Annotated in this window: 58 protein-coding genes; 44 read left to right on the forward strand and 14 right to left on the reverse strand. The window is 68.5% G+C overall.

Translation table 11 applies throughout. From position 1 onward, the window contains the following. Positions 1–60 precede the first annotated feature (60 nt). The 13 genes from ACFXN1_RS25750 to ACFXN1_RS25810 all read left to right on the forward strand — a co-directional run bounded on the left by ACFXN1_RS25750 (position 61) and on the right by ACFXN1_RS25810 (position 11871). Positions 61–996: a hypothetical protein gene (locus ACFXN1_RS25750; RefSeq protein ID WP_379438737.1), complete on the forward strand. Its 936-nt coding sequence runs from the start codon at positions 61–63 to the stop codon at positions 994–996. 36 nt (positions 997–1032) lie between these two features. Then, positions 1033–2715: an alpha-keto acid decarboxylase family protein gene (locus tag ACFXN1_RS25755; RefSeq protein WP_379438736.1), complete on the forward strand. Its 1683-nt coding sequence runs from the start codon at positions 1033–1035 to the stop codon at positions 2713–2715. A 164-nt stretch (positions 2716–2879) separates the two neighbouring features. Further along, complete coding sequence (gene rplS / locus ACFXN1_RS25760) at positions 2880–3221, forward strand: 50S ribosomal protein L19 (protein ID WP_033086110.1); 342 nt, start codon at positions 2880–2882, stop codon at positions 3219–3221. Between the two features lie 119 nt (positions 3222–3340). After that, positions 3341–4162, forward strand: coding sequence for a signal peptidase I (lepB, locus tag ACFXN1_RS25765; RefSeq protein WP_379401136.1), 822 nt, complete (start codon positions 3341–3343; stop codon positions 4160–4162). A 27-nt stretch (positions 4163–4189) separates the two neighbouring features. Continuing rightward, positions 4190–4945 carry a ribonuclease HII gene (locus ACFXN1_RS25770; RefSeq protein WP_379401137.1) on the forward strand — a complete coding sequence of 252 codons (756 nt, stop codon included), beginning with the start codon at positions 4190–4192 and terminating at the stop codon, positions 4943–4945. Positions 4946–4988: 43 nt separating this feature from the next. Further along, positions 4989–5294: a DUF2469 domain-containing protein gene (locus ACFXN1_RS25775; protein ID WP_040859817.1), complete on the forward strand. Its 306-nt coding sequence runs from the start codon at positions 4989–4991 to the stop codon at positions 5292–5294. An 86-nt stretch (positions 5295–5380) separates the two neighbouring features. Further along, positions 5381–5737 carry a YraN family protein gene (locus tag ACFXN1_RS25780; protein ID WP_379438735.1) on the forward strand — a complete coding sequence of 119 codons (357 nt, stop codon included), beginning with the start codon at positions 5381–5383 and terminating at the stop codon, positions 5735–5737. 1 nt (position 5738) lies between these two features. Continuing rightward, positions 5739–7247: a YifB family Mg chelatase-like AAA ATPase gene (locus ACFXN1_RS25785; RefSeq protein ID WP_379438734.1), complete on the forward strand. Its 1509-nt coding sequence runs from the start codon at positions 5739–5741 to the stop codon at positions 7245–7247. Positions 7248–7543: 296 nt separating this feature from the next. Further along, on the forward strand, positions 7544–8701 hold the full coding sequence (gene dprA / locus ACFXN1_RS25790; protein ID WP_379438732.1) for a DNA-processing protein DprA: 1158 nt from the start codon (positions 7544–7546) through the stop codon (positions 8699–8701). A gap of 138 nt (positions 8702–8839) precedes the next feature. Then, a complete protein-coding gene (locus ACFXN1_RS25795; protein ID WP_379463685.1) occupies positions 8840–9262 on the forward strand; it encodes a zinc ribbon domain-containing protein in 423 nt (140 codons plus the stop codon). Between the two features lie 42 nt (positions 9263–9304). Continuing rightward, complete coding sequence (locus tag ACFXN1_RS25800) at positions 9305–10228, forward strand: tyrosine recombinase XerC (protein ID WP_379438729.1); 924 nt, start codon at positions 9305–9307, stop codon at positions 10226–10228. Between the two features lie 5 nt (positions 10229–10233). Continuing rightward, positions 10234–11025, forward strand: coding sequence for an N-formylglutamate amidohydrolase (locus tag ACFXN1_RS25805; RefSeq protein WP_379438727.1), 792 nt, complete (start codon positions 10234–10236; stop codon positions 11023–11025). An 84-nt stretch (positions 11026–11109) separates the two neighbouring features. Next, positions 11110–11871, forward strand: a complete 762-nt coding sequence (locus ACFXN1_RS25810) for a siderophore-interacting protein (protein WP_379438726.1) — start codon at positions 11110–11112, stop codon at positions 11869–11871. 165 nt (positions 11872–12036) lie between these two features. Here the strand turns inward: ACFXN1_RS25810 and ACFXN1_RS25815 are convergent, their stop codons facing one another. Next, complete coding sequence (locus tag ACFXN1_RS25815; protein ID WP_379438724.1) at positions 12037–12201, reverse strand: hypothetical protein; 165 nt, start codon at positions 12199–12201, stop codon at positions 12037–12039. Between the two features lie 287 nt (positions 12202–12488). Here ACFXN1_RS25815 and ACFXN1_RS25820 point away from each other — a divergent pair, with 287 nt between their 5' ends. Next, positions 12489–12851 (forward strand): hypothetical protein, encoded by a 363-nt coding sequence (locus ACFXN1_RS25820; RefSeq protein ID WP_379438723.1) that lies wholly within the window; start codon positions 12489–12491, stop codon positions 12849–12851. Positions 12852–12862: 11 nt separating this feature from the next. Here ACFXN1_RS25820 and ACFXN1_RS25825 read toward each other — a convergent pair whose 3' ends face one another. From ACFXN1_RS25825 to ACFXN1_RS25835, 3 genes are all read right to left on the reverse strand, one after another. Beyond that, positions 12863–13372, reverse strand: coding sequence for a DUF1990 family protein (locus ACFXN1_RS25825; protein ID WP_379438721.1), 510 nt, complete (start codon positions 13370–13372; stop codon positions 12863–12865). Between the two features lie 2 nt (positions 13373–13374). After that, positions 13375–13872, reverse strand: coding sequence for a M23 family metallopeptidase (locus tag ACFXN1_RS25830; RefSeq protein ID WP_379438783.1), 498 nt, complete (start codon positions 13870–13872; stop codon positions 13375–13377). 293 nt (positions 13873–14165) lie between these two features. After that, the gene (locus ACFXN1_RS25835) at positions 14166–14669 is read right to left on the reverse strand and encodes a GNAT family N-acetyltransferase (protein ID WP_379438719.1); all 504 of its coding nucleotides are present in this window, start codon (positions 14667–14669) and stop codon (positions 14166–14168) included. A 256-nt stretch (positions 14670–14925) separates the two neighbouring features. Here ACFXN1_RS25835 and rpsB point away from each other — a divergent pair, with 256 nt between their 5' ends. Both rpsB and tsf read left to right on the forward strand, forming a co-directional pair. Next, complete coding sequence (gene rpsB / locus ACFXN1_RS25840) at positions 14926–15777, forward strand: 30S ribosomal protein S2 (RefSeq protein ID WP_379401174.1); 852 nt, start codon at positions 14926–14928, stop codon at positions 15775–15777. 108 nt (positions 15778–15885) lie between these two features. Then, positions 15886–16701, forward strand: a complete 816-nt coding sequence (tsf, locus tag ACFXN1_RS25845) for a translation elongation factor Ts (RefSeq protein ID WP_379438717.1) — start codon at positions 15886–15888, stop codon at positions 16699–16701. A gap of 72 nt (positions 16702–16773) precedes the next feature. Here the strand turns inward: tsf and ACFXN1_RS25850 are convergent, their stop codons facing one another. The 4 genes from ACFXN1_RS25850 to ACFXN1_RS25865 form a co-directional block, all read right to left on the reverse strand. Next, complete coding sequence (locus ACFXN1_RS25850; protein ID WP_379438715.1) at positions 16774–17121, reverse strand: hypothetical protein; 348 nt, start codon at positions 17119–17121, stop codon at positions 16774–16776. Between the two features lie 292 nt (positions 17122–17413). Continuing rightward, positions 17414–17863 (reverse strand): hypothetical protein, encoded by a 450-nt coding sequence (locus tag ACFXN1_RS25855; RefSeq protein WP_379438713.1) that lies wholly within the window; start codon positions 17861–17863, stop codon positions 17414–17416. Between the two features lie 84 nt (positions 17864–17947). Further along, positions 17948–18472 carry a cupin domain-containing protein gene (locus ACFXN1_RS25860; RefSeq protein ID WP_379401178.1) on the reverse strand — a complete coding sequence of 175 codons (525 nt, stop codon included), beginning with the start codon at positions 18470–18472 and terminating at the stop codon, positions 17948–17950. A 10-nt stretch (positions 18473–18482) separates the two neighbouring features. Continuing rightward, positions 18483–19367 carry an NmrA/HSCARG family protein gene (locus ACFXN1_RS25865; RefSeq protein WP_379438711.1) on the reverse strand — a complete coding sequence of 295 codons (885 nt, stop codon included), beginning with the start codon at positions 19365–19367 and terminating at the stop codon, positions 18483–18485. 106 nt (positions 19368–19473) lie between these two features. On the opposite strand from ACFXN1_RS25865, the gene ACFXN1_RS25870 reads away from it, so the two are divergent. The 12 genes from ACFXN1_RS25870 (at position 19474) to rlmN (ending at position 35792) form a co-directional block, all read left to right on the forward strand. Then, positions 19474–20346: a helix-turn-helix transcriptional regulator gene (locus tag ACFXN1_RS25870; protein WP_379438709.1), complete on the forward strand. Its 873-nt coding sequence runs from the start codon at positions 19474–19476 to the stop codon at positions 20344–20346. A gap of 158 nt (positions 20347–20504) precedes the next feature. Beyond that, the gene (pyrH, locus tag ACFXN1_RS25875) at positions 20505–21239 is read left to right on the forward strand and encodes a UMP kinase (RefSeq protein ID WP_040859803.1); all 735 of its coding nucleotides are present in this window, start codon (positions 20505–20507) and stop codon (positions 21237–21239) included. Positions 21240–21275: 36 nt separating this feature from the next. After that, complete coding sequence (gene frr, locus ACFXN1_RS25880) at positions 21276–21833, forward strand: ribosome recycling factor (protein WP_379438708.1); 558 nt, start codon at positions 21276–21278, stop codon at positions 21831–21833. 90 nt (positions 21834–21923) lie between these two features. Beyond that, positions 21924–22817: a phosphatidate cytidylyltransferase gene (locus tag ACFXN1_RS25885; protein WP_379401220.1), complete on the forward strand. Its 894-nt coding sequence runs from the start codon at positions 21924–21926 to the stop codon at positions 22815–22817. Positions 22818–22900: 83 nt separating this feature from the next. Continuing rightward, on the forward strand, positions 22901–23239 hold the full coding sequence (locus tag ACFXN1_RS25890; protein ID WP_379401182.1) for a CU044_2847 family protein: 339 nt from the start codon (positions 22901–22903) through the stop codon (positions 23237–23239). Positions 23240–23245: 6 nt separating this feature from the next. Beyond that, complete coding sequence (locus ACFXN1_RS25895; RefSeq protein WP_379438706.1) at positions 23246–25126, forward strand: trypsin-like serine peptidase; 1881 nt, start codon at positions 23246–23248, stop codon at positions 25124–25126. A 10-nt stretch (positions 25127–25136) separates the two neighbouring features. Beyond that, positions 25137–26153 (forward strand): AAA family ATPase, encoded by a 1017-nt coding sequence (locus ACFXN1_RS25900; RefSeq protein WP_379438705.1) that lies wholly within the window; start codon positions 25137–25139, stop codon positions 26151–26153. A gap of 1 nt (position 26154) precedes the next feature. Further along, positions 26155–28560 (forward strand): SAV_2336 N-terminal domain-related protein, encoded by a 2406-nt coding sequence (locus tag ACFXN1_RS25905; RefSeq protein ID WP_379438703.1) that lies wholly within the window; start codon positions 26155–26157, stop codon positions 28558–28560. Next, complete coding sequence (locus tag ACFXN1_RS25910) at positions 28557–30251, forward strand: chloride channel protein (RefSeq protein WP_379438702.1); 1695 nt, start codon at positions 28557–28559, stop codon at positions 30249–30251. The genes ACFXN1_RS25905 and ACFXN1_RS25910 overlap by 4 nt, the downstream gene beginning before the upstream one ends. 71 nt (positions 30252–30322) lie before the next feature. Continuing rightward, positions 30323–31561, forward strand: a complete 1239-nt coding sequence (locus tag ACFXN1_RS25915; RefSeq protein ID WP_379438693.1) for an aKG-HExxH-type peptide beta-hydroxylase — start codon at positions 30323–30325, stop codon at positions 31559–31561. Between the two features lie 6 nt (positions 31562–31567). Beyond that, positions 31568–34609, forward strand: a complete 3042-nt coding sequence (fxsT, locus tag ACFXN1_RS25920) for an FxSxx-COOH system tetratricopeptide repeat protein (RefSeq protein ID WP_379438692.1) — start codon at positions 31568–31570, stop codon at positions 34607–34609. 73 nt (positions 34610–34682) lie between these two features. Next, positions 34683–35792, forward strand: a complete 1110-nt coding sequence (rlmN, locus tag ACFXN1_RS25925; RefSeq protein ID WP_379401189.1) for a 23S rRNA (adenine(2503)-C(2))-methyltransferase RlmN — start codon at positions 34683–34685, stop codon at positions 35790–35792. Positions 35793–36036: 244 nt separating this feature from the next. On the opposite strand, the gene ACFXN1_RS25930 is transcribed toward rlmN, so the two are convergent. Then, positions 36037–38196, reverse strand: a complete 2160-nt coding sequence (locus tag ACFXN1_RS25930) for a glycosyl hydrolase family 65 protein (RefSeq protein ID WP_379438690.1) — start codon at positions 38194–38196, stop codon at positions 36037–36039. A gap of 433 nt (positions 38197–38629) precedes the next feature. Between ACFXN1_RS25930 and ACFXN1_RS25935 the strand changes: the two genes are divergently transcribed. From ACFXN1_RS25935 to ACFXN1_RS25955, 5 genes are all read left to right on the forward strand, one after another. After that, complete coding sequence (locus ACFXN1_RS25935) at positions 38630–39226, forward strand: hypothetical protein (protein WP_379438689.1); 597 nt, start codon at positions 38630–38632, stop codon at positions 39224–39226. A 108-nt stretch (positions 39227–39334) separates the two neighbouring features. Continuing rightward, complete coding sequence (locus tag ACFXN1_RS25940; RefSeq protein WP_379463686.1) at positions 39335–39439, forward strand: SEC-C metal-binding domain-containing protein; 105 nt, start codon at positions 39335–39337, stop codon at positions 39437–39439. Positions 39440–39622: 183 nt separating this feature from the next. After that, positions 39623–40297, forward strand: a complete 675-nt coding sequence (locus tag ACFXN1_RS25945) for a cupin domain-containing protein (protein ID WP_379401193.1) — start codon at positions 39623–39625, stop codon at positions 40295–40297. A gap of 117 nt (positions 40298–40414) precedes the next feature. Further along, positions 40415–41053 carry a Uma2 family endonuclease gene (locus ACFXN1_RS25950; RefSeq protein WP_379438687.1) on the forward strand — a complete coding sequence of 213 codons (639 nt, stop codon included), beginning with the start codon at positions 40415–40417 and terminating at the stop codon, positions 41051–41053. A 721-nt stretch (positions 41054–41774) separates the two neighbouring features. After that, entirely contained in the window at positions 41775–42020 is a 246-nt protein-coding gene (locus ACFXN1_RS25955) for a hypothetical protein (protein ID WP_379438686.1), read from the forward strand. A 298-nt stretch (positions 42021–42318) separates the two neighbouring features. On the opposite strand, the gene ACFXN1_RS25960 is transcribed toward ACFXN1_RS25955, so the two are convergent. Continuing rightward, positions 42319–43098, reverse strand: a complete 780-nt coding sequence (locus ACFXN1_RS25960; RefSeq protein ID WP_379446731.1) for an IclR family transcriptional regulator — start codon at positions 43096–43098, stop codon at positions 42319–42321. Between the two features lie 826 nt (positions 43099–43924). Continuing rightward, on the reverse strand, positions 43925–44074 hold the full coding sequence (locus ACFXN1_RS25965) for a hypothetical protein (RefSeq protein ID WP_379445277.1): 150 nt from the start codon (positions 44072–44074) through the stop codon (positions 43925–43927). Between the two features lie 471 nt (positions 44075–44545). Between ACFXN1_RS25965 and ACFXN1_RS25970 the strand changes: the two genes are divergently transcribed. The 4 genes from ACFXN1_RS25970 (at position 44546) to ACFXN1_RS25985 (ending at position 49887) form a co-directional block, all read left to right on the forward strand. After that, entirely contained in the window at positions 44546–44734 is a 189-nt protein-coding gene (locus ACFXN1_RS25970) for a hypothetical protein (RefSeq protein ID WP_379445278.1), read from the forward strand. A gap of 198 nt (positions 44735–44932) precedes the next feature. Further along, the gene (locus ACFXN1_RS25975) at positions 44933–45148 is read left to right on the forward strand and encodes a hypothetical protein (RefSeq protein WP_379401198.1); all 216 of its coding nucleotides are present in this window, start codon (positions 44933–44935) and stop codon (positions 45146–45148) included. A gap of 47 nt (positions 45149–45195) precedes the next feature. Beyond that, positions 45196–48681, forward strand: coding sequence for a protein kinase (locus ACFXN1_RS25980; RefSeq protein ID WP_379445279.1), 3486 nt, complete (start codon positions 45196–45198; stop codon positions 48679–48681). 42 nt (positions 48682–48723) lie between these two features. Then, a complete protein-coding gene (locus ACFXN1_RS25985; protein WP_379445281.1) occupies positions 48724–49887 on the forward strand; it encodes a low temperature requirement protein A in 1164 nt (387 codons plus the stop codon). Here ACFXN1_RS25985 and ACFXN1_RS25990 read toward each other — a convergent pair. Both ACFXN1_RS25990 and ACFXN1_RS25995 read right to left on the reverse strand, forming a co-directional pair. Next, positions 49884–50318 carry a hypothetical protein gene (locus tag ACFXN1_RS25990; protein WP_379445283.1) on the reverse strand — a complete coding sequence of 145 codons (435 nt, stop codon included), beginning with the start codon at positions 50316–50318 and terminating at the stop codon, positions 49884–49886. The genes ACFXN1_RS25985 and ACFXN1_RS25990 overlap by 4 nt on opposite strands. Further along, a complete protein-coding gene (locus tag ACFXN1_RS25995; RefSeq protein ID WP_379445285.1) occupies positions 50315–51658 on the reverse strand; it encodes a hypothetical protein in 1344 nt (447 codons plus the stop codon). Before ACFXN1_RS25995 ends, ACFXN1_RS25990 begins: the two co-directional genes overlap by 4 nt. Before the next feature lie 75 nt (positions 51659–51733). Here ACFXN1_RS25995 and ACFXN1_RS26000 point away from each other — a divergent pair, with 75 nt between their 5' ends. Next, entirely contained in the window at positions 51734–52282 is a 549-nt protein-coding gene (locus ACFXN1_RS26000) for a helix-turn-helix domain-containing protein (protein ID WP_379401203.1), read from the forward strand. Here ACFXN1_RS26000 and ACFXN1_RS26005 read toward each other — a convergent pair. Next, a complete protein-coding gene (locus tag ACFXN1_RS26005) occupies positions 52198–52569 on the reverse strand; it encodes a DUF6596 domain-containing protein (RefSeq protein WP_379445286.1) in 372 nt (123 codons plus the stop codon). The genes ACFXN1_RS26000 and ACFXN1_RS26005 overlap by 85 nt on opposite strands. Positions 52570–52634: 65 nt before the next feature. Between ACFXN1_RS26005 and ACFXN1_RS26010 the strand changes: the two genes are divergently transcribed. From ACFXN1_RS26010 to ACFXN1_RS26035, 6 genes are all read left to right on the forward strand, one after another. Beyond that, positions 52635–53000 carry a hypothetical protein gene (locus tag ACFXN1_RS26010; protein WP_379445288.1) on the forward strand — a complete coding sequence of 122 codons (366 nt, stop codon included), beginning with the start codon at positions 52635–52637 and terminating at the stop codon, positions 52998–53000. An 81-nt stretch (positions 53001–53081) separates the two neighbouring features. After that, on the forward strand, positions 53082–53423 hold the full coding sequence (locus ACFXN1_RS26015; RefSeq protein WP_379445289.1) for a YidH family protein: 342 nt from the start codon (positions 53082–53084) through the stop codon (positions 53421–53423). Beyond that, positions 53420–53749 (forward strand): DUF202 domain-containing protein, encoded by a 330-nt coding sequence (locus ACFXN1_RS26020; RefSeq protein WP_379445291.1) that lies wholly within the window; start codon positions 53420–53422, stop codon positions 53747–53749. The genes ACFXN1_RS26015 and ACFXN1_RS26020 overlap by 4 nt, the downstream gene beginning before the upstream one ends. A 74-nt stretch (positions 53750–53823) precedes the next feature. Next, positions 53824–54474, forward strand: coding sequence for a DUF3159 domain-containing protein (locus ACFXN1_RS26025; protein WP_379445293.1), 651 nt, complete (start codon positions 53824–53826; stop codon positions 54472–54474). Positions 54475–54621: 147 nt separating this feature from the next. Further along, complete coding sequence (locus ACFXN1_RS26030; protein ID WP_379445295.1) at positions 54622–55953, forward strand: hypothetical protein; 1332 nt, start codon at positions 54622–54624, stop codon at positions 55951–55953. A 45-nt stretch (positions 55954–55998) separates the two neighbouring features. After that, a complete protein-coding gene (locus ACFXN1_RS26035) occupies positions 55999–56661 on the forward strand; it encodes a DedA family protein (protein ID WP_379401210.1) in 663 nt (220 codons plus the stop codon). Positions 56662–56676: the final 15 nt, after the last annotated feature.

Below are 56676 nucleotides of genomic sequence, written 5' to 3' on the forward strand. Positions count from 1 at the left end.
CGGCGCGGGTAGCGTGGCGGGGGTTGGCGTTCGCACGAGGGTTTCGGAGGCGACAGGGGCATGCACGTGCATCGGTGGTGGGAAGATGTCGTGGTGGCACACGGCAGAATGCCATTGGCATGCCTGCTTCTGGGGTTCATCGTGGGGTTCCTGCTGATCCGAATCAGCGTGCGGCTCATCCGCAAACAGGTGCGCTGGTGGCCGGGCAATGTGCGGGCCGGGGACGTGCACATCCACCACATGGTGTTCGGGGTGATCCTGGTGCTCGGCTCCGGCGTCGGGTTCGTGACGCTGTATCAGAGCAGCGTCGGCGTCACCAGTGCGCTGGCCGCGGTGTTCGGGCTCGGCGCGGCGCTGGTTCTCGACGAGTTCGCGCTCATCTACTACCTGCGCGACGTGTACTGGGAGGAGCAGGGCCGCACCTCGGTCGATGCGGTGTTCGTGGCCCTTGCCGTGACCGGGCTGCTGCTGCTCGGTTTCCATCCGCTGTGGTTGCTGAACATCGGCAATATCCGTGATCTCCGGACCGATCAGAATGTGCCCGAGCGGCTGTTCACGATCGGGTTCGCGTTCGGGAATCTGCTGCTGGCGGCCATTGTCATTGCCAAGGGCAAGATTTGGACCGGTCTGTTCGGAATGTTCTTCCCGCCGCTGCTGGTCATCGGCGCGCTGCGGCTGAGCCGCCCGGGCGCACCCTGGGCGCGTTGGCGCTATGCCTCCGGCTCGGGCCTCATGCGGCGTGCGGTGCGGCGCGAGCGCCGCTATCGCCGCCCGATGATCCGGGCCAAGATCTTCGTGCAGGACCTGCTGGCGGGCAAGCCCGATGCCGCGCACGTGCTCCGCGCCGCCGAGGAGGAGCTGGCCCGGACCGTGGTCCCGGCCCCGCACGCGCCGCCCTCGGCCCACCCGCACCTCATGCACGGGCGCAAGCACGGGGATCGGCCCCTCGAGCCCCAGTCCGCAGAGCATCCCCCGGAATCGGTCGATAGCCAATGAGTTGCTGACTGTCGGTCGGCGTGCCAGGGTTGAGCCATGGGCTACGTTGTCGGCGACTATCTGCTCGATCGGCTCCGGGAACTCGGCGTCACCGAAATCTTCGGCGTTCCCGGCGATTTCAATCTGCAGTTCCTCGACCATGTCATCGCCCACCCCGACATCCGCTGGATCGGCAGCGCCAACGAGCTGAACGCCGGCTACGCCGCCGACGGGTACGCCCGCCTGCGCGGCATCGGCGCGGTCGTCACCACCTACGGCGTGGGCGAGCTGAGTGCGGTCAACGCCATCGCGGGCAGCTACGCCGAGCATGTGCCCGTCGTGCACATCGTCGGCGTGCCCGCCAAGGACATCCAGGCCGGTCACCGCGTCATCCACCACACCCTCGGCGACGGCGACTTCCACCACTTCCGCCGGATCGCCGCCGAAGTCACCTGCGCGCAGGCCGATCTCGGCGCGGCCGACGCCTGCCAGGAGATCGACCGGGTGCTGAATTCGGTTCGCGTGCATCGCCGTCCGGGGTATCTCATGCTGGCCACCGATACCGCGCGGGTGGAGGTGTCCCCGCCCGCGACGCCGCTGGCGCCGCCCGCCGACTTCTCGAGTGCGGGCGCGCGGGCAGCCTTCACGCAGGCGGCACGCGAATTCCTCGGCGGCCGGCGGGTGGCCGTCCTCGCGGATATCTTCGTCGATCGGGTCGGAGCGACCGACCGGTTGCGCACCCTGGTCGGCCCGACCCCGGGACAACCGCACGGACTCCCGCACGCCACCCTGGCCTGGGGCAAGACCGTGGTCGACGAATCCGCCCCGAATTTCCTCGGTGTCTACACCGGTGCGGCCTCCCCGCCGCAGGTACGGGCCGCCGTCGAGGACGCCGACCGCCTGGTGACCGTCGGGGTCCAGTACACCGACAGCATCACCGCGGGTTTCAGCCACCGCATCGACCCGCACCGCACCATCGATATCGGTCCCGAGCGCACGGTGATCGGGGGAGTCGACGCCTTCGCGCCGCTGTCGCTCACCGCGGCCCTGGAGATCCTCACCGAGCTGGCCCCCGAATTCGCCGCTCCCGCACCGATTCCCGCCCCGGCGGCCGCCGCCCCGGATGCCCCGCCCGCCGTGGACGCCCCGCTCACCCAGGCCGCCCTGTGGCCCCTGGTCGCGGCAGCGCTGGGCAACAGCAACATTGTCGTCGCCGACCAGGGCTCGGCCTTCTTCGGACTGGCCACGCTGCGCATGCCGACCGGCATCACCTTTCTCGGCCAGCCGCTGTGGGGCTCGATCGGCTATGCCCTCCCGGCCGCCCTCGGCGCGGGCATCGCCTGCCCCGACCGTCGCGCGGTCCTCGTCATCGGCGATGGCGCGGCCCAGCTTTCGATCCAGGAGCTGGGCACCTGGATCCGCGAGCAGCTGAACGGCGTGATCATCCTGGTCGACAACGACGGCTATGCCATCGAACGCGCCATCCACGGCCCGGCCGCCCCGTACAACGACATCGCCCCGTGGCGCTGGCCCGAACTCCCGCACGCCTTCGGCGGCGACGCCGAGTCGGTCCTCACCCTCCGCGCGACCACGGTCGGCGAGCTGCAACACTGTCTGAAAGCCGCGACGGACGAGCAGGACCGGCTGGTCTTCCTGCAGGTGATCACCGGCGCCACCGACTACCCGCCGCTGGTCTCGGACATCGCCTCCGCCCTCACCCGCGCGAATACCCGCACGTAGGGGCCGATTAACCGCGCGATCCCGGCGTCTGGCACAATGCTCAGGTTGCTTTGGGCGCGCTGTGCCCGGGCACCGCCCAAATATCCGGAGCACGAACCGGTAGAGCACCCTCACCGGGTAGCCGCCAGGTTCCTCTGTTCGCGCGAACTCCAATAAGGACGGACATGAACACCCTCGACTTCGTCGACGCAAGCTCGCTGCGCAGCGACATCCCGGACTTCCGCCCGGGTGACACGGTCAACGTGCACGTGAAGGTTATCGAAGGCAACAAGGAGCGCATCCAGGTCTTCAAGGGCGTCGTCATCCGCCGCCAGAACGGTGGCATCCGCGAGACCTTCACCGTGCGCAAGGTTTCGTTCGGTGTCGGCGTGGAGCGCACCTTCCCGGTGCACAGCCCCAACCTGGACAAGATCGAGGTCGTGACCCGCGGTGACGTGCGTCGCGCCAAGCTGTACTACCTGCGCGATCTGCGCGGCAAGGCCGCCAAGATCAAGGAAAAGCGCTGAAGTAGTCGCAGCTCCCGCTGAGCCGGTGAACGGCTCGGGGCAGGATCGACAGTCGGCTCGCCGACAACGAGTAGCCCGGCACCGCATGGTTCTTCGCGGTGCCGGGCTACTCTGTTCCGGTGGCAGACGAGAGCGAGTCGGTGACGAAGTCCGGGTCCGGCAACGGCAATGGGGCGAAGACGCCCGAGGCGCCCGAGACACCCCAGCCGAAGTCGAAGAAGAAGCAGCGCCCGTTCTGGCAGGAGCTGCCCATCCTGATCGGTTTCGCGGCGCTGATCGTGGCGCTGCTGGTGACCTTCATCGGCCGGCCCTACGTCATTCCCTCGCAGTCCATGGAACCCACCCTGCACGGCTGCGCGGGCTGCACCGGCGACCGCATCTATGTCGAGAAGCTGAGCTACTACTTCGGCGATCCCGAGCCGGGCGACGTGGTGGTGTTCGTCGGCCCGACCAGCTCGTGGAACAGCCACTACAAGTCGATCCGCTCCTCCAACACCGTGGTGCGCGGGGTCCAGAACTTCCTGTCCTTCTTCGGCCTGGTGCCGCCGGACGAGAACGATCTGGTGAAGCGGGTCATCGCCACGGGTGGGCAATCGGTCAAATGCTGTGACGCGCAAGGCCGGATCCTGGTCAAGGACGACAGCCCCGGCGCCGACTGGAAACCGCTCGACGAGCCGTACGTGAAGTTCAACAACCCCTTCGACCCTCAGCACCCGGACGTGCAGTTCAACGCGGGCGGTCGCGCCTTCCCCGAGATCAAGGTGCCCGCCGGCAACCTGTGGGTGATGGGTGACAACCGCGCCGAGTCCGCCGACTCCCGCTACCACATGAAGGACGAGCTGCAGGGCACCGTGCCGGTGAAGGATGTGCGCGGCAAGGCCGTGTTCAAGATCTGGCCGCCGAGCCGGATGGGTCCGGTCCGGGCGCAGGACCCGCAGTAGAGGCGAGAATCGCGGGATAATCGACCGGTGGGGAAGATGGCGAGGGTCGCCGAGCCCGGTGTGAGCCGGAAGGCGCGCGGCGGCAAGAAGATTCAGCGGATCGACCGCGGTGACTGGCCGCCGCGCGTGGTCATGCGGCAGGCGGGCGGGCTACGCACCCTGGAAGCCGCGCTGATCCGCAGCGGCCTCGGTCCGGTCGCGGGCGTCGACGAGGCCGGGCGCGGCTGCGCGGCGGGCCCGCTGGTGGTGGCCTCCTGCCTGCTGCCACCCAAGGCCTACGCCTCCCTCGCCGGTCTCGACGACTCGAAGAAGCTCACCGAGAACGCCCGCGAACAGCTGTTCCCCATCATCAAGCGGCTCGCGCTGGCCTGGGAGGTGGTGGTCGTCCCGGCCTGGGAGATCGACGCCATCGGCATCCACGTGGCCAATATCGAGGGCATGCGGCGTGCGGTGGCCGGGCTGGATCCGGTGCCCGGCTACGTCCTCACCGACGGCTTCCGGGTGCCGGGTATCCCGGTGCCGTCGCTGCCCGTGATCGGCGGCGACGCCTCGGCGGCCTGCATCGCCGCGGCCAGCGTGCTGGCCAAGGTGACCCGTGACCGCATCATGGTGGAGATGGACGAGCAATACCCGGGCTACGGATTCGCTGCCCACAAGGGCTACAACACCCCCGAGCACAATGAGGCGCTGACCCGTCTCGGCATCACTCCCGAGCACCGCCGTTCGTGGCGAAACGTCCGGGAGACCGGCCGAGTGGCTACCGACACGGCGTATGCGGGATGATGTCTCTACACCCAGTTGGGCGACAAGGAGGACGTTCCACCCGATGAGCGCCGAGGACCTCGAGAAGTACGAAACCGAGATGGAGCTATCCCTGTACCGCGAGTACAAGGACATCGTCGGGCAATTCTCGTACGTGGTGGAGACCGAACGTCGCTTCTACCTCGCCAATTCTGTCGAACTGCGGCCGCAGAACGCCGATGGCGAGGTGTACTTCGAGGTACGGATGTCGGATGCATGGGTGTGGGACATGTACCGGCCGGCGCGCTTCGTGAAGCACGTTCGCGTGATCACCTTCAAAGACGTGAATATCGAGGAGTTGGAGAAGACCGACCTGCGGCTTCCCGACTAGTCCACAGGCCGCAGGTTATCCCCAGGCTCACTGTTTTCCCAGTTCGGCATGGCCGGGTCCGTCACGGGCCCGGCCATGCTGGCTGAATGGCACAGCATCTGGCGCTGGGAGCGCAGGGGGAGGAACTGGCCGCGGACTTTCTCCGCGCCGCCGGCATGGAGATCGTCGCCCGCAATTGGCGATGCCGCTTCGGCGAACTCGACGTCATCGCCCGAGAGGGCGAGGTGACGGCCTTCGTCGAGGTCAAAACCCGCCGCACCCTCACCTGCGGTCCACCCGAGGAAGCCGTCACCTACCTCAAACAGCGCCGCATTCGCGAACTCGCCGCCCGCTGGCTGCGCGAACAGAACGGCCCATACCTGCGCATCCGCTTCGACGTGGTCGCCGTCCTCCTGTTTCCGGGCCGCACCCCGGAAATCCGCCACCTGAAGGCGGTGTTCTGAAATGCCTTTGGGCAGAGCCTATTCCGTCGCCGTCAACGGCGTGGAGGGCCAACTCGTAGAAATAGAAGCCGACATAGGCCAGGGCCTCCCCTCGGTCCACCTGGTCGGCCGCCCCGACACCACCCTCCAGGAATCCCGCGACCGTGTCCGCGCCGCCGTCACCAATACGGGCGAGAAGTGGCCTGACGGCCGCGTCATCCTCGCCCTGTCCCCGGCCACGCTGCCGAAGGTCGGCAGCGTGTACGACGTCGCTCTGGCCGGTGCCGTGCTGGACGCGGCCGGAGCGATCCCGTCGAATCGTCTCTCGGAGTCGGTACTGCTGGGTGAACTGGCACTGGACGGCCGCGTGCGCCGGGTGCGCGGCATTCTTCCGGCGGTACTGGCGGCGCGGAACGCGGGGCGGCGCACGGTCATCGTCCCGACGGCCGCCCTGCCCGAGGCGGGCCTGGTCGACGGCATTCGCGTCCTCGGGGCATCGACCCTGCTCGAATTGCTGGATTGGCTGCGTGGCGGCGGCGAGCTCGCGCTTCCCGATCCGGTCCAGCCGACGGCCGAGACATCGATCGGGGACCTGCGCGAGGTGGTGGGCCAGGACGAGGCGCGCTGGGCCCTGGAGGTGGCCGCGGCGGGCGGGCATCACCTGCTGCTGACGGGCCCGCCCGGCATCGGGAAAACCATGTTGGCGCAACGGCTTCCAAGCTTGCTGCCGTCGCTGCGCGAACGGGATTCCCTGGAGGTGACCGCGATTCACTCGGTGGCGGGCACACTGTCCGACGATGCCCCGCTGATCACCGCGCCGCCCTTCGTGGCACCCCATCATTCGTCGTCGGTCACGGCGATGATCGGCGGCGGTTCGGGGTCCGCCCGGCCCGGGGCGGTCAGCTGCGCCCATCGCGGCGTCCTGTTCCTGGACGAGTGTGCAGAGATCGGCAGCAAGGTCCTCGAGGCGCTGCGAACTCCCTTGGAGGAAGGCGAGGTTCGCATCGCGCGCCGGGACGGGGTGTCCCGTTTCCCGGCCCGATTCCAACTCGTCCTCGCGGCCAACCCGTGCCCGTGCGCACCCGCCCGCGATATCGACTGCATCTGTGCGCCCCTGGCCCGCCGCCGCTACCTCGGCAAACTCTCTGGCCCGCTGATGGATCGCATCGATCTCTCGGTGCAGATGCACGCTCAGGCCGCCGGAGCCTTCACCGGCGACGAGGTCGAGAGCAGCGAGGAGGTGCGCGCCCGCGTGACGGCGGCACGGAACGCGGCCGCTGAACGATGGGTCGAACTCGGCATGACCACCAATGCGGAGGTGCCCGGCCACGTTCTCCGCCAACGCTTCCGGTTGCCCCGTGAGGCGCTTGCCCCGGTCGAGAACGCCCTCCTGCACGGCCGTATGTCCGCCCGCGGCGCCGACCGCGCGATCAGAGTCGCGTGGACCGTCTGTGACTTGCGTGGCGGTGATGTGCCCAGCGCCCAGGACGTCCTGCAGGCATTGAGCTTTCGACAGCGAGGTGGAGCATGAGCGAGACGACGGACAACCCCGATTCGATGCGGCGTACTGGTGTACGCCACGAATCCAATTCGGCCGCAGAGGATGTGGCGGCGGGAGCACCGGTCGCGCCTGCCTCTCGAAGCGCTGCCGATGCGACCGACACCGGGCTTGGTCGGTCTGGTTCGGTCTGCATCACCGATTCCGGGTCACGCGCACCCGGTCACGTCAGCGAATTCGGCCGGGGCTCCGGGTGGACGGGGGCGAAGCACGGCGCGAAAGGCGCTGTCGGCGGGGCAGTTGGGGGTGGGAGTGCGGATGAGCGGCGGTTGGCTTGGGTGTATTTGTCGCGGGTGGTGGAGGGGCCCTGTGCGGCGTTGTCGGCGTTGATCGGGTCGGTGGGGGTGGTGGAGGCGGCGCGGGCGGTGCGGGAGTGTGCATTGCCCGAGGTGTTGCGGGGGCCTACCGAGCTGCGGCGGGGGATCGACCGGGCGGAAAGGGATTTGGCGTATATCGAGCGGTTGGGTGGGCGGGTGGTGACGCCGGACGATGCGGAGTGGCCGGCGTGGAGGATGCTCGGGCTGGGGCAGTTGGATCCGGCGCAGGATGCGGATGCGGCTGTGCCTCTGGTGTTGTGGGTGCGGGGGCCGCGGTCGCTGCTGGAGACCACCGAGCGGGCGATCGCGGTGGTGGGGGCGCGGTGCAGCACCGGGTACGGGAATCATGCGACCGGCGAGATCGCCGGTGAGCTCGCGGCGCGGGGGTGGACGATCGTATCCGGGGCGGCGTTCGGGATCGACGGGATGGCACACCGGGCCGCGCTGGCCGTCGGCGGTACGACGATCGCCGTGCTCGCCTGCGGTCCGGATCGGCCGTATCCCGTGCAGCACGATCAGCTGCTGGCCGAGATCGTCGATACCGGTCTGGTCGTCACCGAGTACCCACCCGGTACCTCCGCGCGCAAACACCATTTCCTGGCCCGCAATCGGCTGATAGCGGCATTCGCGGATGGTGTCGTGGTGGTGGAGGCCGGGATGCGCAGCGGGGCGCGCAACACGGTGAAATGGTGCCGCCGGCTCGGCCGGCCCGCGATGGCCGTTCCAGGCCCGGTCACCTCGGCCGCCTCGGTCGGCTGCCACCGCATGATCCGCGAGGGCGAAGCCTTCATCGCCACCCGCGCCGAGGACATCCTCGACGAAGCCGGGCCGCTGCGCCTGTCCCTGCCGGGCGCGGTCCCACCCAGCCCGGAGGACAATCTCTCCGGCGACGAGGCTCTGGTCTTCGCCGCCCTCCCCAGCACCGGTTCCCGCCTCCCTCGAGGCTTGGCCGCCGACACGGGCCTCCCATTGCCCGCGGTCCGTGCCACTCTGTCCGCACTGGAGATCGCGGGCTTGGTCGCCTGCGATGGCAACGGCTGGTACCGCACGAACCCTCCCACGACCTCAACTACCACCGCGATCGTCGCCGCCCATGAACAACATCGGTGATTGCTGTGATCCAGCTGGTTCGGATCTGTAAAAGACGTAGGCGACGGCACTGAGCTATCTGGTGTTTGTCGTGTGTCGTGTTGGTCGGTGCGTGCTGCTGTTCGGAAAGAGCTGAGAACGAGTTGGCGGATCTTGTTGGTGTGTCGGCTATTCGGGCTGTTGTGTCGTGCCGGGGATGCCGGGTTTTGCGAGTTGCGCCCCCAGCTCGGCTACAAGATCCGCCGTAATGGGGGCAAGCTGGTGGTGGCGGATCGGTTCTATCCCAGTTCCAAGACCTGCTCGTCGTGTGGGTTGGTGAAAGCCGAACTGGCCCTGTCCGAGCGGGTGTTCGTGTGCGATCGGTGCGGTCTCGTGCTGGATCGTGATCTCAACGCCGCCAGGAACTTGGCGGTGTTGGAGTCCACGCGGAGTTGCGGCGGGACGATAAACATGCCCGATGGAAACCATGTCAGACCCGGTTCGCCGGGCAGTGGTATCGCCACGGGAAGACCCGAAACTGCGGTTGCGGGCCAACCCTGTCCGAGCAATCGGGTGGGTCACGCAGGACGACACTCTGCGTGAACGGTGCTTGATATGTGGCGGGATTCGGGTCAGCGTGGACGGATGAGTGAGCTGCCCGAGGATTTGGAGGCATTGCTGGCCGAGTACGGGCGGCACTTGCGGTTGGGGCGGAATCGGTCGGAGCATACGGCGCGGGCGTATGTGGGCGATGCGCGCGGGTTGCTGGAGCATTTGCTGGGGCGGGCGGTGGATTCCGGTGTGGGGGAGGTGGATCTGGCGTTGCTGCGGTCGTGGCTGGCGGCGCAGGCGGCGGCGGGCGCGGCGCGGACCACCATGGCGCGGCGGGCCTCGTCGGCTCGGACGTTCACGGCCTGGCTGACGCGCACGGGGCGGCTGGCGGTGGATCCGGGGCCGCGGCTGGGGTCGGCGCGGGCGCATCGGGTGCTGCCGTCGGTGCTGGGGCGCGAGCAGGCGCAGGCGGCCATGGCGGCGGCGGAATCGGGTGCGGCGCAGCATGATCCGATGGCCTTGCGGGATCGGCTGATTGTCGAGATGCTGTACGCGACCGGGGTCCGGGTGAGCGAGCTGTGCGGGCTCGACATCGAGGATGTGGATCGGGAACGGCGGCTGGTGCGCGTGCTGGGCAAGGGGAACAAGGAGCGGTCGGTGCCGTTCGGTGTGCCCGCCGAGCAGGCGCTGGACGACTGGCTTCGGTTCGGTCGGGCCGCCTTCGCCACCCCGGAGTCGGGGCGTGCGCTGCTGCTGGGCCGGCGGGGCCGGCGCATCGACCAGCGGCAGGCCAGAACGGTTGTGCACGAGGTGGTTTCCGCCATTCCGGGCGCACCCGATATGGGCCCGCACGGTTTCCGTCACACCGCCGCGACCCATCTGCTCGAGGGCGGGGCCGATCTGCGGGTGGTGCAGGAGATCCTGGGCCACGCCAGCATGGCCACCACACAGCTGTACACCCACGTGTCGATCGATCGGCTCAAGAAGGTGCACGACCAAGCCCACCCGCGCGCCTGACCGTCATGCGAATCCCCGACTCGGCCGAACTGCTGCCCGGTGCCGACGATTCGCCTGTGGTGCTGCATGTTCCGCACTCCGCCCGCACGATTCCCGCCGCTGTCCGCGCGGAGCTGCTGCTCGATGACGCGGCGCTCGACCGAGAGCTCGACGCCATCACCGACGCCCATACCGCGCGGCTGGCCGGCGCGGCCGCGCGCCTGTCGCCCACCCGGCCATGGCAATTCGTGAACCGGCTGTCCCGGCTGGTCGTCGATCCGGAGCGTTTCCCGGACGAGCGCGAGGAGATGCTCGCGGTCGGCATGGGCGCGGTGTACACCGCCACCACGGACCGGATGCCGTTGCGGGCGGGCGATTTCGATCCCGCACCCTTGCTGGACCGCTACTTCCATCCCTATGCGCAGGCCATGACGGATCTGGTTGCCGATCGCCTGTCGGCGACCGGCCGTGCGGTGATCATCGACGTCCACTCCTACCCGGCTCGGCCCCTGCCCTATGAGCTGCACGGCGACGCACCACGTCCGCCGATCTGCCTGGGCGCGGACGCCTTTCACACGCCGCCCGATCTGCTCACCCGTGCGGCCGCGGCCTTTGTGGACTTCGGCGGCGTCGGCGTCAACAGCCCGTTCGCGGGAACCTATGTGCCGCTGGGCTTCTACGGCACCGAACCCCGCGTCACCGCGCTGATGGTGGAGATCCGCCGCGACCTGTACCTGTCCGAACCCGGCGGCCCGCCCGGTCCCGGAATCGATCGCCTGGCCGCCGCCCTGGCCGCGCTCATCGCCGATATCCGGTGACCGACGGACTATCGAAATACTATCGACGACCTATCGGAATTCATGCTAGCGTCACTTAGGTAATCCTAATTATGGAGGTGTCCTTTGGCGCGCACACGCATCACGCTGGTGGTCCAGAACACGATCCGACTGACCGATCACCTGATCCGGGTCCGCCTGGGCGGCCCCGGCTTCGCGTCCTTCCAGCCCAACGACCGCACCGACGCCTACGTCAAACTGGTCTTCCCCGGTGCCGGCGGCGACACCGTGCGCACCTACACCGTGCGCGAGGTGGATCGCGCGGCGCAGGAGCTCGCCATCGATTTCGTCTACCACGGTGACGAGGGCGTCGCCGGACCGTGGGCCGCCGCCGCCCAGCCGGGCGACACCATCGATCTGATGGGCCCGGGTGGCGCCTACGCCCCGCGTTCCGACGCCGACTGGCATCTGCTGGCCGGCGACGAATCCGCACTCCCCGCCATTGCCGCGGCCTGCGAGTCGCTCCCCGCCGACGCGGTCGGGCAAGTATTCGTGGAGGTCGCGGATCCAGCCGACGAGCTCGCCTTCGCACACCCGGAGGGTGTGGAGCTGACCTGGATTCACCGCGGCGAAAACGAACCGGGAGTGCGCCTCGCCACCGCCGTCCACTCCGCCCCCTGGCGCGACGGCCAGGTGCACGTCTTCATCCACGGTGAAGCACAGGCCGTCATGCACGACCTCCGCCCCTACATCCGCAAGGACCGCGGCGTCCCCGCCGACTGGGCATCCATCTCCGGTTACTGGCGGCGCGGCCGCACCGAGGAGGGCTTCCGCCGCTGGAAGTCCGAACTCGCCGAACGCGAAAAGGCCACCCCCGCAGCCCTTTAGCCGATCCACTCCTCCCGGCTCGGGTGTCCCCTGCGGCCCGCCGCATGCATTTGCGGCGGGCTCCTCGGGCACATCCCCAGCGTTCCCGCAGCACATAACCGAGATCAACAATGCCGCTGTCGCAAGGCGCACAGCACGACGACGCGCGGCTCGCTGCGGGATGGGTCAGACGAATCCCATGTCGACGAGGTCGAATCTGTTGGGGCGGGCCACATGCCGCTGCCCGGATCCGCCGACGACTCGGCACCAGCTTTCGACTGTCAGTTCCGGTGTCGCGCCCGGCTGGGACAGCTTGATGCTGAAGCCGCCGTACATTCCGGGCACGGTCATCCATATGAGCGGGGTTTCGGCCTCGGTGAGTGGACCGTGCTGGGGCAGTCGTAGCCGGGTTTCCGGGACGAAATCGTAGGTGCGGCCGGTGATTACGGCGTCAACACGTATTCGAGTTGGTCGAGGTGTGGTTGCTGGACCGAGCGGCGGGGCTGTGGTGTGAGGATCGCCTCCAGGTGCATGTGTCCCCGCCGTGCCAGGCGCCCCTTCGGACAATGTGTTTCGGTCCCGGACGCCCCACCACCGCAGCGCCATACCCGAAACCGTAGCGGGTAGCGTCGATGATCATGACGAACCCATCCTCACTGCGTGAACGTCTGCGCGCCGCGCTGCCCGTGGCGATGAAGGCTCGCGATCGCAATGCCACCGCGGCGCTTCGTTCGGCTCTGGGCGCTATCGACAATGCTGAAGCTGTGGACGGTTCCGATGTTCGTGCCGGGGCCATCGAGTCCAGTGCTGTGGGGCTGGGCGCGGCTGAACGTGCCCGCCGGGACCTCAGTGAATCCGATATCGCCGGTATCGTGCGCGCTGAGATCGACGACCGTCTCGCTGCCGCAGGGGAATACGATGCGCTCTCCGGTGGGGCGGACCGTGCCGCCTTGCTGCGCGCCGAGGCCGCTGCCCTCTCGGCTCACCTCGCGGATGGCTGAGGCCGTGCGCTTCAGCGTGGCCGGATGGTTCCGATGTAGCGGTGTGCGAACCAGCGTTGGATGAGTCGCACGATCGGGCCGCCGAGCCGGGTGTACCAGGCGCCCGGTTTCGAGAACGCGGCAATGAGCCCGTGGACCGAGCCGTCGGCGGGGTCGTATTCGACGCAGAACAACTCCTCACCGCTCTCGGGGTGGCCGGGGAGCGTCCCATAGGCGAAACCGCGCCGATCCGGCTCGTCGAGGACGTAGACGACCCGGCACGGCGCACTCACGCCGATCGGCCCCAGCCCGAGCCGCACGGTCAGCTCGGTTCCCGGCTCGGCTACCGGCGTGGTCGCGTTCTGGAAGATCCCGGTACCGCGCTGCATCCCGTACCCGAGAATGTGTTCGGCCGCCTGCTCGAACAGCGCTCGGCCCGAACCGATGTGCCTGCGTAGCCGGAAGTGGTCGTAGCCCGGCGGAAATTCAGCCGCAGTCGCGCCGACATCGGAGTAGGTGAAGGGCGCGGGTTTCTGCGACATGGTCACCATCCTCGCTCGGTTTCGAAGTTCACGTCCATCCGGCCGGGACGGGCCGGGATGTCGCCGGTGAGGGGCTTGAGCCGGATCGGAGTGCGGTGGAGCAGCCCGAGCGGATCGAGGTATTCGCGGTCCCGCCGCGCACCCCAGTGCAGGCATGGAGAGCAAGGTGGGTGTCCGGCCTCCAGCAGCCCGATCGGTGTGCCGCGAGTCAGCCTGCGGCCCACGGGAATTGCCGCGGTGACCGGCTCGTAGGTCGTTCGGAGCCCGCCGGGATGGTCGATGGAGACAACCGGTTTGTCGGCCACGATTCCCGCGAAGACGACGATGCCGTCCCCGGCCGCGAGCACCACCTGCCCCCGATCGCCCGCCAAATCCACCCCGCGATGCCCCGGCAGCCAATCGTGTTCGGGCTTGTCGAAGGTGCGCACGACCCCTGGCCGCGGCCGCAGCGGCCAGTCGAAATCGCCGACGGGCGCAGGTGAACCGCCGGCAGCAGGCATGGCGGCGCACAGCCCGATCAAGCTCGTCGCGCACGCTCCGGCCACGACCCGGACGACCGTGCCGTATGGACCATGCTCACGCGATGCGAGCCGAAATCCGGTGTGCAGTCCGGGGGAAACGCCCGCGCCCGTGGCATTCGAAGCCGTCATGGACGGCACGGCTGAGACGTCGGCGTGCTGGGTGGGAGGCGGTGTTTCGGGCATGGGAATCAGCCTGCGCCGTGGTGGGGGCGGTGGGCGAGAGGGTGCACGGCGAGTGTGGATGACACGACCGGTTGTGGACAGCGTGAATGTCAGTTGCTGGGTCGCGTCAGGGCGTAGTGGATCATCGGGCCGAGTACGCCCTGGACGGTTTCGTAGGGACGCATTCCCAGGCGCTCGACAACGGCTCGTGAGGCGGTGTTGCCTTCGTCGATTTCGGCGAGGACTCGATCCAGCCCGAGCGTGTCGAATGCGTAGTCCAGGACCGCGGCTGCGGCCTCACCTGCCAGGCCGCGGCCCCAGCGGGCCGGGGTCAGGCTGTAGACGATCTCCAGGTCGGGGCCGCCGCCGAGTCCACGCAATCCAGCGGTGCCGAGCAGTGGCCCGCCGTGCCTTTCTCGGAGCGCCCAGAGCCCGAAATTCACGGTGGCGAAACTATTTTCGGAATTCGTGATGATCCGCGTGACCTCATCGACGGAGAGCATTTCGCCGTCGAAGAGGAATTCGCGGACGAGCGGGTCATGCCACAGCGCCACGAGTTCGTCGCGATCGCTCGCGCACACCGGTGTGAGCGCCAGTCGCCCGGTTTGCAGCATTGCCCCACCGTAGGCCCCTGACCTGCGATTGCGCACCGAGTAACGCACACCCCTCGGGCCCGATTTCGGTCTGACGCCTCTGCTGCGTAAACTGATCCAGCGGTTTGCGTTAACGCAGACCGACTTCGCGCGCCCACAGTGAGTGTCGCCGGCTGGTCCCCCTGATTCGTTTTCGGAGGGTTCCGGTGGCCGTGAGCGCCAGGGCAGGGATCGCCGATTCCTGTGTCAACCAGCAACGAGAGGAAGTTACGGAGCCATGGCTGTCGTAACAATGAAGCAGCTGCTCGACAGCGGCGCGCACTTCGGTCACCAGACCCGCCGGTGGAACCCGAAGATGAAGCGGTTCATCTTCACCGACCGCAACGGCATCTACATCATCGACCTGCAGCAGACGCTGACCTACATCGACAAGGCCTACGAGTTCGTCAAGGAGACCGTGGCCCACGGCGGCACCGTTCTCTTCGTCGGCACCAAGAAGCAGGCCCAGGAGTCGATCGCCTCCGAGGCGACCCGCGTCGGCATGCCCTACGTGAACCAGCGCTGGCTGGGCGGCATGCTCACCAACTTCTCGACCGTCCACAAGCGGCTGCAGCGCCTGAAGGAGCTGGAGTCGATGGAGCAGACCGGCGGTTTCGAGGGTCGCACCAAGAAGGAAATCCTCATGCTGACGCGTGAGAAGAACAAGCTGGAGCGCACCCTGGGCGGCATCCGGGACATGGCCAAGGTTCCCTCGGCCATCTGGGTTGTCGACACCAACAAGGAGCACATCGCCGTCGGTGAGGCTCGCAAGCTGAACATCCCGGTCATCGCGATCCTGGACACCAACTGCGACCCGGACCTGGTCGACTACCCGATCCCGGGCAACGACGACGCGATCCGCTCGGCCGCGCTGCTGACCAAGGTCGTCGCCTCCGCCGTCGCCGAGGGCGTGCAGGCTCGTGCCGCGCGTGCCACCGGCGATGCGAAGCCCGAGGCCGGCGCCGGCGAGCCGCTCGCCGAGTGGGAGCAGGAGCTGCTGGCTCAGGCCACCCCGGCCGCCGAGCCGGAGACCGCGGCCGAGGCCGAGCTGAAGGAAGAGCCGGCCCCCAAGAGCCCGGCCGACTTCTGATTTCCAGCCGCGAGGCATCTGTTCACCTTGCCGACCGCTCATGTTCCATGACGGTCGGCAAGGTGTGACCCCCACAGACTTTCACTCACAAAGGGAGGCTCGCCCGAGATGGCGAACTACACCGCCGCCGATGTGAAGCGGCTCCGCGAGCTCACCGGCTCCGGCATGATGGACTGCAAGAAGGCGCTCGAGGAGAACGCGGGCGACTTCGACAAGGCCGTCGAGTTCCTGCGTATCAAGGGCGCCAAGGATGTCGGCAAGCGCGCCGAGCGCGCCACCGCCGAGGGCCTGGTCGTCGCGCAGGACGGCGTCCTGATCGAGATCAACTCCGAGACCGACTTCGTGGCCAAGAACCAGGAGTTCCAGGACGTCGCGAACGCCATCGTGGCTGCCGCCGCGAAGGCTCGCCCGGCCGACCTGGACGCCCTGAAGGCCGTTGAGGTCGACGGCAAGACCGCCGACCAGGTGCTGCAGGAGCTGGCCGCCAAGATCGGCGAGAAGCTCGAGCTGCGCCGCGTCGCCACCTTCGACGGCACCACCACCGTCTACCTGCACAAGCGCGCCACCGACCTGCCGCCCGCCGTCGGCGTTCTGGTCGAGTACACCGGCACCGGCGCCGACGCCGCCCGTGCGGCCGGCATGCAGGTCGCGGCCCTCAAGGCCAAGTACCTGACCCGCGAGGACGTCCCGGCCGAGCTCGTCGCCAAGGAGCGCGAGATCGCCGAGGCGACCGCCAAGGAGGAGGGCAAGCCGGAGGCCGCCCTGCCGAAGATCGTCGAGGGTCGCGTCAACGGCTTCTACAAGGACGTCGTCCTGCTGGAGCAGGCGTCGGTCACCGACTCCAAGAAGACCGTCAAGCAGCAGCTGGACGACGCCGGTGTCACCATCACCCGCTTCGTCCGCTTCGAGGTCGGCCAGGCGTAATCGCCTGAAGCATCGAAAAGGCCCCTCGCCCATCGGTTTCCGACGAGCGAGGGGCCTTCTCGTATCGCCGCGCTACCTGGCGCAGTTCCCCCAGCCGCCGCCGGAGGAGCCGTTGATCAGCAGCCATCCCAGCTGCCCCAGCCCGCTGCTGCCCTGACCGCACGGAAAGCTGTAGCCCGAGGCGGAGAGGAGCAGCTCTGCCAGGGTTCCGGTGCCGACCGGGGCGGAGCTGAAGGGGTAGATCAACTGCTGGCTGCCGGTCACCCCGCTGCCACTCGAGGTACCCGCGATATCGGAGGTGCTCGGGGGCGCGGCCGGCTCGAGGGTGATGTCGGCTGTGGCGGGGCCCGCGGCGGCGATGGCCCCGGCGATTGCGAGGGTGGCCAGTCCGGCCCGGATGGCGACGTTGCGCGTGTTCACGATTTCTCCTTGTGATTCTGAATGTGATTCTGAATGCCCTACTGCGCCGGGAACGGAATCCGGTTCAGCCGCAGAGTCCGTGGCAGGGGTCTTTCGACGGCGGGGCGAGCAGTTCCCCGAGGTAACCGAGGAAATTGCTGCTGCCGGAGGGGAGAGTCGGGCCGCTGCTCCCGCTGTCGGTGCCGGTTCGGCGGGCGTGTGGGGTACCTCGGACGAGACCTGCCCGCGCAGCCGATGACGCCCATCGCGAGTGCGAGAGCCGCGAATCCCGTTCGGGCAGTGTGGTTTCTGATCACGACGCGCACCCCGCGCCCATATACCAGGTCCCGGTCGTCAGGCTCATCAGCAGCGCGACCGTGCTGGCGAGAACGCTGTTCGTGTGCGGGTTGGACAGGCTGGTGCACGGGACGTAGTCCAGGGCTTTCAGGATCGTCTCCGCGACGGTGCTGTTGCCCATCGGTGCGGAACTGAAGGGATTGACGAGCTGCTGGCTTCCGGTCGCCGAGCCGGAGGCCGAACCGGAACTGGTTCCGCCGCTGGTTCCGTTCTCCTTCTGGCCGCTTCCGGTCACGGGATTGAAATTGCCGCTGCCGGTGGAGGAGTCGGCGATGGCGGACGGGCTGGAGGACGAGGGGGGCTCGAGGGAGATGTCCGCCGCGGCGGGGCCCGCGGCGGTCGCGAGGGTCGCTGCGAGGGCGAGGGCTGCGAGTCCGGTCCGGACCGTGCGGGTCTTGGTGTCCACGCGCCGAAGATATGTGAAACAGCTTCATTTTAAACAGGATTGAGCGCCCCCTGTTTCTTGGGCAATGCTTCCCGGGGCCGGGCGTCAGGTGGGTCGGTTCTGTAGTGCCGTCAGCTGGTGGATGTCGTGCTTCAGCCGTAGCTCGGAGATAGCCTCCGTGGTTGCCGAACCGGACAGTAGCAGGTCGCTCAGCTCGGCGAGGTACTTTTCGTGCCCGGCCGGCGTGACCATGAAAAGCATTCTGGCGGTGGTGGTTCCGGGATTGTGGAAGGCGTGGGGGCAGCCGGCGGGCACGTACATGAAGCTGCCCGGGCCGCCGCGGTAGACGGGCGTGCCGTCGGCGGCCTGCCAGGTGAGCCAGTCACCCACGGCCTCGGCCTCGGGGTGGAAGGCCAGCAGGTCCAGTTCGCCGTCGACGATGTAGAAGATCTCCTCAGCGTGCCCGTGCCAGTGCGCGCCGACGTCGAAACCGGGCGGAACCTCGGCCTCGAAGGCGGACCAGGCATCGGAGTGGTCGGCCCCGACCTTGAGCGTCATGGTGGGCTGCACCTGCTCACCCACGCCGGGTGGCAGCAGCAGGCCGTCGGCGGCCAGTAGTCCGTCGGTCATGGTGTGCTCCTCAGAGGGTCCAGTCGGTGGCGGTCAGCCAGGCGTCGAGGGTCATCAGGTCGGGGAGGGCCGCGCGCAGGGCGGGCACGTCGATGGCCGGGGCGGGGCGGGAGTTGAAGAAGGCGAACATCTTTCCCACCTGCTCGTCGAAGGCGCGGATCTGTTCGACGGGGACCTGGACGGTCCGCGGGAGCAATCCGGCTGCGCGCGCGAGGGTTTCGGCGATCTGCGTGGGCGTCGGGCTGTCGCCGGCGAGGGTCAGGGTGCGGCCCAGGAACTCGGCGGGGCGGTCGAAGGCCAGGGCGGCGAAGCGGCCGATATCGCGGATGGCGATGAGCGGCATGGGCAGGTCCGACGGGACCGGCAGGGCGAGGACCAGGTGGTCTCCGTCGCGGGCCGGCCGGTTGTAGGTGGCGAAATTGTCCATGAACGACACCGGCCGCAGCACGGTCGCGGGCAGTCCGAGGGCGCGGATGTGGTCCTCGATGTGCTCCTTGGCGTCGTAGTACTCGATGCCGGAGCCCGCTCCGACCCCGTGCAGCGAGCTGTAGACCAGGTGCGCGACACCGGCTTTGGCGGCCAGGTCCGCCACCGCCTTCCCGCGCCGCTCCTCGTCGGCGACGGCGGCCAGGCTGATGTGGACGCCGTCCATCATGGTCAGCATGAGGAAGACGCCGTGTGTGCCGTCCATGGCCGTCCGCAGCGATTCCTCGTCGTCCAGGTCGCCGACGGTGAGCTCGGCCCCCGCGTCCCGCAGCCGGCGGGCCTGCGGTGCGTCCGGATTCCGGACGAAGGCCCGGACCGGCCGGCCCCGCTCCAGTAGTGCGGTGGCGGTGGCGCTGCCTTGCCGCCCGGTTGCTCCGATGACCAGTACCGGTCCGTTGTCCGCGCTCATCTCCAGCTCCCGTCGCGTCGATCTCGATTCGACGGTAGGAAGCCGCGTGCGCGCCTGTCCTGGTGGCGATAATGCTAGGCAGGTCTCTGTACAGGGGGACGGCCGAATGGTAAGTGGCAAAGGCACTTCCGGCTCGCATCACGTCTCCGCCCGGCACGTGCAGCTGGGCGAGTTCCTGCGGGCGCAGCGGGCGCGGTTGCAGCCGGGGGACGTGGGCCTGGTGCCGTATGGCGATCCCGCGCGGCGGCGCACGCCCGGATTGCGGCGGGAGGAGGTCGCCGAACTGTCGGGGGTGGGGGTGACCTGGTACACGTGGCTGGAGCAGGGGCGCGAGGTGGCGGCCAGCCGGCAGGTCATCGACGCCCTGGCCCGCACCCTCCGGCTGGATCCCGATCAGCATCGTCACCTGCGGTTTCTGGCCGGTCTCGCGGAGCCGGAGGACGCCGAGCCCGAGGCCGACCGGTCTCGGCTGCAGCGCCTGGTGGACGCGGTCATGCCCAGTCCCGCCAGCGTGTACGACGCCGGATTCGACTATCTGGTCTGGAATCGGGCCTATGTGCTGGTCCGCGACGATCCCCTCGCCCTGCCGCTGGAACGCCGCAATCTGCTCTGGATGATGTTCACCGAGAACGCGAACCGCATGCGCCTGTCCCATTGGGAGCGTGCGGCCCGCGCTCTGGTCAGTCAGGTGCGCGATGCCGTCGGCCGTCGCCCCGACGATCCCCGGCTGGCCGCCTTGGTGTCGGAATTGTCCGTTGTGAGCCCGGACTTCCGTCGCTGGTGGTCGGAGTATCCGGTGCGCCGATTCCGGCCCGCCACGATTACCGTGCGCCATCCGCGGGCCGGGCCGATCGAACTCGAAGTATTCCAATTGCGCCCGGTCGAGTACCCGAACCTGCTGATGGTGGTGCAGGCGCCCGCCACGCCGGTCGCCGCCGGGCGAATAGCCGCGGTCCTGGCGGCCGGGCAAATCGGGTAAAAGTTACGAATCGGTAGGCCGTATCGAGGGTCGGGTCACGTTCGCCACCGGTCGTGAGGCAGGATGGATGGAGCTTTCAAGCCGTCCCGTGCAACTCGTCGGCCGGGATGGTCTTTTCACGTGCGTGCGCACGCTCGACCGCCGAGACAAGGAGACCGATGACGGACCCGGATACCGCCCCCGATCGCAAGGGATACCGCCGAGTGCTCCTCAAGCTCGGTGGCGAGATGTTCGGCGGTGGTCGGGTGGGTCTCGATCCCGATGTGGTGCAGGCGGTCGCGGAGCAGATCGCCGAGGTCGTCGAGACCGGTGTCCAGGTGGCGGTCGTCATCGGCGGCGGCAACTTCTTCCGCGGCGCCGAGCTCGAGGAGCGCGGCATGGAGCGGGCCCGCTCGGACTACATGGGCATGCTCGGTACCGTCATGAATTCCCTTGCGCTGCAGGACTTCCTGCAGAAGCAGGGCATCGACACCCGGGTGCAGACCGCCATCACCATGGGGCAGGTCGCCGAACCGTACCTACCGCTGCGGGCCAAGCGGCACCTGGAGAAGGGCCGCGTCGTGATCTTCGGCGCGGGCATGGGCATGCCCTACTTCTCCACCGACACCACCGCCGCCCAGCGCGCGCTGGAGATCGGCGCCGAGGTGGTCCTGATGGCCAAGGCCGTGGACGGCGTCTTCACCGCTGATCCGCGGGAGGACCCCGACGCCACCATGTTCACCGAGATCACCCACAAGGAGGCGTTGGAACGCGGCCTGAAGGTCGCCGATGCCACCGCTTTCAGCCTGTGTATGGACAACCAGATGCCCATGCTGGTGTTCAATCTGTTGACCAAGGGAAATATCGCCCGTGCGGTCGCCGGTGAGAAGATCGGCACGCTGGTCCGGTCATGACCGAGACAAGAACGATGACGCAGTGGAGGAATCGCCGTGATTGAAGAAGCGCTCTTCGACGCCGAGGAAAAAATGGAGAAGGCCGTCTCGGTAGTGAAGGACGATCTGGGCTCCATTCGGACCGGGCGCGCGAATCCCGGAATGTTCTCGCGAGTGGTGGTCGACTACTACGGTTCGCTGACGCCGATCACCCAGATGGCCTCCATCACGGTGCCCGAGCCGCGCATGCTCGTCATCAAGCCCTACGAGCAGTCCCAGCTGCAGCCGATCGAGACCGCGATCCGCAACTCGGACCTCGGGGTGAACCCGACCAACAATGGCGACATCATTCGCGTCAACGTCCCGCAGCTCACCGAGGAGCGCCGGCGGGAAATGGTCAAGCAGGCCAAGTCCAAGGGCGAGGACGCCAAGATCTCGATCCGCAATGTCCGCCGCAAGGCGATGGACGAGCTCGGCCGCATCCAGAAGGACGGCGAGGCCGGCGAGGACGAGGTCGGCCGCGCCGAGAAGGAACTCGACAAGACCACGCAGAAGTACGTCGCACACGTCGACGAACTGGTGAAGCACAAGGAAGCTGAGCTGCTCGAGGTCTAGGACGGCCGACGCCGGCCGGGGGCAGGGACGAACGGACGACAAGTGAGCGACGGGACAATCGTGGCCGAAGAGACTGCCGCCACCGGCGAGATGCCGGAGGACGCCGGCGCACCGCCGGCGGGCGTGGAGTCGGCAGGGCCGGGGAATGACGAGGGGAAGCCGCCCGCGTCGAAGGCGGGCCGCAACCTGCCGGCGGCGCTGGCGGTCGGATTCGGGCTGGGGTTGTCCCTCATCGCGATTCTGCTGTGGGCGCCCAAGGTGCTGATCGGCGTGATCGCGGTGGCGATCGCGGTGGCCACCTGGGAGGTGGCCAAGCGGCTGCGTGAGGCCGATGTGCTGGTGCCCCGGATTCCGCTGCTGGTCGGCGGGCAGGCGGTGGTGTGGCTGGCCTGGCCGTCCGGGCCGCAGGGGGTGCTGGGCGCCTTCGGCGCGACCGCGCTGACGATCATGGTGTGGCGGCTGTTCGACCACGGCCTGCGGGCCACGCCGCGAAACTACCTGCGCGACACCGCCATCGCGGTGTTCGTGCTGGCCTGGATTCCGCTGCTGGCGGCCTTCGCGGTGCTGATGCTGCAGGAGGACGAGGGCAACCTGCGGGTGCTCACCTTCATGATCCTGGTGGTCTGCTCGGACGTGGGCGGCTATGTGGCCGGTGTGCTGTTCGGCAAGCACCCGATGGTGCCGCACATCAGCCCGAAGAAGTCCTGGGAGGGCTTCGGCGGATCGCTGGTGTTCTGCGTGATCGGCGGCCTGCTCACGGTGACGCTGCTGCTGCAGGCGAACTCGATGATCGGCGTGCTGCTCGGCGTGGGCCTGGTGCTGGTGGCGACCAGCGGGGACCTGATCGAATCGCAGGTCAAGCGGGAGCTCGGCATCAAGGACATGGGCACGCTGCTGCCCGGCCACGGCGGGATCATGGATCGTCTGGATTCCATGCTGCCGTCGGCCTTCGTGGCCTGGCTGGTACTCACCGCGCTGCTCTGACGCGTTGAAACGGTTGCCGCTCAGAATGTTTCGGTGGTTCAATGCAGGGGCGCTGACGCGGCAGCGGTGACAGGGGGGCGACCATGGGCGACATCAAGCAGATCGAACTGCCCGACGGCACGGTCATCCACGCCCGGGTCATCTCCGATGAGGACGACCAGGCCGGTGGTGACGCCGGCCTCGGCGACTACTTCAAACTCGAGAAGTTCGGTGACACCGTCAAGGGTGTGGCCGCCTCGGTGCGCCAGAGCGTTTCCGGTCTGCGGGCCGACAAGGTCTCGGTCGAGTTCGGGCTGGAGCTGTCCGTCGATGCCCACGGTGTGATGGCCGTGCTGGCCTCCGGCGGTGCGAAGGCGTCGGTGAAGATCAAGCTCGACTGGGAGCTGGACGCGCGCGATGCGGGGGACCAGGCGGCAGGGTGATGCCGGGTGCCAGATGACACAGCCGAACTGCTGAAAGGCGCGACCGCCGAGGTGGTTCCGGTGCCGCGGCGGCGGGATGGGAAGTCGCTCGGCACGGCGTTCCGGGTGGCTCCCGGCTTCGCGATCACCGCCGCGCATGTGGCTCGCACCGAGGGCGCGCGGGTCGAGCTCCGCTTCACCGGTGGGACCTGCGCGGCCGAGGTCGTGGTCGCCCACCCGGCACCGCCGGACAGCACTCGGTGGGACTTCGACGATATCGCCGTGCTGCGCATCCTCGAGCCCGACACGGTGCGGGCCGTCCCCTGCGTGCTCATGGCCGAACCGGTGCCGGAGCCCGGGGACAAGCTGCTCATCTGCGCCTACAACCCGGGCTATGTCGCGGACTTCGTCGAGAACTATCGCGATTGCGTTGTGCGGGAACCGCATCCGCCGAAGTTCTGCACCGTCGACGGGACTCGTGCGGTGATCCAGGGCATGTCGGGCGGACCGGTGTGGTCGGTCCGGCACGGCGGGGTGTTCGGGTTGGTGAAGGGGAGCGAGAACTACAACGCACCCCAGGGCGGCGCGGTGGCCCTGCTGCTGGACGGCCTGCGGCGGCTGTGCCCACCGGAGCTCTATCAGGAGATCATCACCTCGCACGACCGGTATCACAGCGCGAATCAGCTGTGGTCGGACCGGTTGTCCGGTCGTTCCGCGGCACTGCGCCGCTGGATGATCGATCTGCACGGCCTGCTCGCGCAGATTCCGGCGGGCCCCGGCCGGCTGGCCCCCGAGGAGTTGGTCAGCCACCTCTTCCGCGACTTCGTCCGGCCGCGTGAGGTGAATCGCCTTGCGACACTGCGCGATCTGGTCGAATTTCTGGGGACCGAGTTCCCGCGGCCCAATGAGGCCCTGGCCCGCTTCTGCATCCTGGTTTCCCGGCTGCTGCCGGGACTCGACAAGGCCGTTCTCGAGGGACTGCAGCGCATCAAGGGGCGCATACTCACGCCCGCGGCACTCGAGGCGCTGGAGCAGTATCTGGTGGCGCAGCTGCCCGAGGCCGCGGTGCGCACAACGCTTTTCGGCGTGATTCAGCCCAGCGAAGAGCCGAAGGTCGAGGGGCGGCCCGCATCCTTTCGCTACGAGGTGCACCAGAGATTCGACGACCAGGAAATCCTGCAGATCGAGGACGCACAATCCGATGAGCCCGGCGAATTCGATCCGGTCAAACAGGAATTGAAGTCGGCGCTCGATCGCCAGTTGAGCAAAACCCGGGCAGCGACGCACGGGGTCGAAATCGTCGTCGCGCTGCCCGACGAATTTCTCACCGAGGAACCCCTGTATGAATGGCGGCGCCCGGATGCGCGTCCGTTCAGCAAATACGTGATGCGATTGCGCCGCAGCAGTACCTGGGAAAAGGACGACGAGAAGATCGTCGAAGTCGAGGAGCGTTATCGGCGGCTGCTGCGGCAGGCGTCCGACGGGGTGGTCTGGATCTGCTGTGCCGACCCGCGCGCTCAGGATCTGGGTCTGCTGCAGGAGCTGTTCGTCTACGACGAGGACGATCTGGCGCCGCACGACAGTCTCGCGATCACCGAACCGCCGACCGTGCACGCCCTGGAGGCGTCCCGGAGCAACGCCCTGCCGGTGACGGTCTGGCGCACCGAACGCTGCCCCGATCACCCGGTGGGGGGCGCGCCGTGCGGCGGGTTCCGATTCCACGCGAAGCTGACCGCGTGGCTGCAGAGCGAACCGCCGGCGGACTGGCACGCCGCAGTGTGGCGCGAACAGCGCCGGCCGCAGCCCTCGGCCCAGCGAGATCAGTTCTGGCGCAAGATCGTTTTCCTGTTCGACAAGCCGGGGGAGAGCCGTCGCCGGCCACCGCTGGCAGGTCCGCGGATGGCATGAGGGAGTGGGGATGACAGCACCCAATTGGCATGTGTTCCATGGTTCGGGGGAGCCGCGGCCCGACGGCTGGGACGCCGTGCCGCCGCCCATGCTCGCGCGCACCTTCACCGGCGCGCCGCTGGTGCCGCCGCCCCGGGAGCGGGCGGATCAGCCCGACCAGATCCGGCGCAAGCTCGGCGCGGGCGACATCGGCGCGCACCAGTTGCGGCCCGACGATCTGGATGTCATCAACGCCGCGCTGCTGTGCCGCAGACCGTTGCTGGTCACGGGCGCACCGGGATTGGGGAAATCCTCGCTGGCCTATCTCATCGCCCGCGAGCTGGCGCTGGGGCCGGTGCTGACCTGGCCGATCACCAGCCGCAGCACGCTGCGCGAGGGGCTCTACCACTACGATGCCCTGCGGCGCTTCGAGGAGGCGCAGCTGCCGGACGCGGGGCGGGTGGAGCTGGCCGACTACATCACCCTCGGACCGCTGGGCACCGCGCTGCTGCCGTACCGGCGGCCGCGGGTGCTGCTGATCGACGAAATCGACAAGGCCGATGTCGATCTGCCCAACGACCTGCTGCACGTCTTCGAGAACGGCGAGTACCAGATCGACGAATTGCGCCGAATTCGGGCGCAGCGCGAGACAGTTGACGTTTTCACCCACGAAGGCCGGGAACAAGTCTCGATTTCCGAGGGTTTCGTGCAGTGCAACGCATTCCCGATCGTGATCTTGACGAGCAATGGGGAGCGCGAATTCCCGCCCGCCTTCCTGCGTCGCTGCCTGCAACTCCAGTTGGCGAAACCCGAACGCGCGCAATTGGAGCGCGTGGTCGCCGCGCATCTGGGAGACTCGGTGGTGCGGGAATATGACGAGATTATCGAGACTTTCATCAGACGACGGGATGATCTGGGAACACTACCGACCGATCGGCTTTTGATCGCTCTGCATGTTCTCACCCGGGCCGCCGGCGACGATCTGAACCAGGAGGGACGGAAACGGCTGGCGGAGCGTCTGATGCAGCCGACGGAGAGCGGGGGCTGAGGTGGGAAGCCTGTCCGAACTGCTGGAGGCTCTGCGCGGGCTGGAGATGGACCCCGACCAGGTCGCCGAGGCGCTCTGGCTCGCCAAGCACATCGAGGATCAGCCCGCGGCCACGACACCGGCGCTACCGCCGGCGGCCGAAGTACCTGAGTTCGAGCCCATTTCGCCGATTTCGGCCCTATCGCCGCCGGACCTGCCGGTGGCGCCCCGGGCCGCGCCTGCCGCGACACCCGGCCGCACCTACGGCTGGCCCTTCCGCGCGGAGATCGAGGTCTCCGCACCCGCACCGCTGGATTCGGAACTGCGGCTGTTGAGCGAATTCCGCCCGCTCGGACAACGAATCCCGGATCCCGACCAGCGCGAGTTCGACGAGGACGCGACGGTGCAGCGCAGCGCGAGCACGGGCGTGGCCTGGCCGGTCACCCGCCCGGCGCTGGTGCGCCGGCGCGAGGCCGCGCTGGTGTTCGACCGGCATCCGTCCATGGTCGCCTGGGGCGGCCTGGCCCGCGCGGTGCGAGAGATGGTGGAGAAGGTCGGTTTTCGCCAGGTGCGGGTCTGGTATCTGGACGAGGACGCGGCGGGCGCGCTCCGATTGGCCACGGGCGCACGGGAACCCGCGGACCGGGCGCTGTCGGAGCTCTACGACGCCTCGGGCAGCCGGGTGATCATGGTCTTCAGCGCCTGCCTGGGTGACGCGTGGCAGTGGGGCACGGCCGCGGCGGAGCTGCAGCAGCTGGCCAAGGTGTCCCCGGTGGCGGTCATCCAGCCGCTGCCCAGCAGCATCTGGAGTAGGACCGGTCTGAACTGGGAGCAGGGCCGAATAACTCCGGTGATCCCCAACTGTCCCTCGCCGCTGCGCGTGGTCGCGCCGGCGGGTTCCGGCCCGATGCCCGTCCCGGTGCTGGAGATGACCCCGGGCTGGATCGCGCCCTGGACCGAGCTGCTGACCGGCCGCCGCCGGGCCGCCGGTTTCCCGCTGCTGAGCCGCCCGGTGAGCGACCCGGACCGCTCGCGCACGCGCGCCGCCCGGCAGAACGCCGAACTCGGGGATCGTCCGCTGGAACGGGTGCGCCGCTTCCGTTCGGCCTCCTCACCGGACGCCTTCCGCCTGGCCGCCAGCCTGGCGCAGGTGCCGCTGCTGCTGCCGATCATGCGGCTGGTGCAGCGGGCGGTGCTGCCCGGCACCCGAGCGAGCGTGCTGGCCGAGGTGCTGGCGGGCGGCCTGATCGAGGAGGCCACCGAGACCTCCGCGCCGCCCTACACCATTCCCGAGGACAGCCGGGTGTTCGTCTTCCGGCAGGAGGTCGCGGCCATCCTGCGGGACGCCCTGCCGCGCAGCGAGGCGACCGGGGTGCTGAATGCGGTCTCGCAATTCATCGAGACGCATTACGACGTGCCCGGAAAAGTCTTCCGGGCCACCGTTTCCGAGCCGTCCTCCGGCGGTGGTGCGCCTTTCGCCTATCTGTCACCGGAAACCCTGCGGCGCATTGCCCCGAGCTTTCCCGATCCGCCCAGCGAACCGCCCGACGAGGACGACCGCCGCCGCTATGACGCGGTGCTCAGTGATGCCGTGGCAACGGTCGCGCTGGATGATCCGGATCTCGCTCTCACCCGCTGCCGGTACGCGCTGGCCTCGGTCCCGATGGGTTATGCGCCGCGAATCACGGTGCTGCACAGCATGACAATGCTTTTGCGCGTCCGCTGGGAGCGTTTCGGCGACACCTCGGACCTGGACGAGGCGATCGCGGTGGCGAAAACCGCGCTCACCGAAATGCCCGACGCGGAGGACGATCCGGAATTCGTGGCCGAACTCGGCGGGTTGCTGTTCCGGCGGTATTCCGCGGTCGGCGGGGTGGACTTTCTGATCGATTCCACCCGGGTGCTCCGCATCGTGGCGGAGGCCGTGGACCCGTACGGCCGGCTCGGTGTCCAGGTTTCCGAACAACTCGGTGACGCCCTGGTGCTGCGCTGCGAGGTGGCCGCTGAACCGCTGTACGCATGGGAGGCGATCGATCGATACCGGGCGGCCGTCGAGGGCGCCGACGAGTCGCGTGGGCCGGTGCTGTTGCTCAAACTGGCGCGCGCACGACTGGACGTCGTGGTGTTGTCCGCGTATCCGGACAGCACGGTGGCGGAGCAGCTGCTCGAAGACTTCCGTTATGCCGCACCAGAATTGACGAATGCCGGCACCGAACTGAACGAGGTGGCGCGCGAATTCGTGCGGCGGGTGGAGTCGGGCGCGGCCACCGGGCGGTTGGAAACCACCTTGATGTACCGGCTGGCCGGGATTGTGCGGGCGGCCCTGCCGGGCCTGATGGACTCGCCGGCCGAGCCCGGATCGGCACTGTCGGCAGTGCGGGCACTGCTGGAACTGGCACCGCCGGAAGCGGAGTCCAGCGGTCGATGACGGAGGTCGGCACCCGACGGCGATCACGCTGGGGCATTCGCGTCGCGGCGCTGCTGATGGTGGCGGTGGCGGCCGGGCTCGGCGCGGTCGCGCTGCGCGGCGCGCTGGAATTCGCCACCCCGCGGCTGCTGGGCGCGGTCCTCGCGTTGCATCCTGTCGAGGGTGGGCTGTGGGAGCCGACGCAGGTCCTCGCCCATGACCGCCGCGTGGCTCTGCTGCCCGTCATGGTCGCGGCCGGAATGGTACTGGCCGTGCTGTTTTCGCGGTGCAACGGAACCTCGGTCGATCGCACCGACCGGACCCCGGTCAATGGCACCGACCGGACCCCGGTCAATGGCACCGACCGGACCCCGGTCAATGGCACCGATGGCGTGATCGCCGCGATCAACGGGCGGGATCTGGCCGGTCTGGATACCCGTGGCGCGGTGGTGAAGCTGGCCGGGACCACCGTCACGCTGGGCGCGGGCGGGTCCGGCGGGACCGAGGGGCCGGTGGTGCAGGTGTCGGCATCGCTGGCGGCGGTGGTGGCGCGGCGGCTGCGATTATCGGAGGGGGAGAGCGGGCTGCTCGTGGCGGCCGCGATGGGGGCGGGTGTCGCCGCGCTGTTCCAGGCGCCGATCGGGGGCGCTCTGCTGGCCGGGGAACTGTTGCGCAGGCGCGGAATCGATTGGACGGCACTGATTGTCGCGATTCCCGCTGCCTTCATCGCCTTCGGTGTCTTCGTCTCGGTGTACGGCTATCGGCCTTTGTTCGGTGCCGCGCAACTCGGTGGTGTCGGGAGCTGGACCTCCCTGGCCTTGCTGGCAGCCACCGGGCTGAGCTGCGGCCTGCTGGCCCGTGTGTACGTGTGGACCTTCGGGAGCACCGGGCGGGTGCTGGCTCCGCTGCGCCGGTGGCCGGTAGTTGCCGCAGCCGTGGGCGGCGCCGCAGTGGGTGCCGTTGGCATCGTTGTTCCCATGACCCTCGGGACCGGCTACGGCTCGGTGGCCGCCGAACTGTCGGAGGTCCGGGTCGCGGCAATTCCCCTGGGGGTCTTGGCGATTCTGCCGCTGGTCAAGATTGCCGCCACCGCCGTGACGTTGCAGTCGGGCGGCGTGGGCGGCGTCTTCGGACCGGCGATGGTGATCGGCGCCTCGGCCGGGGCGCTGTGCTGGCGGCTCGCGGTGGCCGCCGGCGCGCACCCGGGCCCGGTCGCGCTGTTCGCCCTGACCGGTCTGGCGGCCACCCTCGGTCCCGCGGTGCGCGCGCCCTGGGCCGCGCTCTTCCTCGCCACCGAGGCGAGCGGAAACCTGCTGCCGCCCCTCGGCATGCTCATCGCTGTCGCCGTGGCCTACCGGTGCGCGGGCGGCGCCACGCTGTTCCCGAGTCAGTTGAATGCTCAATTTCCAAGGCGCTACCGGCAATTGGAGGTTTCGGTTATGTTGAAATCAGCCGCCGGTGTCAACAGAAGGTGGGCGGATCGCATGTTCGGTGGGGTCTGGTCGCGACACCGGAAGCGGTCGGATCCGCCCGGGGGAGGATGTGCGATGGAGCCTGAGACAGCGCGTGGTGTTCCCGATTTGTCCGATATTTCGCTGGATTTGCTGGCTTGTTCCGATCGGCCGGACATCGGGCAGGCACTGCGGATCGCCCTGGCGCGCAGGGCATCCGCCGGGATCATCTTCGCGGGGCACAGCGCGGGTGGAGCATGAAGCGGCACAGCGCGGGTGGCGCATGAAGGAGCGCAGCGCGGGTGGCGCATGACTGCGCGGCGGATCGGGTCATGAGGTCCCGATTGAGCTGCGGCACAGAGCAGCTGGCGACCCTGACGGTACCGGCGGATCAGATCGGCGCCCTGGCACGGCTGTCCGACGAGCCGGGCACCCTGGGCCTGCTGCAGCGATCCCGGCTCAGCCGGAACCTGGCCTTCCTGGCCGCCATCGTCCGCGCACCCGTGTCCGATGACTCTGTGCGCACCGCATTCGAGCTACTGGCCGAGATACAGCGCAAGCACCCCGACGCGGTGCGCGATACCCTGCAGCACCCGCGATTCGGGGCCTGGGCCGCGGTGTGCGCCGCGGCGCTCGCGGCCGATGGGGCGGACGGGGTCGCCGATGCGGTGCCCGCCGCACACCTGGCCTCGTTCGCCGCGGCGGCCGCGATCCGGACGGGGACGCCGTTCGACCTGTGGTTGCCGGCGAGCGGGGACACCGTCGTGGTGCCGGGACTGGGCTGCTGGACCGGCCCGGCCGCGGACCCGGCCCGGGTGCGTTCCACCGGTTCGACGACGCCACCCGAGATCGGACAGCCGTGGATGTCGGTGCGGCGGTTGGCCGCTCGCCTCCCGGACGGTGTGGTCACCGTGGAGTTCGACGACCTGCCGCCGACACCCGCCGCCTGGCCGGACCTCCCGCCCGCTGATCCGCGGCGTCGCTGGCAGCCCTGCCCGGAATCCGAATTCGACGGCTGGCAGCGATTGTTCGAACCCGCGCTGAAGCTGCTCTGGCAGACCGTGCCCGAGCTGGCCGGACCGCTGTGCCAGGGCATGCGGGCGATCATGCCGCGGTCGCAGGGCGCGTCCAGCTTCGTCAGCTCCACGCTGGCCGACTCCTTCGGCGCGGCCGCCATGGTGCGGCCGCCGGACGAGCTGGCCGCCGCGACCGCACTGCTGCACGAATTCCAGCACTCGAAGCTGTGCGCGCTGATGGAGGTCGTGCCGCTCATCGCCGTCGAGGGCGCGGCCGACCTGCCCTCGCCGTGGCGACGGGAGCCGCGGCCGGCCAGCGCTGTGCTGCACGGCATCTACGCGCATCTGGCGGTGGCGCGACTGCATGCGCGGGCGTCCCGGCCCGAGGGCTACCACGTCGACGGCGTCCTGGTGCGTGAGCAGACCCTCGACGCCTGCGACACCCTGCTGCACTCGGATCGGTTGACCCCGACCGGTCACCGCTTCGTCCAGCTCATGCGACACACCGCACTTCACGACGGCCGCACCGCGGCCACGAACCGGCGAACGGAGTAGAGACCCTTGGCATCGATTCCGCCGCAACCGATTCCGGCCGACCAGCCGATCGTGGTTGTGCACGCGCCCGAGGACGCGGTCTGGGGGCTGTGGATTCAGCAGGTGTGCGCGGGCGTCGGCCTCGATGTCCGCACCCGGCGGCTGAACGGGACCGATCCCGCCGAGCCGGCCGGCACGGTGGTGCTGGTGGTCAGCGTGAACTTCGTCCGGGCGGCCGGGTTCTCGCAGCAGGATTGGGCGCGGCTGGCCGATCGGGCGGGCGTGCTCGCCGTCCTGGTCGGCGCCGCCGACGTGCCCGCCGACGCGGACCGCATACCGGTGGTCAACCTCCGCGTGCTGCCCAGTGCGCAGCAGGCGCGGGCGCGAGTCCTGAACGCGCTCGGCCACACGGCGTCCGCCACCGTGCCGGAGACGCTGCGGCAGGCCGGCCGATTGCAGGTGCGCTACCCCCGGGAGCAGGTGTACCCCGGGTATCAATCCATGACCATGCCCCAGTACCAGGCGGATTGGTTCTTCGGCCGTGAGCAGGAGATGGAGGACATCCGCGCCCGGCTGGACGCCGAGAACGTCGTGGTGCTGACCGGCCGGCCCGGCAGCGGCAAGACCTGGCTGGCCGCCGCGTATGTGCACCGCTTCCGGTCGCAATACGATCTGATCGCCTGGATCCCCGGTGAGAACGGCGCGGTGCTGCGCGCCGAGCTGGGCAAGCTGGCCGAGCCGCTCGGCCTGCCGGACTCGCTGCCGCGGGAGACCCTGCACCTGGATGTGGTGCAGGCGCTGCGGACGCTCGGCAAGCGCTACCTGATCATCTACGACAATGTGACGCCGGACCGGTACCGGGCCGCCGGCGAGCGGTTTCCCTTGCCGCGCAAGCCCGCACGCCTGTCCGAGGTGATCCCGTGGGACGGTCCCGGCCATGTGCTGCTGACGTCGAAGGCCCGCGATTGGGATGAGCCGCAGCCGATCACGGTGCCGCGCTTCTCGGAGCAGGAGGGCATCGACTTCCTGCAGCGGCACGTCCGGGCGCTCCCGGACGATCTGGCCAAGGGATTGAGCGCGGCCGTCGACGGCAGCCCGGTGCTGCTGAACGCGCTCGCGCACCGCGGGGCGGGCGGCGCCGACGTCATCGACGAGACCTTCGTGCGCTCGGTGGCCGACAAACCGTTCCCGGTGCTGGCGGACGGGTTGTACCGGCAGGCGGCGCTGATCTTCGGCGGCGTGGTGCAACCGCTGATCGAATCCCCGGTTGGCAGTGACGAATGGGCCGCCGGCCGGCTGCTGCAATTGCTCACCGCGTTCCAGGAGGGGCAGCCGATCCCGTTGGCGCTGTTGATCTCCCAGCTACCGGGCACCGAGCGGCGGCCGGGGCGCAGGCTGCCCGCGCCACTGCGGGACGCGCTGATCACCGAACACCGCCGCCGGAACGTGCTCACCCTCGCGACCCGGGATTCGGTGGCCGACGTCTGCCGTGATCCGTTCACCGATCGCGGCCAGGCGTTGAAGATCCACGCCGTGCCGTGGCACGGCATCCGGGACTATCTGGGCGCACCCGTCGTCGAGGAGAACCGGCACGTCGTGCACGGCATGCTGTGCGATGCCGACCCGCAGCGCACGGATCTGCCCGCGCTCTGGCAGCGGTACCTGTGGCTGTGGCAGCAGCTCGACTGCTCCGAGGCGCTGACCTGCCGGCGGGTGGCGGATCCGCAGGGCACCTGTGCGCAGCTGCCCGCGCTGATCCAGCACGTGGTGGACGCGCTCGGGGTGCAGGGCGAATTGACCGCCGCCGCGGGGCTCGGCCTGCGGGCCGCGGAAAGCTACTCGGAGCTGCTGGGTCCCGACCACATCGGCGTGGTCCGCATCCGGGTCGTCACCGGAAATGCCCTGTGGCAGCTGGGCCGTTCGGCCGAGGCCCGCGATGTGGCGGCGGCGGCCCGGGCGGGTGTGGAACGGCAGCGCGAGCGGTATCCGGAGGAACACGTGTGGTCCAGCGATCTGCTGGCCGCCTGCATGCGCACGGCGGGGGACTGGGCCGGAGCGGTCGAGGTCAACGAGGAGTCGTTTCGATGGGCGCGAGATCATCTGGGCGACAGTCATATCGAGACCATTCGCGCCGAGCACAATCTCGCCGTGGCCTACCGGATGGTCGGCCGCTTCGCCGATGCCATGGACGCCGATGTCGCGAACTACGACCGGTTCCGCAACGATCCGCTACTGGCCTCCGAAGCGGTCCTGAAGTTGCACTGCGTCAACAATGTTGCGCGCAACCACCGCGAGCTGGGTGACGTCGAGGCGTCCGTGGTGCTGCAGGAGCAGGTGCTGCGGGATTTCGTCGAGCTGTTCGAGAATCCGCGGCAGCAGCACATTCTGCGGGCTCGCAAGAACCTCGCCGTGTCCTACCGCAAGTCCGGGCGGTACGCGCAGGCGCTGGAGATGCAGTGCGCGGCGCTGGCCGACCATGTCGAGGTGTACGGGGAGGAGCATCCCGAATCCGTCGCCGCCCGAACGAATGTCGCCAATGACTACCGGATGACCGGGGATCTCGGTGCGGCGCTGCGGTACGCTGCCGAGGCGTACCGGATCTGCCGGGCGGTGCGGCCGGATCATCCGTACACCGCCGCGTGCGCGGTCAACCACGCGGCGGCGCTGCGGGCGCTCGGGCGGTACGACGAAGCGCTGCAGGCGGATCTGGAAGGGGTGCGGATCTTCCTGGACCGGCTGGGGCCCGATCATCCGTACACCCTCGCCGCCCAGACCGACGTGGCCTCGGATCTGGCGGGACTGGGACGCCCGGCGGAGGCCGCCGAACTCGGGGCCGACACCCTGGCGCGGCTGCGGCGGGCGCGCGGCGGCTGGCATCCCTACACCCTGCAGTGCGCGCTCAACCTCAGCCTGGATTGGCGTGCGCAGGGCCGCATCGAGGCCGCTGACGACCTGGAACAGGACACTCTGGAGGCCTACGCGGCCACCCTCGGCCCCGATCATCGGGAATCGCGGGCGGCCGCCGCCCGGATGCGGGGCACCTGCGACGTAGAGCCGCCGCCCATGTGACGGCGCTTACTGTGAGGAACGCGATTCCCCCGGACGGCGTCGGCCCGCCGGGGGATGGGACACTGGAACGGTTATGACTACCCCCTTGCCCCTCGTTTTCGACGCCCCTCGTCGCGGCATGCCGCCGCGGCATCTCGCCGACCTCGATTCGCAGGAGCGCAAGACGGTGGTCGAGGAGCTCGGCCTGCCGAAGTTCCGCGCCGATCAGATCGCGCGCCAGTACTACGGACGGCTGGTCGCCGACCCGGCCCAGATGACCGATCTGCCGGAGGCCATGCGGTCCACCGTCGCCGAGGCGCTGTTCCCGCCGCTGCTCACCGAGGTCCGGCACATCGAATGTGACGACGGGACCACCCGCAAATCCCTGTGGCGGGCGAACGACGGCACGCTGCTCGAATCGGTGCTGATGCGCTATCCCGACCGCAACACCCTGTGCATCTCGTCGCAGGCGGGTTGCGGCATGGCGTGCCCCTTCTGCGCCACCGGCCAGGGCGGCCTGAACCGCAACCTGTCCACCGCCGAAATCGTCGACCAGGTCCGCGCCGCCGCGGCCGCCCTGCGCGACGGCGAGGTCGCCGGCGGCCCCGGCCGCCTGTCCAACATCGTGTTCATGGGCATGGGCGAGCCGCTGGCCAACTACAAGCGCGTGGTCAACGCGGTCCGCCGCATCACCTCTCCCGCCCCCGACGGCCTCGGCATCTCCCAGCGCAATGTGGTCGTCTCCACGGTGGGTCTGGCTCCGGCGATCCGCAAGCTGGCCGACGAGGGCCTGTCGGTGACTCTCGCGGTCTCCCTGCACACTCCGGACGACGAACTCCGAGACACATTGGTGCCGGTCAACAATCGCTGGCCGGTGGCTGAAGTCCTCGACGCCGCACGCTATTACGCTGACAAGTCCGGTCGCAGAGTGTCGATCGAGTACGCCCTGATCCGCGATATCAACGATCACCCGTGGCGGGCGGACATGCTCGGTAAGAAGCTGCACCAGGCGTTGGGTTCGCGTGTACATGTGAATCTGATTCCGTTGAATCCCACGCCGGGGAGCAAGTGGGATGCGAGTCCGAAACCTGTTGAGCGGGAGTTCGTTCGGCGGGTGCAGGCTCAGGGTGTGCCCTGCACGGTGCGGGATACGCGCGGGCAGGAGATCGCGGCGGCGTGCGGCCAACTCGCCGCCGAGGGATAGCAATCAAGGCTTGCGAGATCGCGGCGGGCAAGACATGCCGGACCGGCAAATGGTCGATCGTGGGCCCGGGTAGGCGGTAAATCGCCCGGGTCTCAGCAGTGGAATCGCCGTGCGCTCGGCGGCACTGTCCGTCCTGCCAGGAAGGGACCCGAGAGACAACAGGCATAGTGGCAGCCCTGCACGGGTATTCCGCCTGCTGTCTCTGCGGGGACGCGTTGCTCGGTTCGAGGCGGCTGTTCGAGTGTTATCGGTCGGCTCGTCGTGTTGGCAGGGTCAACGGCGCCGCCGAGGTGACAGTGTGTGTGCCGGTGGGTGTTTCGAGGGTGATCGGATCACCGGCGGTCACTTCGACAGTGGAGATTTCGGGTTGGATCCGCAGGGTGAGGGTGCTGCCTCGGATGGAGAGGTTCCTGATGGTGAGACCGTCCGGGAATCCGCTGGGCAGCATGGGGTCCAGGCGTGGGCCGGTGTCGGTCCAGCGTAATCCGGAGGGGGCGTACAGCATTGCTTGCAGGAATCCCGCTGCGCCGGTGACGAAGATCCACGCGGGTTGTCCGATGGTGTTGGCGCCGGAGCGGTCCCCGCGCGCCTCGGATTGGAAATGGTAGGGCTCGCGGACATACGGCTGGACAGACCGGTCGAGGAATTCCTGAGTGCGGCCCGGATCAAATTCTGCGGCGATGATGGCTCCGATGCTGTTGCTCATGTTCGGGCCGTCGGGATCGGTGCGGTCGAAGTAGTAGCGGTAGGTGTCGACCGCCGAGTATCCCGGTGCGGTGTAGGAGAACGGGTAGCTCAGCAGCACGGTGTCGGCTTGTTTGATCGGTGTGCCTTGATATCCGAGGTATTCCGCAGGAACGCCGGGAGCGATGTCGGGAGGCATGGCCATGTTCGCGGCGATGTCGGCCCAGCGCGGGTCCACGGGAAGCCCGGACAGTTGCGCGGCAGAAGCGGCAGTACGCATGGTGTTGACCACACCGGCGTTCGTGACGGCATTGTCGATGGAGACGGCGACATACTCGTCGGGCCCACCGACCGGTGCGTAATGGTAGTGACCGTCGAGCAGTTTCGGGCCGACGCGCACGGTGAGGTAGTCGGCGATCGCGGTGATCACCGGCGCGCCACCGGTGCACAGCCATGCCAGATCCGCGGTGGCCAGGTAGTACTGCCATTGGGCGAGCACGATGTCGTTGGCCAGATGTTCTTCGCTCAGCCCGCACACCACCGGGCTCCCGCAGCGCTGTGCGGGACCATCGTTCCACGGATACACCGCACCGGGCAGCCCGTAGGCGTGTGCGTTGGCGCGGGCCTGCGGTAGCGCGGCGACCCGGAAGTCGACAATGGTGCGCGCCAACGCCGGGTAGAGGGCAAGCAGCACGGGAAAGACGAAGGTGTCGGCGTCCCAGAAGGTCATGCCCGCGTAATCGGTGGAGGACAGGCCCGCCGGTTGCACCGACCAGTGTTGGCCTTCGCGCACGCTGGACAACACCGAGTACAGCGCGGCCCGGAGCCAGAGGCGGTAATCCTCGCGTCCGGGAACCTCGATCGCGGGCTGCCACAGGGTGTTCCATGCGGCGACGTGATCGTTGTGCTCGGCCGCGTAGCCGCGTTCGAGGCCGCGCTGGGATGCCGCGGTGGCGATCGCCCGAGGATCAGGGCCGTCGTCGGAGGAGGCGATGCCGACGTACTTGGTGAAGGTGTAGGGGTGACCGGCGGTCATCGAGGCGGTGAACCCCAGTCCGGCGGTGTTGGCCGCCGCCGGGATCGAGGTGGCAATCAGGTTGTCGGGGGTGTCGATAGTGGAGACCAGATAGGCTGTGCTGTCGGTGTTTTCGGCGCGTACGCCGACTGTGCTCTGTTTGCTCGCTGCGTCGCTCGAGGCCGTGACCGGGGTGACTCGGCGGGCTGCGGCGCCGTCGATGAGATCGGTGATGTCGAGCTGCCCGGAGTAGTGCGGGGTGACGGTGAGCTTTTGAATCGCTAGGTTCGGTTCGGACCGGGAGATGAATGTCTCGAACTCCAGATCCACGAGGTGCTCGGGGCTCGGCGACCAGGTCGCCTTGGTGGTGGCGGTCGCGTCGCGGTAGCTCAGACGCTGACTATAGGTGCCGACCGTCGCCGGATCGACATCTGCTTGATAGGTATTCCCGTCGGCGGCCACGGTCAGCCCCGACCACGCCGGCAGCGCCGCCAATGCCTGGGTGGCTTGAAAGGAGGGGGCATCCGCGTAGAACCCGGCCAGATAGGTGCCCGTGTAGCGCGGCTCCTGCAATGGATACGAGGTGACGACTCCCTCGCCGTAGCCTTGGTACCCGGCCCCGCTGGGTGGGATCATCGCACCGATGCGGCCGTTGCCCAGAAACGGCGCCGCACGGAAATCGTTCGGAGAGAATACCTCCGCCATCGCCGACCACCCCTCGGAACCATCGACCGTTTCGGCGCACACTCGGCCGGAGAGCATCGTCGAGGCGAGTGCCGCACACATGAGCGCGGCTGTCGCGGCCCGGCCCATCCGCATACGCCTCCGTCGGGCCGAGGCAGACCGAGCCGTCGGCACTGTCTTCACGCTCACGTCCATGAACCATCCTTGTCTCGGGATTGTTTCGTGAACCTTGTGTCCAGCGGGAGTGTTGAAACTTTGCAATTCCCGAAAGGACCAGCGACGCGACCACCATACCCAGCGGTCGGACGGTAGCAGCGCTGCGGCGCACCATCCCGCGTTCGCATAAAAGCGACGGTTCGGCCCGCTGCGACTGTGCTACCGGATAGTGCAGCCGTACCAAGGCCAGTTGTCGTGCTTCGCTAGTGTGGATGCTCCCGTGAGACGGGAGAGTGTGATGCCCGCCGGCCTGTCGAAGTCCGAACGCGAGGAATATCGGGCGCTGCAGCGTGAACACGATCGGCTACTTGCCGAGGCCAATCGATTGCGCGCCGAATTGTCCGCCGCCGCAGAGGATTTGGGTCGGCATGCCGAGCCTCCGGAGGACATCGCCCGCCAACTGGAGCAAGATGCGGCTGTGACTCCGGACGAGCGGGCGCAGTTGCTGACTGAGGCGGCTGACCACTGGGCCATGGCCGGTGATACCGGGCGCGCTCGGCGACTGTATCGGCAGGCGATCGCCGACGGGGGTGCCGTCGTTGGGGACGCCCGTCTGTGGTACGCGAGCTGTCTGCTCGAAAGCGGTTCGAAGCCAATGGGATTGCGTTTGCTCGACACCATCTTCGACGAGGGGCCGCGGGATTGGGTCGCCTTCGAAGTGGCAGGTGAGCTCTTCGAGGGGCGCGGTGCGGAATGTCGCTGTGTCGATGTTCTACCTGCCGGAGGACGAGTTCGCCCGCGCCGTCGAATCGTGGCCGAAACTGCGAGACCAGTACGGCAGACACGCCCGACATCGATGGGAAGTGGAACACCGGCTTCGGGAATTGGATGGTGAATACTCGGTGCTGATCGCCGTCGCTACGGCGGCCGGTCTCGCCGAGTACGGCGCTCGCGTAAACGAGGATCCGGCGCTGGGGTCCACTCGCTTTGCCTTTGCCGCTGGCTGAGCCGCAACGGTCAGGGTCGGTCGTGGCCACCGGCGAGAAACGAGTCGTGCTGGTGCGGGTCGGCGCAGAAGTACAAGAAGTATTGCGGCAGGCCAGGATAGCGGCGTCGAGACTCTCGGCGCCGACGGAGGACACAGAGCGAATCAGCGGCGTATACGCTCACCTGAGCGTGTCGTCGCGTGGTCGCGATCCCTGCAGGTAAGCCGAAGATAATTGCTGTATCCATGCTGGTTGCGGCGGCGTAGCGTCATGAGTGGGGCGGCTGATCGATGAAGGTGAGCGCCATGACGAAATTTGTACAAACGATCGAGTTCACGACGACGCGGCTGGACGAATTCAACAAGAATCTCGATGAGTGGCTCACGGCGACGCAGGGGAAGCGGGCCGCGACCCACAGCATGGAGACCAGGGATCGCGATCGGGACAACACGTACATGCAGATCGTCGAGTTCCCGTCCTACGAACAGGCGATGGCGAACTCCGCCATGCCCGAGACCACCGGGTTCGCCGAATCGCTCGCCGAACTCTGCGACGGGCCCGCGTTGTTCCGCAACCTCGACCTGGTTCGCGAGGACGAGATGCTCCCGCACGAAGAGCTGAGCTTGCAGGTCAGAAGCTTCGACACTCCTGACGAAACGCGACTGTTCGAGTCGGGTAGCGGCCGATTCGAAGTCATCGAAGCAGGATCCGGATCGGTCGGCCGCGGTGTCTTCCAGCCCGGCTGGCGCTGGTCCACCCACGTCAAGCCGATCGCCGGCACGGACAGCTGCCAGGCGACCCACATCGGATACTGCGCGTCCGGACGGATGCGGATCCGGATGGACGACGGCACCGAACGCGAGATCGGCGCGGGCGATTTCATGATCTGCCCACCCGGACACGACGCCTGGACCGTCGGCGACGAACCATGCGTCCTCATCGACTGGGCAGCAGCCGCCGACTACGCCCGTCGCCACTGATCCACACCCGCCGCCCCCGCTCGGCATCCCGGCGGGGGCGGAATCGTGGGCTGACCCGACGCGTCGCGAAGGTCCGATGGCCGAGGGCATTCGGCACGATCCCGCTAGGCTGACATCATGAGTGAGGCCGTCGACTGGTCGTGGCTGCGTACGACGATCCCCGTCGTCGATATGTCCATGTACTTGGATATGCCCGAGGACGTGGCGCGCACTGTGGAGATCCGTGATGGCATGATCGTCCATTGCGAATCGCCGTCGCCGAATCATGTTGCGATCAGCGACAATATCAAGGCAGCCTTGCGGGAGGCGGTGGCCAAGCGTCCTGAGGGTGCGCCGTGTCTGCGCGCCAGCGGTGAGCTGGACATGCTGGTTTCCGATGTGCCTTTTCATTACAAGCGGCCGGATGCGATCGTGTACCGCTGTATCGACGAGCCGCGCGGCAAATGGAAAACCAAACCGACAGCCGCGGACACTCTGCTGGTTGTCGAAGTCGTGTCACCGAATACGATCTCGGCCGATCTGGTGGAAAAGCGGGCGGAGTATGCGCGCCTGGGCATCCAGCATTACTGGATCGTTCGCATGGTTCAGGACGACGGTCCCGTGACGTCGATCGAGATGCTGCGACTCGCCGCTGACGGCACCTATATCCGGGAAACCACGGCGCTGCGAGCTCGCGGCGATGCGATGGCCGTGGACGTACTGGACCCGCTCGATGTCACGATCAGCTGGAATCAACTCGATCTCGGCTTGGACTGATCCACTTCGTTCCAGCAGGCCGACGCGGCTGATCGCCGCCGAGGGTTGATGCTCCGCACGGCAGGATGGGTTGTACGCACCCGGGGAATTCCTCCGGATTATCGCGGCGCCGGTACGGCGACTCCGGATAGGCTGGCGCGATACGGAATTGGGGCTGGGGTCGTGGTGCGTGATCAGACGACCGGACATTTGCGGTGAGGGGCGCCAATGGCGGACCCGGTGTTCGAGTGCATCGCACACACGGAGGTTGACCAGTGGCTAACGCTGCTGAGCTGCACCATCACCGTCGGGCCGAAAACTACCTCGGCCGCGGTAGTTTCAATCCGGCTACTCAGCTGCTAGGTAGTGGTACTCGAGCACGAGCAGCCCTACGAGGGCTCTGCCCGGTCCCGCCGCGTGACCCTGCCAACCGATAACACGGCGCGAACTTCGCTCAAATAGCGCGCTGTCGTGATAGTCCACGGCGGGGAGATCGCTTTGGAAACTGCTCTTCGTCGTATGGAATTCACTGTGCACCTGCCAGGCGCGAGGGCACGGCGGGCCCCTCGGATACCCGATCTGCCGTTACGAAGCGTCAAGTCCGCTACGTGCGCCGTCCGCCTTCACAGCGCGCACCTAGCTCATGCCAACGCCCGTCCCATGCTGCGAGGTGACGATCTTGGCGTTGACCGAAACCGCGGACCGACATGCGGATTCGCATACCGATACAGGAGGACTGCAGATGGCTCTTTCGAAGCTCGCGCGGATCGCTACGGCAGGGGCGGTCACCGTCGCACTGCTCGGCATCGGCACTGGTATGGCGAGCGCCGATCCCGGCCCGGCTCAGCCGGGCGGCGCGGCTCCCGCCCAGCAGTGCCCGCCTCCGCCCGGCGACCAGCACGGTCCGCCTCCGCAGGATGGCCAGGGTCAGCCGCCTCAGGGCGGCCAGCCGAACGGTCAGCCTCCGCAGTGCCCGTCCGCCAATTGATACCGACCTGTACGGCACCGGGGAATCCCAGTGTCGTACAGGGAGTGTCGCGCACAGACGCTCAGCCGACGGGGTCGGCTGAGCGTCGCGTCTGTGCACAGCGGTGTCCTCTACCTTGGCGTGGCGGGCAAGCTGACCGTGAATTCGGTTCGGCCCGGCGCACTTTCGAAAGTTATCGTGCCGTGGTGCGCCTTGACCATGGCGGCAACCATGGTTGGGTGAGATCGACTGGGGCGTGGTCGATTTCGCGGTCGGCTGGTCGATGGGGGAGAACTCGAACATCGGGTTTCGCGCATGCTCAGAGCTGAGTATTGCTTTCCGCCACCGAACCCACGGCTGACAGTGCTCGTCCGATCAGGTGCGCTGTAATCCGTGTCAGCGCGTATACATTACTCGGATCCTTGCCGTCGGTCGGCGGCATGGTGGAAAGGGCCGCCACCACAGTGCCGGCGTCCGACCAAATCGGAACCGAGATCGTGTTCGGGTCCGCTAGGCCGCTGTAGTGTGCGATGCCCCGCCTCCGTATCTCATCGAGCTGCTCGCGTAGAGGCCGGGTGGCGGTGACCGCGCCGGGCGGTGCGTACGGGTGCAGAGGCTTCGAAAACACCTCCCGCTGCAGCGTATTTGGCGCATACGCCAGAAGCACCAGTCCGGCCGCAGACCTGTGCAATGGAAGTCGCTCGGCTGCGCGCGGCACGGCCGAGAAGACGCCAGGCGCCGACACCCTTTCGATGAACAGGACTTCGCGCTCCTGACGGACGGCCAAGCCCACATTGCGGCCGACCTGGGCGCTGAGCCGAGTCATGTACGGGATCGCGAGGGCACGCAAATCGTGGAACGGGGCTCTCCGGTTAGCCAGCTCCCAGACTCGCGGGCCGATGTCGACGCGCCGACTCATGTCTCGTCGCAGCCAGTCACGTTCAACCAGTTCGGATACGGTGCGCGAGACGGTCGGCAACGGCAGCCCGGTGCGTTGGGACAGTTCCGAGACGGACAACGGGGAGTCATTATCGGCGACGGCCTCCACCAGTCTGACCACACGGGAGAGGACGGATTCGCCGTTGGAGAATCGAGCCACAGCCACTACCTTCACCTGATTTGGGCGTGCGGGAACCATCCCGACCTGGACGATTGACCAGTATGGTCGGTGCTGCTGTCCCTCAGCTGTCCGTAACCTATGTGCGAGCTGTGTAGGTCTGCTTGTCCACGAATGTTGAAGTCGGTCAGGCTGTGCGCTATGGACCTTCGCGGTCTGTGATGCCTTCCATAAGCCATGGCGATCGGTCCATACATCAATCACGCTGTGGTGGCGATGCTTGTGAGTTCGTCATCTCGGATCGGATCGGATCGGATCGAGTCGTGTCGACTCCGGTCCCAGGGGTGCAGCTCCACGGCAGTGCCGACGCCGATTTCGCCCAGCGTCGTTGGGGGAGTTCCGCTCTCGCTCGCCAGCTACCGAGGTGCAGTGTGCGTGCCGCCGAGATGCCGGGAGGGAGGGGGAGGACCTCGGTCGGCACGCACGGCCCGCGGGGGACGATGCTCCAGCGTAGTGATGACGGACACTGTGGAGCGTCACGGGCGCCTTCATTCTGTAATCGGTGCCCGTCGCGCCGCCAGACGACTTTCATCCAATGCAAGCCTTCTGATGATTCCCTTTGCGACACAAGGAACTTCAGGCAAGGGCTGCAGTGATTAGGATGGTCGAGGGTGTGTCACCGGGCTCGTAGCGGTGGCGGTCGCTCACGGGCAGGTCACCTGTGCGGGTGCTTGGCGTGAATCCGAAATACCGGAGACCTCACCTATAGCTCCACAATTCCCCCGAAGCGCATTCGCAACAGCGAGCGCCTTCGGGACCGTTGTGCGGGACAGACTCGATACCTGTCCCGCACAACACGACACTCGGGTCAATCCGATGAGCAGACACCGTTCGCACTACCGGTCACCACCACGACCAGCAGCGGGAGCCATGTGCCGATTGGCGGCAGCCAGCTACCCGTCAAGGGCAGCAAGAAGCGGAACATAGGAAACTCCTGTTGTACTTTGTCTTTCGACATGCTGACGACCTGTCTCCCACGCGGGAGGGAGGCAGGATCGAGTTAGTTTCGGTCAACTGGCCGGGGGCACCGCGGCTGATCCCGCGGAGGCAAGCCGCTCTGCGGCGAGCTCCCAGGCACCGGGCACTGCGACCCGATCGTCGGCGGCTGCCCCGGATCAGCCCCCTGCGGTTATGCACCAACCCCCAACAGCCCCAGTGAAATACCACAGGCAGCGACAGCCCGGGCCGATCTCCACATCAGCCTCAACCATGACCTCCTTGTCGTCGAATCTGGATCCGGAAGCGTCGGCCCACCGGGACGACCGCGCCATCGTCGATGCCGAACCTCTGTCAACGATCAGTCGGAGTTAAGTGCGAGCTGTGAAAACCCTTCCTACCGAATAAGTTACAGCTCGATCTTCGACTGGGAACTGCACGGACCGGGCAGCCGTCGGGCCCGGACGAGGCCTTCGGCACCTCGAGGCTGGAGATGCCGAACCGCTACCCTTTCCCCAAACCGATGGGCGACCACGAGCTGATCGATCAGCTACTACAGGCGGCGGGCTTCGCGCCCGCCTATCCCGATGTGCCGGTGCGTGATCCGCGCTGGCAACCGGTCACCACGGCCATAGACCGGCTGCTGCGCGCGCACGAGCCCTATCCGGCGCTGGTTCGGTGACCGCCTGATCCGCACCGGGCTGCTGGCCGCCCGCTTCGACGCCGCCATCGGCATCACGCTCGAGGAACTCCGCATCGAGCTCTTCTATCCCTCGACCCCGAGTCCGCGGACTTCTTCCGGCCGCGCTGAACCACCGAGGGGGTGCGAAGTCGCCGAACCGCCGCGCCGCCGCACGGACCGTCCTCACCATTGACGACCATGACAACGAAGCGGAATCGAAGTGCCTCGGCGGCAACGCCCTTGAAGCGCGCGGCCGCGGCCGCGCGGTTGAACATCGCGGTCGGGGACCTGCCGGAACTGGGTTGCGGCTGGACCGTCGGGGAGGTGCTGCGGCTGCGGCGGGAACGGCCCGACTGGCTGACCGATGCGCGGCGCAGATTCACGCGGCCGGAGATCGGCGCGCGGCGGCGGTGATCGGCTTATGCTCGGGGTGACTGGCTCGTTTTCGTATCGGGGTCGCTGTGCCGCATGTCGATCCGTTTTCCACGCGCCGCGAAGAGACTCTCGGGTTCGCGGCGGAACTGGCGGCTGCCGGGTTCGGGGAGCCGGTCGAGGTGGGGCGCGGGGGATTCGGCGTGGTGTACCGCTGTTTTCAGCACGCGCTGGGGCGCACCGTCGCCATCAAGGTACTGACCGCGGACCTGGAATCCGACAGCCTGGAACGGTTTGTGCGCGAGCAGCTCGCCATGGGGAAGCTGTCGGGGCATCCGAACATCGTGACCGTGTTCGAGGTCGGGTCCACCGATACCGGGCGGCCGTACATCGTGATGCCGTTCCATGCGCACGGGTCGCTCGATACCCGGATACAGCAGGGTGGGCCGGTCGAATGGCCGGAGGTGCTGCATCTCGGGGTGCGGCTGTCGGGAGCGTTGGAGACGGCGCATCGGCGGGGACTGCTGCACCGGGATGTGAAGCCCGGGAACATCCTGCTCACCGAGTACGGGGAGCCGCAGCTCGCCGATTTCGGAATCGCGCGGGTGACAGGCGGATTCGAGACCGCGGCGGGCACGATCACCGGGTCGCCCGCCTACACCGCGCCGGAGGTGCTGCAGGGGCAGGCCCCGGATGTGACCGCCGACGTCTACAGCCTGGCGGCGACCCTGTTCTGCGCGGCCACCGGGCACGCGGTGTTCGAACGGCGCAGCGGGGAACAGCTGGTCGCACAGTTCGTGCGGATCACCAGGCATCCGATGCCGGACCTGACCGGGGAGGGCCTGCCCGCCGACCTCACCGGAGCGATCGAGGCGGCCATGTCGCGCGAGCGCTCCCAACGCCCCGGCTCCGCCGCCGAATTCGGTGCGGCGCTGCGGGATATCCAGCAACGGCACGGGCTGCCACCCGACGACATACCGATTCCGGCGCCCGCCGCGGAACCGCCACCGCCGACGGACCGGGCCCGGACAGTCGGCCGCACCACCCCGCCCCAGGCCGGGCGCCGGCGATCCCGCATCACCACCGCCACGCCGCCGGTCCCGGCCACCCGGCTGCGCCCGCCCACCCTCACCCGGGTCCTGGTGGACCGCCCGCGCCTGCTCGACGCACTGCGCTCCGGTAACGACCGGCGGCTCGCGGTCGTCCACGGCCCCACCGGTTTCGGCAAGACCACCCTTGCCGCGCAATGGTGTGCGGCGGTCACCGTCGCCGGGGGATCGGTGGCCTGGCTGACCGTCGACAACGACGACGACAATGTGGTGTGGTTCCTCTCCCACCTGATCGAAGCGGTGCGCGCGGTCCGGCCTGCCCTGGCGCGCGAACTGGGCGAACTGCTCGAGGAACACGGCGACGAGGCCGGGCGCTTCGTGCTGACCTCGCTCATCAACGATATCGACCAGCGCGGCGAGCCGCTGACCGTGGTCATCGACGACTGGCATCGCGTGAGCGGCCCGAATACCCAGGCCGCGCTGCGCTTCCTGATCGAGAGCTGCAGTCCGGTGCTGCGCATGCTGGTGACCAGTCGCCACCAGACCGGCCTGCCCATGAGCTCCATGCGCGCCCGCGACGAACTGGTGGAAATCGACACCGCCGCACTGCGATTCACCACCGGCGAGGCCTATGCCCTGCTGGTCGAGCTGGGCGGGCTGGAACTGGACCGCGACGACGTGGCGGACCTCACCGAATCCACCGGCGGCTGGGTCGCGGCACTGCAACTGGCGGCGCTGTCGCTGCGCGGCAGTGACGATCCCGGGCAGCTGATCGGGCAGCTCACCGGACGTCACCACGCCATCGGCGAATTCCTCGCCGAGAACGTGCTGGAGGCCCTCGAACCCGGCGTACTCGACTTCATGGTGGCGACCTCGGTCACCGAACGCACCTGCGGCGAGCTGGCCGCCGCGCTCACCGGCATGCCCGACGGGCAGGCCCTGCTGGAACGGATCGAGCAGCAGGACCTGTTCCTGCGCCGGGTCGACGGCGGCCCGTGGTTCCGCTACCACCAGCTGTTCCAGGACTTCCTGCGGCAGCGGCTCGAACACGATCGGCCCGCGGAGATCGACCGCCTGCATCGCGCGGCCTCGGAGTGGTTCGCCGGGCACCGGCACGTGAGCGAGGCGGTCGACCACGCCCTGCTGGCCGGTGACGAGCAGCGTGCGGTCGAAATCGTGGAGCGCGACGGCATGTCGCTGCTCGAATACGGCCAGATGTCCAGCCTCATCGGCCTGGTGAACAAGCTGCCGCCGGCCGTCATCGAATCCCATCCACGGCTGCAACTGGATCTGGCGTGGGCGAATATCCTGCTGCACCGGGCCGGTCCGGCCGAACGCGCGCTGTCCCTGGCGGAACAGACGCTCGAGCGCGGCGGTCTCGACCCGCGGACCGCGACCCGGCTGCGCGCCGAAGCGGGTGTGGTGCACGCGGTGGTGACCGTCCGCGCGGATGTGCTGACCGGCGTGGAGGATTGGCTCGCACCGTGTTTCGCCATGGCCGACGAGCTCTCACCGTATGTGGTGGCCATCGGCGCCAACTGCGCGAGTTTCGCCGCGGGTTACCGCCACGACTTCGAGGAGGCGATCCGCATCCAGGAGTGGTCGGCCCCGTACATGCGCCGGAACAAGGGCTCCTACAACAATGTTCACGGCCTGTGCTTTCTGGGCCTGGCCGCCAGCCTGCAACTCGACATCCCGCGCGCCGAGGAGTACTTCCGCAGCGCCCTGAAGATCGCCAAGCAATCCGGTGGCAGCCACTCCTACGGGGCCCGCCTGGCCGGATCGCTGCTCGGTGAACTGCTCTACGAGCGTGGCGAGGTCGCCGAGGCGGAGCGCCTGCTCGACGAGGGCTACAAACTCGGCGCCGACGCCGGTGTCGTCGACTTCAAACTGGCCCGCTACGTGGTCGGCGCCCGGGTGAAGGCGCTGCGCGGCGACCGCGCCGCAGCCATCCGCCGCCTGAACGAGGGTGCGCGCGTAGCCGATTCGATGTCGCTGCCCCGCCTGCGCGCCGAGGTCGAGAACGAGCGGCTGCGCCTGGGCCTGCCGCCGCACCCCGACTTCGGCCCGCTCGCGGTGGTCGACCACGCCCACCGCCGCACCCCGATCGACCCCATCGACGAATTCACCGTCCTGTACGAGGAATTCACCGCCATCCGACTGCTGCTGGCCGAATCCGCCACCGAATCCTGGGAACTGGCCCGCACCTGGGCCCAGGAATGGGTCGACGAGCTCGAAGCCGTCCGCCGCCCCCGCGAACTCCTGAAGGCCCGCCGTCTGCTGGTCGCCTGCCTCGCCGCCACCGGCCGCACCGACGCCGCCAAGACCCTGCTCGCCACCGTCACCGCCCAGTGCGCCGAACACGGCTCGGTCCGCTACATCCTCGACGGCGGCCCCCACGTCGTCGCCACCCTCGCCGCCCTCGCCGCCGACCAGGCCGCCGGCCGCTGGCGCCCCGACTGGCCCGAGGTCCAACCCGCTTTCCTCCGCGCCCTGACGGAAGCCGATGCCGCCCAGACGATCTAGAGTGAACCCGCTGGATGTGGAGCTAGGCAGGGATTTACAGGTGTGACTGAACCTCTACACGAGGCGCATGAGCGGGCCAGTTGGGCCGAGTTGTTCTTCGATCTGGTACTGGTGTTCGCGGTGACGCAGGCCGCGCACGTGGCGGTGGCGGGGCAGAGCTGGGGCGCGGTCGGGCAGACGGTGCTGCTGCTGGGAATCATGTGGTGGTCGTGGGTGGGGACCACGCTGGCCGTGCACGGGGTGGAGGACTCGAACCAGCAGCGGATATTCCTGTTCGCCTGCGGATTGTGCATGTTCGTCATCGCGATCACCGCGCCACACGCGTTCACCGGGCACGCGCAACCGCTGCTGCTGGCCGGCGCGCACCTGGCACTGCGGCTGCTGCTGTGGGGCGAGATGCAGCACAAGCGGGCGTTCTCGTCGGCGGGGACCTTCGGGAACTGGCTCAATCCGTTCACGGTGACCCTGGCGGCGGCGGTGCTCCTGGTGGCGGCCGCACTCGCGCCCGCGGGCGGAATGCGCAACGGGCTCTGGATCATCGCGGTGGCGCTGGCCTTCGGCGGTCCGGCACTGCTGGCGCGCCGCCTGGAGAAGGTCCAGTTCGGTGCGACCCATCTGCCCGAACGCTTCGCCACCTTCGTCATCATCGCGCTCGGCGAGACCGTCGCCTCGGTGGGTTCCCAAGCGGCGGAAGCACATCTGGGCGTGGTGGCCTGGATCGCGGTGGTGCTGATCTTCGTGCTCGGCTGCGGCCTGTGGTGGCTGTACTTCGCCTACGGCTTCGCCGCGGTCGAGCATTCGCTGCGCACCAACCAGGTGCGCGGCACGGTCGTGCGGGATGTGCTCAGCTACGGGCACCTGCTGCTGGTGATCGGCCTGGTGCTGGTGGCGGTGGGCGCGCGCACCATGGTCGAGCATCCGACCGCGGTGGCGCACAGCGTGACCGGATATCTGCTGCCGCTGGGCGCCACCCTGTACGTGACCACCTTCCTGTTCACCCGCTGGCGCATGTTCGGCGCGGCCACCCTCGGCCGGTTCGCCACCGCGCTGGCGCTGGCGGTCCTGACCGCCGCCGCGCCGCTGCTGCCGCAGATCGCGACGCTGGCCACGGCGACCGCGATCCTGGCCGGCCTCAACGCCTTCGAGTACTGGGTGGTGTCGACGGGACGGCCACTGCTGCTCATGCGCCGCTCCCGGGTGAGCTAGCCGACCGGAACGATAGTGGCGTCGATGGTGTGGATGAGACCGTCACTGATCGCGAAGGTTTCGGTGATGTCCACCGTCACCAGCCGCACCCCCGCGACGCCAGAATCCAGCAGATACCGCGCGGTCACCACACCGTCCGCCTCGGTCAGGCGCAGGTTGTAGAAGCGCTGCACGAGCGAATACTGCGGCCCGTGCTCGAGGTCGTAGGTGAGCTGCGGCCCCGAAAAGCCGGTCTGCAGGCCCGCTTCGAACCGCGTCGCGTCCGGCGCGAACGGCACCGCCGACGCGTCGTGGCTGATCAGCGCGTCGAGATAGGCGAACGCGATGGCGGTGTCGCGGGTGTGCATGGGTGCCGCGCCCGCGCTTCCGGAGGCGACACCGACCGCGGCCGCCGCGCTCGCCGTCAACACTGCAACATGTCTCATTTTCATCCGCTGATGCTGGCTCGAGAGGCCGTGCCGCGCAAGCGTTTCCAGCCCTCTGTCAGGCGCTCGCCCAGGCGCGGCCGGACGGGTTCCGCGCCGAGCCAGTCGGCGATATCGCTGATCACCGCCGGATCGACATGTTGCGGTCGCAGGTAGCCGCTGGGTGTGGATGGTCCGGTACCGGAGCAGAGCATGTGGTCGACCGTGGGGTGGACACGAATGGCGACATCGGGTCGCCCGGCCAGCCCGGCCTCCCACAGCGGCAGGTCCTCGTCGGCGGTGACCTGATAGTCGCGGCCACCCTGGATGAGCAGGATGGGTCTGTCCAGCGCGGCGGCGGTGGCGACCTGGTCGTAGTCCCGCAGGTCCAGCCAATACGATGCGGGCCAGTTGAACAGCAGGTCCGCGGCCGGGGTTTCGGTTGACAGCGCGGGACTTTCGGTCCGTGCCGCCCGGGCACGCATGCTCTCCAGCAACTCGCCGATGTCCTGCTCGGGCTCGACCGCCGCGATGTGCCGCAGCGCGCGCAGGATCGACCGCGGCAGCGGCACGGTATCCCCGGCCAGCACGGCCACCCCGGCAATGCCCGGGTCGGCGGCCGCGATGCGCGGCGCGGCCTTGCCGCCGCCGCTGTGCCCGGCCACGAAGATCCGGGCCGAGTCGACCCCGGGCTCCCGGCGCAGCACCTCGACCGCCGCCAGCGCATGCGGCAGGTACTCCTCGACCATGGTGAACCCCGCCGCATTCTCGAATTCGCTGTGCGCGTGGGTCAATTTGTCGAAACGCAGCACGGCGACACCGCGACTGGCGAGCCCCCACGCCAGGTCCTTGAACGGTTTGTTGGGTCCGGTGGTGAGGTCCCGGTCGGCGGGCCCGGAGGCCACCAGCACCACGGCGGGCCGGGATCCGCTTCCGACCGGCACGGTCAACGTGCCGGTTACCGCGGTATCGCCCGCGCCGAGGGTGACGTCCTGTTCGCGGAATCGGCGTGGCACCGTGTAATCCGGTGGCGTCCAGCCGGATTCGGCCGGTGCGGCGAGCCGGAGCCCGTGCAGCCGGCCCGCCGCGTCCACCGCCAGGTGTACCGCGAGCGCACCCCGCTCGCAGGTGACCGGCAAGTGCACCGACGTCAGCCCGTCGGCGGCGGGCCGGGTGACCGCGGCGCCGACCGACCGGACCGCGCCGATCTTGGCGATCTCACCGGTCCACCCGGCCCGGACGGTCGCCGCGGACACCACGGCCGCCAGTCGCGGCGCGAACAGCTCCGCCAGCTCGTCGAATCGCTCGTTCCGCAGCAGGTCGGCCACGGTGGCGGCCACGGTCTCGGGATCGATGTCTACGGTCATGTCCGCAAACCTTTCTCAATCAGTGCAACCATTCTTATGATTGAGAAAGGTAGCAGCCTATGAGAAGGTTGGGAAGTGGAAACCTTCGAGCTGCTGGCACATCCGGCGCGGCTGCGCATCGTGCACGCCCTGCGCGGCGACCGCACCCTGACCACCGGCGACCTCTGTGCCCGCCTGCCGGACACCTCGAAAGCGACCGTGTACCGCCACGTCGACGCCCTCACTGCCGCTGGCATTCTCGAGGTCGCCGAGGAGCGGCGGGTGCGCGGCGCGGTCGAGCGCCGCTACCGGCTGCGTCAGGAGAACGCGGCCATCAGCGCCGAGGCCGCCGCCGCACTGCCCGCCGACGGCTACCGTCCGGTCTTCGCCCTCGCGATGGCTGTGCTCGTCGCCGAATTCAATGCCTACCTCGACGGCGAGAACGCGGATCCGGCAGCCGATCTCGTCGGTTTCCGCCAGCACGCGCTCTGGCTCGACCGTGACGAACTCGAGCAGCTGATCGCGGAGCTGCGCGCGGTGATCCTGCCGCGCCTGGCCAATCAGCCCGGCTCCGGGCGCGACCAATACCTGTTGAGCCCCATCCTTTTCCCGATCGAACAGGCGCCCGCCGACCCGGCCGGCTGAATCAGCCTCCGACCTCGCCGATCCCGGCGGGCCGTGCGGCGCAGCTCGGCCAGCCCGGCCGCGATCAGCTGCCGATCCCAGCGGCCGCGATCCTGTTCCTCGAGCGGAACCAGCGTCCCGCCGACCCCGGTCCGCGCGACCGCACGCGATTGCTGCAGCAGGACAAGGGCATTCAGCCCGCCCGCCTCCGGATCATCGGGCATGAGCTCGACCACCAGCGCGGCCAGCCGCTGCGCCTCCGCGGCGGCGGACGGTGGTGAGCAGCCGAGCAGGTCAGCCAGCCACACCCGGAACGCGCGCAGGCCGTCCTCGTCGACGACGTCGTCGACCCGGCTCTCATCGGCGCGCGGCCGTGGAACTGATGCAGCTCGAGGGCATCGGCCTGCCGCCGGATGTGGTCGAGCAGGTGAAGCACTCACCGGTCTGGCCACACCTGGAAGCCATCGCTCAGACGGTGGTCTACGACGCCGCCATCTGCCGCCCGCCCAACCTGCCGACCCCCGCCATGGCCCGCCTCGACCTCGCGCCCCTTGTTATCAGCACCCCCGAATCCTGGCCCGGCGTTCGCTCCGCCGCCCGGGCGCTGCCCGCCGAACTCGCCCGCGCCCGCTATGTGGAGGTGCCGGGCGGCGCGGATCACGGCATCCCCGCCGAGGCCACCGCGAAGGTTCTCGACGCCTTTCTTGCGGAGGATCCGGCGGCCGAGTGCGCTGACTAGCGCCGGCCATAGCCGGTCACCGGCCTGTCCGAGTGCTCACACTGTGCTGCTATTGCAGTTATTACGCAATAACTTGGAGGGGTGGCTTCCGAAGAGCAGACCGAACTCGACTACCGATTCACCCTTGCGAACGAACGCACCTTCCTGGCCTGGATCCGCACCGCGCTGGGCCTGCTCGCGGGCGGCGTCGCCGTCCACACGCTGGTCGAAGGCTTCCGCATCCACGGCGTGCGCGCGGCCATCGCCATGTCGGCCATCGTGCTGGCGGTGGTGCTCGCGATCGGGGCGTACGCGCAGTGGCGCAAGGTGGAACGGGCCATGCGGGCGGGCGAACGGCTGCCGGGCAATGCGCTGATCCCGGTACTCGCGGCCGGTGTCGCGCTGATCTCCGCTATCGCCGTGGTCGGCGTGCTCAGCCTGTGAGCACGCCGGCGGTCGCCCGCGATCCCGGACTGGCGACCGAGCGCACCGCGCTGGCCTGGCGGCGCACCGCCATCTCCGCCATCGCCAATGCCGCACTGTTCACGAAGGTGGCCGCCGAGGGCGGGATCGGTTGGCGGCCGACCGGTCTGCTGCCGCTGAGCGCGGCCGTGGTCATGATGCTGGTGGCGGCAATCGCCATGGCGCGCAGCCGAAGTCTGCACCGCGGCGCGCATCGCGGCACCGGGCCGCTGCTGCTCCTGGTGTCCGCGGGTGTGGCGGCGGTGGGGCTCGCCGCGATGGCGATGGTCCTCGCGCACCGGGCCTAACGGGATTTCGCCCGCCGCACGGCATCTTCCCGGACCGTTCGTGATTGCAGTACTTCTGCAGTAGGTTCGGCCGCATGAGTGGTACAGGTCACCGGCGCACCGACCTGAAAGACGCGTGGAGCAAGTTCCTCGAGCATCACGGGCCGCGGCACGTCGCCGACGGCGCGGCGCCCGCGGTCGGATTCCTGCTCGGATACAAGCTTTTCGACCCGTGGATCGGGATCGCGGTCGCGCTCGTGGTGGCCGTCGCGCTGGGCGGCTACCGCCTGGTCCGCGGCGATTCGGTCAAGGTGGTCGGCGGATCCATCGCAGTGGTCGCGCTGTACTCCGTGTTCGTCATGTGCACAGGTCGCGGCCGGGACTTCTATCTGCCCGATCTCCTCGGCTGCGTCCTGCTCTCGGCGGCGTTCGGCGCGAGTCTGTTCGCGCGCCGCCCGCTGAGCCTGTGGATCACCCAGCGGCTGCGCCTGGAACCGGCCGGCCCGCCCGCCGAGCACCTGGCCCTGCACCGGCGAATCACTCTGGGCTGGCTGATCTTCTGGCTGGTGCACCTGGCGGTGATCGTCCCGTTCTACCTCGCAGACCAGGTGGTCCTGCTGGGCGTGGCCACCCTGATCCTGGGCAAGCCGTCCATCATCGTCATGATCCTGGTGACCTGGCTGCTGCTGCGCCGGTCGGCGCAGGGCCGCCTCGCGCCGCAGCGGACAGCGGTCGAAACCGCGTGAGCCGGGCATGCTCACCGGCCCGGAGTGAGCGAATCGCGGGTGGCAGGACGCGGCCGCCGACCTCCCGGATCGATAGCGTGATGATTGCTAATCTGGCGCCATGAGTGCTGGTCAGCGGCTGGACGGATCTCGGTCCACCGGATCCCGATGAGGGTCCGGGGCGGCCGCGACGCCATCGAGACGGGCACCGCGTTCCTGGCGGCGCTCGTCGCCGGGCTGTCGCTCATGGTGCCCATCGACTTCGCGTGGACCTCCCGCAGTTCGGCGCTGCACCTGGATCTGCTGGTCTTCAGTCTGCCGCAGGCGATTGCGGCGGGGGCGCTGGTCGCGATCGTGACCGCGGTGCTGTCCACCGCGCTGGGCGGGCAGAGCCTGCGCTGGGGTGTGGCGCTGGGCGGGGCGGCGCTGCTGTTCGTCAATCACCTGCTGGGGGGCCACGCCGTGCTCGGCACCTCGCTGGCCACCCTCAACTTCCTGGATTCCATTGCCGGCGGGCTCATTCTCGGCGGTTCGGGGGCCGGGGTGCTGTCCCGCTCCCGCGTCGAATCCCGGTACACCTGGGCGACGTCGGCGTGGCTGCTGGGCGCGCTCGGCAGCGTGGTGGTCGCCCAGGACCTCATTCCGGAACCCGAGTCCAAGCTGGCCGATCCGCACTTCCCGCAGAACTGGCCCGCCCTCGACGCGCCCCCGCTGTGGCTGATCGCGCTGGCCCTGCTCGTCATCGGATTCCGGTTCCTGCGCGAGCCGGGCGCGCATCCGGTGGAGGCGCATTCGATCCAGCTGCCCATCGTCCCGATCATCGCGGGCGCCTTCATGATCGGCGTCGACCTGGTCGGGTCCGGGGTGCTGGCCCGCCACGGCGACAGCCCGCTCACGATCGCGGCGACGGCCGCGGCGACGGCGGCCGGGGCCCTGCTCACCGCGCTCATGCTGCCCAAGCGGGACGGCGTCCAGGTGCTGCTCGCGGTGGCGCTCGCCGGGACGGGCAGCGCCGTCCTCGTGACGAGCATTCCGGGATGGTCGATCTGGGGTCTCTTGGTGCTGGTCGCCGGCGGGCTGGTGGCGGGTATCCGCTGGCCCGGTGTGCGGGCCGCCGCGGTCGGCATCATCGGCCTGTCCGTCTACGCGGTGCTGACGGTCGTGGCCGGGCATCCCGTCGCCCTCACCGTGCTCGGGCACGCGCTGCTCGCCCTGCTGGCGGGCTACTGTTTCGGCGCGGTCACCCCGCGCTACGGCTCCACCCGGGTGCTCGGCATCGCCCTGATCTACGTGCCCTCACCGGTGCTCGCGCTACGCGACTACGCCCGGCGCGGGCACTGCCTGCTGATCGACCCCGGAAAGCCTTGCACCATCGCCGATTTCACCTCGTTCGCACCCGGCTGCGCGGCCATCGCGCTCGCGGTGGGCTGTGCGCTGGGCCTGTGGGCGCTGCTGCGGCGGCGGCCCGAACAGGCTCGGGTGGCGGCGTCCGCGAGCTGAGCGTCCCGAGCACCCGGGTCGAGCGGCCTGGGTACCGTGGCGGACATGAATTCGCTGCTGCACCGGATATTGGATATCGCGCCGATCTGGGTGTACCTGGTCGTCACCCTGCTGGTGTTTGCCGAGGACGCGATCTTCGTCGGCTTCGTGATCCCGGGTGAGACGGCGGCGGTGCTCGGCGGTGTGGCCGCCAGCCAGGGACATGTGCTGCTGTGGCTGATGATCCTGCTGGTGGTGGCCGCCGCCATCCTCGGCGACAGCGTGGGCTACGAGGTCGGCAAACACGTGGGCCCGCGGCTGCTGCAGGCCTCGATGCTGGACCGGCATCGCGGCCGCCTCGACCGCGCCCAGGACTATCTGGCCCGGCGCGGCGGCTGGGCGGTGTTCCTCGGCCGGTTCACCGCGTTCTTCCGGGCCATGATGCCCGCGCTGGCAGGCACCTCGCGCATGCCCTACCGGCGCTTCCTGCTGTTCAATGCCGCCGGCGGAATCGTCTGGGGCACCACGTTCGTGGTGCTCGGCTTCGTGGCCGGGCAGTCCTACGAGGCGGTGGCCAAGACGGTCGGCCGGGACCTGGCCATCGGTGTCGTCGCCATCGTCGTGCTCGCGCTGATCGGGTGGAAGCTGCGCGAACGTCGCCGCGAGCGGGCCTTCGAGACCGAGTACGAGGCGACCCACCAGGGACTGATGACGCCCGAAACCGATTGAGCCCAACCGGTTTCG

Origin of the sequence: Nocardia sp. NPDC059154 (genome assembly GCF_042755705.1) — a bacterium.
GTDB lineage: Bacteria > Actinomycetota > Actinomycetes > Mycobacteriales > Mycobacteriaceae > Nocardia.

What these genes read in the sequence shown, in the direction of transcription:
- ACFXN1_RS25860 (WP_379401178.1), bottom strand. Translation starts at nt 18,472, where the DNA reads ATGACCGACGGACTACTGGCCGCCGACGGCCTGCTGCTGCCACCCGGC.
- ACFXN1_RS25890 (WP_379401182.1), top strand. Translation starts at nt 22,901, where the DNA reads ATGGGCGACATCAAGCAGATCGAACTGCCCGACGGCACGGTCATCCAC.
- rlmN (WP_379401189.1), top strand. Translation starts at nt 34,683, where the DNA reads ATGACTACCCCCTTGCCCCTCGTTTTCGACGCCCCTCGTCGCGGCATG.
- ACFXN1_RS25885 (WP_379401220.1), top strand. Translation starts at nt 21,924, where the DNA reads ATGCCGGAGGACGCCGGCGCACCGCCGGCGGGCGTGGAGTCGGCAGGG.
- ACFXN1_RS25865 (WP_379438711.1), bottom strand. Translation starts at nt 19,367, where the DNA reads ATGAGCGCGGACAACGGACCGGTACTGGTCATCGGAGCAACCGGGCGG.
- ACFXN1_RS25775 (WP_040859817.1), top strand. Translation starts at nt 4,989, where the DNA reads ATGAGCGCCGAGGACCTCGAGAAGTACGAAACCGAGATGGAGCTATCC.
- ACFXN1_RS25755 (WP_379438736.1), top strand. Translation starts at nt 1,033, where the DNA reads ATGGGCTACGTTGTCGGCGACTATCTGCTCGATCGGCTCCGGGAACTC.
- ACFXN1_RS25935 (WP_379438689.1), top strand. Translation starts at nt 38,630, where the DNA reads ATGCCCGCCGGCCTGTCGAAGTCCGAACGCGAGGAATATCGGGCGCTG.
- ACFXN1_RS26025 (WP_379445293.1), top strand. Translation starts at nt 53,824, where the DNA reads ATGAGTGGTACAGGTCACCGGCGCACCGACCTGAAAGACGCGTGGAGC.
- ACFXN1_RS25780 (WP_379438735.1), top strand. Translation starts at nt 5,381, where the DNA reads ATGGCACAGCATCTGGCGCTGGGAGCGCAGGGGGAGGAACTGGCCGCG.
- ACFXN1_RS25830 (WP_379438783.1), bottom strand. Translation starts at nt 13,872, where the DNA reads ATGCCTGCTGCCGGCGGTTCACCTGCGCCCGTCGGCGATTTCGACTGG.
- ACFXN1_RS25750 (WP_379438737.1), top strand. Translation starts at nt 61, where the DNA reads ATGCACGTGCATCGGTGGTGGGAAGATGTCGTGGTGGCACACGGCAGA.
- ACFXN1_RS25950 (WP_379438687.1), top strand. Translation starts at nt 40,415, where the DNA reads ATGAGTGAGGCCGTCGACTGGTCGTGGCTGCGTACGACGATCCCCGTC.
- ACFXN1_RS25955 (WP_379438686.1), top strand. Translation starts at nt 41,775, where the DNA reads ATGGCTCTTTCGAAGCTCGCGCGGATCGCTACGGCAGGGGCGGTCACC.
- ACFXN1_RS25970 (WP_379445278.1), top strand. Translation starts at nt 44,546, where the DNA reads ATGCCGAACCGCTACCCTTTCCCCAAACCGATGGGCGACCACGAGCTG.
- rplS (WP_033086110.1), top strand. Translation starts at nt 2,880, where the DNA reads ATGAACACCCTCGACTTCGTCGACGCAAGCTCGCTGCGCAGCGACATC.
- ACFXN1_RS25800 (WP_379438729.1), top strand. Translation starts at nt 9,305, where the DNA reads ATGAGTGAGCTGCCCGAGGATTTGGAGGCATTGCTGGCCGAGTACGGG.
- pyrH (WP_040859803.1), top strand. Translation starts at nt 20,505, where the DNA reads ATGACGGACCCGGATACCGCCCCCGATCGCAAGGGATACCGCCGAGTG.
- ACFXN1_RS25815 (WP_379438724.1), bottom strand. Translation starts at nt 12,201, where the DNA reads ATGACCGTGCCCGGAATGTACGGCGGCTTCAGCATCAAGCTGTCCCAG.
- ACFXN1_RS25990 (WP_379445283.1), bottom strand. Translation starts at nt 50,318, where the DNA reads ATGAAAATGAGACATGTTGCAGTGTTGACGGCGAGCGCGGCGGCCGCG.
- ACFXN1_RS25805 (WP_379438727.1), top strand. Translation starts at nt 10,234, where the DNA reads ATGCGAATCCCCGACTCGGCCGAACTGCTGCCCGGTGCCGACGATTCG.
- ACFXN1_RS25995 (WP_379445285.1), bottom strand. Translation starts at nt 51,658, where the DNA reads ATGACCGTAGACATCGATCCCGAGACCGTGGCCGCCACCGTGGCCGAC.
- ACFXN1_RS25945 (WP_379401193.1), top strand. Translation starts at nt 39,623, where the DNA reads ATGACGAAATTTGTACAAACGATCGAGTTCACGACGACGCGGCTGGAC.
- ACFXN1_RS25870 (WP_379438709.1), top strand. Translation starts at nt 19,474, where the DNA reads ATGGTAAGTGGCAAAGGCACTTCCGGCTCGCATCACGTCTCCGCCCGG.
- ACFXN1_RS25835 (WP_379438719.1), bottom strand. Translation starts at nt 14,669, where the DNA reads ATGCTGCAAACCGGGCGACTGGCGCTCACACCGGTGTGCGCGAGCGAT.
- ACFXN1_RS25785 (WP_379438734.1), top strand. Translation starts at nt 5,739, where the DNA reads ATGCCTTTGGGCAGAGCCTATTCCGTCGCCGTCAACGGCGTGGAGGGC.
- ACFXN1_RS25965 (WP_379445277.1), bottom strand. Translation starts at nt 44,074, where the DNA reads ATGTCGAAAGACAAAGTACAACAGGAGTTTCCTATGTTCCGCTTCTTG.
- ACFXN1_RS25900 (WP_379438705.1), top strand. Translation starts at nt 25,137, where the DNA reads ATGACAGCACCCAATTGGCATGTGTTCCATGGTTCGGGGGAGCCGCGG.
- rpsB (WP_379401174.1), top strand. Translation starts at nt 14,926, where the DNA reads ATGGCTGTCGTAACAATGAAGCAGCTGCTCGACAGCGGCGCGCACTTC.
- ACFXN1_RS25825 (WP_379438721.1), bottom strand. Translation starts at nt 13,372, where the DNA reads ATGTCGCAGAAACCCGCGCCCTTCACCTACTCCGATGTCGGCGCGACT.
- ACFXN1_RS25910 (WP_379438702.1), top strand. Translation starts at nt 28,557, where the DNA reads ATGACGGAGGTCGGCACCCGACGGCGATCACGCTGGGGCATTCGCGTC.
- ACFXN1_RS25915 (WP_379438693.1), top strand. Translation starts at nt 30,323, where the DNA reads ATGAGGTCCCGATTGAGCTGCGGCACAGAGCAGCTGGCGACCCTGACG.
- ACFXN1_RS25975 (WP_379401198.1), top strand. Translation starts at nt 44,933, where the DNA reads ATGACAACGAAGCGGAATCGAAGTGCCTCGGCGGCAACGCCCTTGAAG.
- ACFXN1_RS26035 (WP_379401210.1), top strand. Translation starts at nt 55,999, where the DNA reads ATGAATTCGCTGCTGCACCGGATATTGGATATCGCGCCGATCTGGGTG.
- ACFXN1_RS25930 (WP_379438690.1), bottom strand. Translation starts at nt 38,196, where the DNA reads ATGGCGGAGGTATTCTCTCCGAACGATTTCCGTGCGGCGCCGTTTCTG.
- ACFXN1_RS26030 (WP_379445295.1), top strand. Translation starts at nt 54,622, where the DNA reads ATGAGGGTCCGGGGCGGCCGCGACGCCATCGAGACGGGCACCGCGTTC.
- tsf (WP_379438717.1), top strand. Translation starts at nt 15,886, where the DNA reads ATGGCGAACTACACCGCCGCCGATGTGAAGCGGCTCCGCGAGCTCACC.
- ACFXN1_RS25820 (WP_379438723.1), top strand. Translation starts at nt 12,489, where the DNA reads ATGACGAACCCATCCTCACTGCGTGAACGTCTGCGCGCCGCGCTGCCC.